Source organism: Paenibacillus sp. FSL K6-2393, from assembly GCF_038002545.1.
Classification (GTDB): Bacteria; Bacillota; Bacilli; order Paenibacillales; family Paenibacillaceae; genus Paenibacillus.
On the sequence record NZ_JBBOCU010000001.1, the window covers coordinates 1,960,829 to 2,018,499 of the forward strand.

A 57,671-nucleotide genomic window follows, 5' to 3' on the forward strand; every position below is an offset into this window, starting at 1 on the left:
AACCCATCATTTAACCAATAACACATATAACCCATGTAAGACCCGTATAAAGATTTAGTCATTTCGGTTGTACGCACATCAAATGCTTAAATTTTATAACTTAAATAAGGAACACCATGATTGACTCGTTTTCTTCTTTTCTTCTGGAAATTTCTCAATTGTCAGTACGCTCTCCCTAAGGGAATAGTAATAGAAACATCTGACATGGTTGATTTACAAACCATTAGCGATGAGAAATTCGTAGAGATGATCTACGATTATGAAATGCAACGCGATTTAATAGAGAACGGAACGATGATCGATGGAAATCTAAGGGTAAGAACGCCAGACATTTAAGGGGATACTTGGCATGAACTTAATGATGGAAAAACCATACAATTGGTTCCGAGTAGTGTTAATTCTAAATTTGGACACCTTGGTGGTGTAAGTGAAGTTAAATAAGAAAGGACGATACTCTAAAAATGAAAAAAGATGAGTTGTTTGGAGAAATTGTTTATGAAGATTTATGGATAGGGACGACAGAGATAACTATGTTTAGGAAAAACCAAAAAATACTTTTGAATATTTGTGGCGAAGAGAATGAGGAAATTACTCCGAATCAACGGGATGCTTTTTCGCAATTCAAAGCGAATATGCCTAGCATAGTAAAGGAAAGCGAAGATAAGATTTTAGAGTATTATTTAGAAAATTATGAAGATTATCGAGCAATGCAAAGTGATTGTGAAGAAGTTGAAAAAATTGCTCCAAAGATTTCATCAATAGACAAGTTAGGGAGACTTGTTACGCCTACAGGTTTGCTAATAAGATATGATTTCGAAGATGGTATAAGAAGAGTAGGGATATTATGTGATTGCACTTGGGAACAAGAACATGGATTAGGTATTAGTGTTGAAAATGAAGAAGTAGTAGAAGTGGGTCTTCAAGATATTGTACTTTAACAGGTTCTGTCAAAGACTTAGTGTAAACTTGGTTTATAACCCCAGCAACAAGACCGTACAATGCCACAATGCGAGTTAGCCGCCCCTGTTTGGTCTTTTTCATTCTCTAATATAGATGGCGGCGGTTAATGAAGTAACCCTCACCCAGTGACGAATGAAGCCATCATTCAACTAATCTCATACTTAACCCATGTAGTATCTGTATAGAGATTTCTTCATTTTGTTTGTACGCAATCAACGCTTGAATTTTAAGTTAATTTAAGGCGAAGTATCTGAATATAACAATTGAATTATTCATAATGGGGGCATCCCTGTTATTCCAAAAAATTAGTGGAGGTATTTATATGCACTGGGAATACAAGGAATTGTTTGACGCAGTAAATGAAACATACAATGAGTTTAAGTTAGAAAATATGAGTGGCACTAAAGCATTATCTAGAACACTTAGCGAATTTGAAACAACAATGAATCTCGGTATTTTGAAAAATCTATAATAGTTATAGCTTACGGTGAGATATTATTAACGCATGTAGAGGTGTTTCATAAATCTAAAGAGTATTTGTTAAAAGAATTGAAAGGTTTGAGTCTACATCAACTAAAGGATAAGTTGTCTTTAGAACAATTTAACGATCTTAATACACGTAGAAAGGTAATATTAGAGAATATTGAACAGAAGACTGTAACAACTATACTAGATTAGAATTGGTAGTAATGTTGTTGATTCATTTTATTTGTGATTGCACAGATATTCTTTACAGTGTACAAAGCCACAATGTGATAGTTCCTATAAAAGCTTTAAAGTTTCCTATTTTGGGGGGATGAAAAGCGTCAGTCCGAATAAGCGGGACAGCTAGTTAAAAGGCAAACCATCAAATGGAGTGCAAGCAAAGTTTATAGAACAAAGAAGAGATGGGTTCGTATAAAGTACCTAATGATTGGAAGAAGACCATATCTAGTTTAGGGAAAACATAGTATCACTTAGAAGTTGCAGCAGAATGGGATTTAATCCTTTTGTTATACATATTATCCCCTGAAAGACAAAGGTAGAAGAGCTTAAGATGGTTGGGTGCGTTCTTTGTCAAGTCGGCCTTTTTAGTTATGATGCATTAGCGGTGATAAAAAAAGATTAATGGGAGAATTTATAAAATGAAGGATAATGTTCTATATAAAATTATAATAAATGAGAAGTATGGTTTTATTAATAAACAAGGTGACATTATAATTGAGCCTTCTTATAAGGCTGTAAACAATTTTTGTGAAGGTTTAGCATATGTTTGGACGTTCGATGATAAGGAAGGATATATAAATACTGAAAACGAATGGGTCATTGAATTGAGTGCTGACTTTCTAGGGGACTTCGAACATGGCTTAGCATTGGTTTATTATAAAGGAAAGTATGGATGTATTAATAAGCAAGGAGAGTTTGTAATAGAACCGATCTTCGATAGAATACATGGAATAAATCCGGGGCTTTCAGTTATAGCGGAGAAAAATAAGAAGGTGGGTGTTTTTGGGGTATCTGGTGAAATTATTATAGATCCGATTTTTGATGTTATGGGTACATTTTCAAATGGATTGGCACTAGTAAAGCAAGGGACAAAATTTGGTTTTATAGATGATAAAGGTGAGCTGAAAATTGATTATCAATTTAATTCAGTATCCAATTTTTCAGAGGGATTAGCTGAAGCCTCAGCAGACGGTGAATTCTATGGCTTTATTAATCAACAAGGGGAGTTTCTTATACAACCTGAGTATTATCAAGTTTCAAGTTTTTCCGAAGGGTTAGGAGGATTCAAATTAAAAGCAAATGGAAAATGGGGATTTATAGATCACTCGGGGATTAGGGTTATCAAAGATAAATTTCAAAGTGTAGGTGACTTCCAAAATAACTTAGCACCAGTTGAAAGTAAGGATATGTATGGATATATTAACAAAAATGGAGAGTACATTATTAAAAACGTATTTACAACAGCTGATTCTTTTTACAATGGTCTTGGCTGTGTTACATTTAATGGAGAATGGGGCTATGTGGATGAAGGAGGAAAATGGGTATTCAAACCCAGCAATTTTGATCTTTGGTAAACGGAGGTTTTGTTCAAAGTGGAAAATAGAAAACAAGTACTAGAATTGGTGATAGAACGATCTCCATATTTTGAATTTTTATGTAAATGTGTTTAATCAATGATAGTTTGATAGTAGAGTACTCGATAGATGGAGTAGGACAAAGAAAATTACAATAGAGAATTAAATTGGAGGTTAGAGGAATAATGGAGCAACAGATGGATCCTCTTTATCCCATGATAGCAGAGCATATTCTAAGTATGATACCTAGTGATAACTGGAATGAGATTTATTTGTACGCCGAAATACTAGATGTATCCAGAGAGGTATACTTTTATTTCAACACTTCTGAGAATGAGGAGTTTATATACTCTCATGATATTCCTGAAAAATATAGACTGATTGAAAAAACTTATGATAACTTATTATTAGAATTACAAACAAAATTTAAACAATTAAGACAAATTTTTATAGACAATGATCAAGAGACGTGGACAAATTTAACCTTAACTTTAAAGCATCCTGGTAAGTTGAAAATTCATTATGATTATGAAGATGTAATAGCTTCAACTGTAACCCCAACTCAAAGACAAATGATTTTTGAGTATAAATATTTAGGATTACTTCCTGAAAAAGAAAAGAATAAACAGTTCGTAAAGAATTATTTAAATAGTCAAAATAAATAGCTGTAGAATTATCCTAATGAAAAACAATTGCATTACATGTGAACAGGTCAACTTTGGTTATATACAACCATAATTGTCCTGTTTTTTTTGTTATTTTCCAAAGCTACTCGCAAATGTTTGCGATCCATTGAAGTTGAAAGGAGATGGGCAACATGAGTTTGACTTATGAGAATCTGATTATTGAACCATATGAACTGGTGCATTTGCAAGAACTGACGATCCGGAAAAAAATGAATGAGCACACTCGGCTCGTGTTTAAGGGCATGGTGTCTGAGGAATGGAAGGATCGCTATGTCGATGTTACGGATCAAAATACCCCAATTGAAGTGTGGCAAAAAGATGAGGATGGTAATAAGAAGCCTCTGTTCAAAGGCATTCCACTATCTGTTGAAGTGCAGGTTGTCAGAGGCGTATATACGCTCCACGTGGAGGCCATTTCACATACATACCGGATGGACATTACAAAACGAACGCGTACATTTCAAAATGTCAAAATGAAGTTACCCGATTTGTTAAAGGAACTGGATCAGGATTATCCGGGGCTGGACGTGATTGATGAGGGAACAGGTGGGGCCAAGATCGGGAAGGTTGCCGTGCAATATCAAGAAACGGATTGGGCATTTCTCAGGAGACTTGCTTCTCGTTTTCACACCAGCTTGATGCCGGCCGCTCAGTTTGACAGCCCCAAATTTTATTTTGGCGTCTTTGAGCACGGAAACTCAATCGATCTGGACAATACACGTTATACAATCCGCAAAAACATGGCACCATTCATGTACTTTACCGAAAACGATACGTTAAAGGTCAACGAATCAGATTTCATTATATACGAAATCGAGACAGATCAGGTGATGGAGCTTGGACATCATATTACCTTCCGAGGCAGAAGCCTATATGTGACTGAGGCATATACCGAGCTTGTGGGAGGAATAGTGAAGCACCAATATGTACTTAGCCTTCATAGAGGACTAAGACAAAAGACATATTACAATTCGATAATTGCCGGAAGCTCATTACTTGGTCGCATCCTTTCAGTGCATGGTGGTCATGTAAGAGTTCAGCTGGACTGTGATGAAAAACAGGAGGAAGAGGAAGCGTTGTGGCTGTTGTATCAGTCGCCATACATCGCAGAGGGGCAGACAGGTTGGTATGTCATGCCTGAAGTGGGTGATCCGGTGGCCGTATATTTTCCTACGCAAAACGAAGAAGAAGCCTATGCGACAGGAGCACCCCGTCTGGATAACAAGGTAACTGGAACGAACCAATTGAACAAACCGGATCATAAAATTTTCCGTACGCCTTATGGCAAAGAAATCAGACTAACCCCAGATTCCATCTCCATTAGCAGCAAAGAGGGCGAGGTGTTCATTCGTCTCAGCGGGGACGAGGGCATTCAGATCATCGGAAGCCAGCAGATTCGGATGTCTGCTGGGGGCAATATCTCGCTCAAAGCCGGAAAGAAAATTACGTTATCTGCGGATTCACAATTGTTGCTGGAAGGCGGGGGAGGGACATTCAAATTGGTTGGACAAGCAAAAATGAGTGGATCAGAAGTGAAAGCCAACTAGTATAGGGTGACGTATGGGCAGGAGGGATAATTTCCAATGGATCGCAAGGAATCTATATTACATTTTTATACCCATCAGGTAAAACCTGCGCGGGCCAAACTTATGGATGATTTGCAGCATACGCTGCATACAAGGTATACGGAATTGACAGCTGAGCTCCTAAGTCATTTCAGGTTGATGATTCAGGAAGTCAGCGACGCCCAAAAGCGTGGGGCGAAAGGGCCGATCGCTTACATTCAATATTCTATGTTGCGAACAGAACTTCTTGGAGGGGCGATGAATGTCCTGGTCGAAGCATATGATGCTTCATGGTTGTTGGATCGAACACCCATCCGTTCATTCTATTCTTCCCACTGGGCCTATGAGTGTCTTGAACGGATGCTCAATGGATTAAGAGAAGAACTTCCTCACTATCAAGGAACCGTTACAGTGGTAGAACTGGACCGCATCATGCTACAGGAAGCGGCGTTGGTGAATCGGTATCTTGTACATTTTATACGCCGTAGCTGTAGCGCGCTGGAGGACTTCGAATGGAACTCCCTTATGGATCTGGAACAGATATTCGAAGTACGTGTAGGAGAATACTTGGATGCTAGTGAGTGCGTATTTCGTCTTGATCGAAGGAATAGGAGCATTGAGGAGATTGGTGAAGCATTGGAAGAAAGTGATGGTCTTGAGGTCATGTACGCGCACTTTCAGGGACTGGATATGAGCGAGATGGAATGCAGCGATCTTGATTTTCGTTACAGCCGTTTTGATCGTATCGATCTGCATTCTACCGATTTTCAACGCTGTATCTTGATAGGGACACGTTGGCGCAATTGTAGTCTGGAGAACACCAATTTCACCGGAAGCATTCTATATGGGGCAGATTTCAGCGGGTGTTCTCTGGAAAGAGCTGTTTTCAGGGAGATAATAGGGGAGGTAGGACATCCGGAAGGACTCGCTCAAGGTCCAGAATACGATGCGCTTAACTTCGAGAATTCAAACCTTTCAGGTGCTGACTTCCGAGGGGCACACCTTCGTGGAGCCATATTCCGTGGAGCCAATCTAACAGATACGTTATGGGAGGGTGCTGATGTGGAGGGTGCGATTTTTGACGATGCCGAGAGGAGGCGAGGGTTATCCGATACTTTCGTCTAATGGCCGATCCCAGATGGATACACCGCGTAGAGACTGAGCCTGTTGGTGAACTGCAACGCAGGACCTGGAATGAGGCTTTTCATGATTCGGGCAGTGAGCATACAGCAATTAACCTTTATGTGCGAAGCGGCTTCCATGTGGATTATACGGATTATTTGGAACAGCCGGTTCCCTTGGTTTCAGATCAATTGCTTGAAACACTTATTTTGTATTGTCCTCAGCTCAAGCGAAGGGCTACCGTATTAACGGACAAGGAGCGAATGACCCAAGAGACGTATTGGGCCATTCATCCTCCTGCACTGGCAAACGTATTATCTCCTCATACTCGTCGGCGCATGGATGGAAGTCTGGAGCGGATCGTACTGAAGCGAGATTTCCCGGAGGTACCCCTGTTCCAATTGATGGAGCTGCGCGAAACCGTGATCATTGTCAATCTAGCGTTGTCGGAGAGCATTCTGCGGCGAGATGTCGCAGGAGTACAATTCATTCCGTTGGATTTGGAACAAACGAATTAGAAAGGAGAGGTTATGATGGCGCAAAGTCAAGATCAGGAGGCCCAGATTCATACGGCTGGAGAAGCCTCTAAAAGCTATGTCGTTGCAGGAGCGATACTTAAATGCAATTGCGGGACGCAGCGTACACGATTGAAGATACCATTCAGTCATGGCGTATATATCAAGGGAAAGGCGAAGATGACTGTCGAGGATTATGTTCCAGGTATTCATATTGGATCGTTCGGTAACTGTTCCAATCCAGTTAATCCAGTAGTGGCGGCAAGCACGATGGTTGACATCTATGGGGTTAAGAAAGCGCCTTGCGCTCCCGTGCTGACCATGCCTTGGCTTCATGGAAAGGGAGATACCAAGGTGGAAGGGAAAGCTGCACTGCTCAGTCACTGTACGCACAAGTGTCTGTATGGCGGAGGTGTCGTCATAGAGAATGACGGACAGCAATTGGACTTTTGACGATGAATGAAATTACGGAGAAGAAACTCGACCAGATCGGTTATGAGCAAATTCGTCTATATTGGCCTTATCGTGCACAGTGGTTAGAAGGCGTGCAAATTACCCGCCAAGTGAACGAGCATGCGAAACTCTACGTCAGCGGTATAATTCCGGAAGAGGATGGGCCGGGCATTCTTCAAGTTCAAGCTGAAGGGGAATCTATCATACTCAGACAAGTCGATGAAAATGGTAGATCAGTGAGGAGACTCTTCCATGGCGTAATGACATCGCTCTCGGTTCATTTGTCGGGAGGGGTCTATCGATTCGAACTTGAAGCTTTGTCCAACTCCTATCAAATGGATATGCGAATTGAGGAACGAGCCTTTCAAAACAGAGGGTGGACGTTCAAAGAACTAATTCAATTCATTATGAATTCTTACCGCTATTCGGATGTCATGGATCAGGTTACAGAAAATACCTCATTGAGCGGACTTGTATTACAATATAAAGAGACCGATTGGATGTTCCTACGCAGGCTTGCCTCGCGATTCGGTACAGTGCTGGTCCCCGAAATCACAGCGGCATCACCAAAACTGTATATCGGTTTGCCCGCAGGTAAGTTGTGGAAATGGCCAGAAGACCAACCTTATCAGGTTCGTAAGGAGCTGGCCGGAATCGACTGGCACGGCTCCGGAACGGAAGATCGATATATCATTCAGGGCCCCAAGGGATCGCAAGGCGTATTGCAATATACGGTGGAAAGTGTCGAGACCTATGCGTTGGGAGATAAGGTCGAACTTCCGGATGGCAGAGAGCTGACCGTGGTGTATGCCCATTCGCGACTGGAATCCGGATTACTCATGACGACATACCGCATGGTACTCGAAGACCACATTCATGTACCTAGATGCAACCTATCGGACCTGATTGGGTTATCGCTGTACGGCGAGGTGGTCCGCGTGATTCATGATCACATTCAGATCAAATTGCCCATGGACGAGGGCCCGATGACGCAAGGCTCCGCCTGCCCCTATCCGGTCGCGCCAGTTTATGCTGCGGAAGGGCATAGCGGATTATACATGATGCCGGAGATCGGGGATCAGGTGGAATTATATTTTCCAAGTAGTCTGGAATCCGGAGCGTACATTCGTCATTCTATCTCTGAGGGTAAACGTTCCACTAACGGAGGAACAGAGCATAAAGTCTGGGGGCATCCTGCCGGGAGCTCTATCGGGATGTCGCCTGAGGAGGTTACACTGCAAGCCGGATCCGGGTTAACGATTACCTTGAATGATCAGGGGATCGTATTGAATAGTCCAGGCAATCTGTCCATTCAAGGTAGCAATATCCTGCTTGCGGCCGGACAGATCGAAGCTACAGCACCAGAAGCGATTTGGCTGCTTGGCGGGGGTGGTAGCTTCATTTTGGACGGGGAGGCCAACGTACGAGCAGGTCTATTGCAACAGGAGGGCAGCAACAAAGCGCCTGTTCATGTGGCGGATCTGCCTCCGGAGCCGGAGCCACCGCTGATGCCGATTGAGGAGTACGAAGCGGCTCAGGCCGCAGCAGCCGCAGAGGCTGCTGCAGTGACGCAGGCATCAACGACGAACCCGAAAGATGGATCGTTGGCTGGAGCTGCGTTGGCCATCACTGCTATGATTCCGATCCTGGGAGCTCTAGGGGGGATTGCTGCTCAGACAGCCATCGGCGTAGGTATTGCTGCCGTTGCCACGGGTCTCATCGCGAGCGTGCCGAAGATAGGCTCCTTCAAGCCTTCGGCTCTGAATTTGCTGGACCGATTTACGAATGGATTTGCTGAACTGCAACAGCAGGAGAACGAAGCAAAATGGACGATGTTGGGTAAAATGCTGACGGCCGCCAAAGAGTTGACTACATCGACTTCCCACATTGATCTACTCAAGAAGTTGCATCAGCAGCATCAGGAAATTAGTGCCACATACTATGATATTCCAGCTTATATTCGAGAGAAATGGACGAAACAACAGGCGGATCAGGAACTGAAAAGTTCGCTGGATTATTACAATAAAGTGATGGAAAATCCGGAGGAATACGATATTCTTTTTGTAGGGCCTCATTTTGCGAATATTACCTTCGATATTGGCAGGCCTCATATCACGGTAGAGGAACTAGGGAGTTATGATTATTGGAAGGCACAAGGGCTAAGTGTTGAGGAGATGAAGTATCTATCATGGAGGCTAAAGGCCCCCATGAGCGATGAAGCCTTTGCTGAACTATGGGATGGATATTATCAATATGATGCGACGCTGAAAGGCCTGGATACTCAAATTAATTTTAAGGGCAAGGGAGGTTCGGCAGGCGGTTCTGTAGGCCTGAGACGGTCCATCCCGCAGGCAAGTGGAACAACGACGCCCAAAGTGAACACGAGCCCGTCTTCGTCCATCGTGCCCAAAGTGAAGACATTTGTCCGAAAGTATTGGGAAGACAGTCAGAAGATGGGGATCGTGTCTGGTGGAGGGAGTCATTGGAGCAATAATAAGACGAACAAAACAGGTGAGACGGCTTCAGTGAATGGAAAGACAGCAAACAGTGGGGGCGGATCAACCTCTAAGCCTGTAGAGAACCCACCGAAGTCGAAAACAAGTTCGGGTAGTTCACCTTCTTCGAAAAAGAATGAAGGAAATTCAACGACAACGTCGAAACCAAGCACGACACCAAAGACGAAACCAGAAAAAAATGAAACACCGAATGAAGTGAATACGTGGAAGCCGTCTTCAACGAAGAAAAAGGACGAGGTAAAACCACCAGCCGACACGAAACCGCCTAAATCATCCGAATCGGAGAAACCAGAGGAGAATACAAACAAACCGAAGGATAAACTGGAAGGCACTGAGGGGATGGGTAAAGATTTACTGTCTTCCAATGGAAAGTTTAAAGATTCTAAGTTAGAATCGGATTATCAAAAGTATCTTGCTCGTAAATCTAAAGAGGGGAAACCACCACGAGATCGGTTGGAGTGGAAAAAGGCCAGAGATTACTGGTTGAATGATTCGCCAATGGCTAGAGGCAATGCATTCAATAAAAAGTCAGTTGTGGAAGAATGGTATCCATGTAATGAAGTACATTTGAGTAATGGAAAACGTTTGGATTCATACGATCCTATAAAAGGCGAGATAGTATCAAGAAAAGCGACTGATTTAGCAGATATTGAGTTATCTACATTTGAGAGTTATTTAAAGGAAATGAAGGTGAAGTACGAGCCGGGAACAATAATTAGAACAGATAAATACGCTGATTTTAAACCTCCAATTGACGGTCAACCACTTAAGGGAAAACAAATACTTGAGATTCCTGCGTCTAATAAGAACTTTTCAGGGATACAAGATTACATTGATTTGGCAAAGAATAAATATGGGATCGAAATCAGATTTAGGGAGGAGTAAATATGATAGATAAACATACCAAATACACTTTTGAGAAGATAAAATTTATTGAAAGGTATAAGAATCTAGCCACAAAGTATCAATTTAATGTTAGTGAAAGTTTCGAAGACTATGAAAGTAACCAAGTAGTAAAAATTATTAGTGAATTAGGGTACGAGTCCTCGTTTAATAAGAAGGAAAAGTTTTTTAAGATTACAGAAACACAGAATAATTATAAGTTTCAATATGTTATTTCTTTAAAATATGGTGTAGCTGAATTTATATGGTCTCTATGGGAAAATTCCGAACTTAAGATTGGTGGGACATGGGGAATATTAAAAGAACAACTAGATGGTCTGGAAAATGATAAAGTAAGGAAGCCGATATTCCGTAATTACGAAGAATTGAAAGAATTATTAGCTGATGCATTTTTAATTTATGAAGACTTTAAACGAGAGTATATGCACTAATGAAAAACGATTGAGAGGTTTGTAGCATGGCGATTTCAATATATTACTCAGCAAAACGAAAGGAATCATTAACAGATGTCGAAGGAGACCTTATAAAGAAATTGATTTCCGAGTATTCGGTACAACAAGAAATTGAAAAATTCAACAATACAGGAGAAGGATACAATTGGACTGGTTTTGATGTATATGATCTGAAAGATTCGTCTGATCCGGAGATTATTTTTGAAGGTTCTACACAGTTACCTGATAACATGGATGATGCAATCTGGGAAGGTGTTCAGCATTGGACTGCTTTACTGTCACAAATACGATGTACTGTTTTGAATACTGAATGGTATGTGGCGGTAGAAGATCATGTTCTCAAATGGGATGAGGAATATTTAGAATACGATTTATCCCCACCCAGTGCCGAATAAGTCGGGCGGCTGATTTCAAGTAGACTTAACCAATGTAATACTTGTATAAAGATTTCTACATTCCGTTGGTACGCACATCAAATGCTTTGATTTTATAACCTAAATAACGCTATTCCGTTACATTGAACAGGTCGATTATGGTCAGATACCACCATAATTGATCTGTTTTTTGTTATGTTCTTGGAAAAAGAATGAAGGAAAAGGAAATTTAACGACAACGTCGAAACCAAGTACGACACCAAAGACGAATCCAGAAAAAAAGAAACACCGAATGAAGTGAATACCTGGAAACAACCAACGAAGAAAAAGGACGAAGGTAAACTGCAAGCCGATACGAAACCACCTAAATCATCCGAACCGGAGAAACCGCAGGAGAGTCCGAAAGGTACAGAGGGAACGGGTAATAGTGGCAGTGTTGACAGGACAGCTAACCTTGAAAACATAAAAGATTTTGCAAAAGGTAATAAAAAATTTAATGAGGTTCTTGATGATTATGCTTTAATATATGGGGATATTGTAAAATTAAATAAAGTGTGGTCATGGCAAGATGACTTTGTTGGTAAATTAAATTCAGACCAAAGAAGTATGATTAAACAGAGAGCCTTAGAATTACATTCTGATATTCCTACGATTCAAGTGAAGAAGATTCCAGGATTGAAATTTGGATATGCAGACTTTAAAAGAGCAGGTGCAGTATTGCATGAAGATGTATTACCAAAGGACCTTTGGAAGGCAACAGATGCTGTACAATTCAAATGGTTGAATGATAGATTACCAAATAAAGTACAGCCAGAAGGAACAACTTGGAACATAATGAAGAAAGTGGTTTGATGCAACTTGTACCTTTTGGTATTCATAATATTACAAAGCATAATGGAGGAAGAACAAAGGGACACTGGGCAGATGCCCCAAGACATTAATTTGAGAGGTGAAATATGTTGGAAATACAAAAAAAAGTATAATTTATCCGCTTCCAGGTAGTAATTTAATTAAGCGTGTAGAAGAAAATTTTGAAATCGAGTTTCCCAAAGATTTTATAGATTTTATATCGAAAAGTAATGGATCTATTCCAATAACTCGATTTTTTGAATTTAAATCGAATAGATATGTGGTTGATCGTTTTCTTTGTTTATTGGACAAGCCAAGCGAGCATGATAAAGGTATGTATGATATTAAGGTTGTTTTCAGTCAATTGGATGAAAGGATACTCTCTGATGGAAATATGACAGGTGCTGAATTAGTACCAATTGCAGCTCTATTTGCAGGAGATTTCGTTTGTTTAGACTATACTGAAAGTAAAATCAATCCAGTTGTTTGTATATGGTATAATGAGGAATCAGATGAGTATGACCCAGTTACAGAAAAGATTGCAGATAATGTTAATCGTTTTCTTGATATGCTAGAAGAATAGGTTCTTCCTATAATGCAATCATATGACAAAAATAATTAAAAAGGCTTATTCCTACTCAAACAATGAGTCAGGAGTGAGTTTTTTTAATGTTTATGAAATGGATATATCGAAGACAGCACCCGAAACTCCGAAGCCTACGGTAAAACCTGGTTCTACCGCCGGACCTCAGAAACCAGCAGGCTCAAAACAAAGCTCTGGCGGTGAATATGGAGTCTAAATGGGCGGATGCGTTGAGAGAGATACCTCCGAAAAAAGTTACTGTAAAAATTGAACCAGTTTATTCAGGTACTTCAATGAGACCCGATTCCTTTGAAGTAACTTATCAAATTGAAGGAAATAGGCCAGTACAAAAAACTATTAAAAATCAAGCTGGAGGTTGATTTCGTTGAGCATGGAAAAAGAGATGAATCAAATATATAATCAAATAGCTGAAACAGTTAATGAAATGATCCCGGAAGAATGGGAAAAATTTCATTACTATGCACAAATTTCTGAAACCGGGGGCGGGACATACTTTTTTTATAACACACCTGAGGATGTGGAAAATTTTAAGTATAGTTTAGAAATCCCTCTTTATTATCATGATTATAAAGATCAATATAAAATCAAAGGCAGAGTTCTATTTGAACTGAGTGAAAAACTAAGAAAGAATTTTATAGATAATGAACAAGAACCTTGGTATTCCTTCACATTATCTATTGATAGGAATGGGAAATTCAAGATTCATTATGATTATACAAATTGGTTTGATACGAAATATAGTTTTGATGACCAGCTACTTATTTGGGAATATAAATATTTGGGTAACATACCAGAGGATGAAAAAAGCAGAAAACTAATAGATAGGTATCTAGAAGAGTATCCCGATAATCCAATATAAACCCATTAAAATGAGTGGGAGTATGAGCTTTAAAGTTACTGTCAAATGAGTCAGGTAATTGACTCCATATGATTTAACTCATGTAATAAAAGTCTGAAGATTTCTCCATTCCAGATTATAAGAAAGTTAAATGCTCTAATTTTATATTCTGAAATCTACTTTTTAGTTACATTAAACAGGTTGATTATGGTCTGATACCACCGTAATTGACCTGTTTTTTTGTTTCTTAGTTTTCTTGCGTTTCAAATTTACTCACAACTGTAGATGAGCTTAATTTTGCATATTCCGTAGTAGACATAACAGGAATAGACAAAAGGAGTTTTATGCACATTGTAGTTCGAATGGAGATAACAAGGCAAAAGACTATGCTGATTTCTCGTTAAAGCTACCTAAACCAAAGTATGAGGCCACTCTTGCACCAGATAGGGGTGGGAATATAAGGAAAAGATATAACACCGTCTTCGAAAACGAATGAACCTAATGCAACGACAACACCGAAAAGTAGCACGACATCGAAGACGAAACCAGAAAAAAATGCTACTCATGGAAGAAATCTCTGCCAAATAAGGTGGAGGGTAATTCTGAAGCGATACAAAACCACCCAAGCCACCAAAACCAAAGGTAGAATAGGATACAAAAAATCCGAAGGAAAATACGGAAGGCACTGAGGAGACGGGTAAAGGTAAGAAGTGAGAACTTTCGGATTTGACATAAGAAGTAATGGAAACGAGGCCAATGATTTCACCTGTCCCTAAAAATGGTAGGATAAAGGTGGACATATCTCAATTGATGGGAATGGAACATGGACATATACTAACAAAAATGGAATATCAGTTAGTTATCCTAATGGGTGTCCTGACTTTTCAGCATTTTACCATCTAACTATTAAACCAGCAGTAACAATAGAAATTACTATTCCTAAAAACCCTCAGGCGGACTCCAAGAAGGCGAACTTAGAAGCAGGACTAAATAAGGATTCTGATCCACCAGTTACTGAACTAAATCAACCTCCAACTGGGTACACTTGGCATCATCATGAAGATGGAAAGACAATGGTTCTTGTCGATGAAGATATTCATAGGGAGTTTAGACATATCGGTGGTCAGTCTACAGTTAACGGAAAAAATGATTATAAAGGAGAATTACCATGGCAACGATTTATAACACAAATAAAAAAATTAAATTAAAAAATATTGAGGAATTTGAAGCAAAATATGCTTTCTTGCTTCCGGTTCAATATCGCGATTTTTTGCTTGAGTATAACGGTGGTAATGTAAAGCCAAATGTTTTCAAAATTTCAGATGATGAAGGAGAGACTGCTCTCAACACACTTTATGGGCTAGATATCAATGAATCCTACGATGAGTTATCAAGTGTGTTTGACTCATTATATGGCGAAATCCCAAACGAATTTATATCTATAGGTGATGATTCTGGAGGAAATCAAATTTGTCTGGGAACTAGCGAAGAGTATGCGGGGAAAATATATATTTTCCTTCATGATATAGAACCTACTGAGAAGATGAGCAATATGTTTCTTATATCTGATTCTTTTGATAGCTTTTTAGATAGTTTATATGAAGTTTAATCTTTAGAAAATGACGGATGCAGAAATGCTAATTTCAACTTGAATTATAAGTCGAAATTGGCTTTTTTATTTGTCTGATCCCTGATCTTTCACCAGTAGCTAAAGCAGAAGTGCAAATTGAGTATATGTTAGGTGGAAAAGGCACATACGGAGGAGCAGCGAGAAGAGCTAATTTTGCTCAATCAGATCAAAGGTTAGCTGAACAACTTAATAATTCTCCTGAAATAGCACGCCAATTTGGTATGGAGTCTGGTAAAATTACTGCTAAAGATATAAAGATTTATCGAGATGGAAATAAACTAACATGGCACGAATTAAATGATGTTAAAACAATGCAACTAGTACCTACAAAGATGAATAGTACTTTTGGGCATCTTGGAGGTGTGGGAGAAATGAATGCAGGAGCGTTTGAACCTGGGGGATTTCTAATAAACAATAAAGAGGGGAGTACACAATGATAAAGAATGATCCTGTTTTTGGAGTGCTCGAATATAACTATGGTTGGACTAGGAAGACTATGTTTCAATTATTCGGAGGAGAACTTGAAATTACATTGATGATTGATGGAGATGAAGATGGAAGATTTGATGAAAAACAATATTCGGCATATCAATCATTGATACAAGATTGGAAACAAGTGCAATTTAACTTATTACAACCTATTTTGGATTATTACATACAAAAAAGAAGTGAATTGGGTTATGATGTTGCGTTTAATGAGAATTATCCATTAGTTGAAACAACAACTCAACTGATGAAAATGATTACTTTAGAGGGGATTGTTGTTCCGTATGGAGACATTAATGAAGAACGTGACATTGGAGTTCTTTTTAGTTGTACATGGGATTCAGAGAATGGTTTAGGGTTGCGTTTATTAGATGAAGAAATAGCTGATGTAGGATACCAAGATGTTGCAATTTGATACCAGGCTAATTAAATCGTATAGCACAACCATATCCAACGAACCCAACATTAAATGATTCAAACATTTGATTAACATTCAAAAGCTCTTTCTTACTTGATTTATGAGTTGGAGAGAGCTTTTTGCGTGTCGAAAATAACTAATGGCTGCTTGACGGGGGTGGTAGCTTCATTTTGGACGGGGAGACCAACGTACGAGCAGGTCTATTGCAACAGGAGGGCAGCAACAAAGCGCCTGTTCATGTGGCGGATCTGCCTGCGGAGCCGGAGCCACCGCTGATGCCGATTAAGGAGTACGAAGCAGCTCAGGCCGCAGCTGCCGCAGAGGCTGCTGCAGTGACGCAGGCATCAACGACGAACCCGAAAGATGGATCGTTGGCTGGAGCTGCGTTGGCCATCACTGCTATGATTCCGATCCTGGGAGCTCTAGGGGGTATTGCTGCCCAGACAGCCATCGGCGTAGGTATTGCTGCCGTTGCCACGGGTCTCATCGCGAGCGTGCCGAAGATAGACTCCTTCAAGCCTTCGGCTTTGAATTTGCTGGACCGATTTACGAATGGTTTTGCTGAACTGCAACAGCAGGAGAACGAAGCGAAATGGACGATGCTTGGGAAAATGTTGACGGCCGCCAAAGAGTTGACTACATCGACTTCGGTGACTGATTTCTTTAAGAAGCTGGAACAACAGAACAAGGAGATTAGCCTTGCTTATGAGCAGATTCCGAGTTACTTCCGTGAGAAGTGGGCGCATGAAAAAGCCCAACGTGACCTGCAGAAGTCGCTGGAATTTTTTAAGAGTGTGGAGAAAGACGATGTTCAACATCAAACCTTCTTTTCGCCCTATTACCAAGAAATTTCATGGGCATTAGACAGGGCTGGCATATATCATAATATTACCGTCGAGGAAGTAAAAGATTACGATTTTTGGTTGCGTCAGGACCTGACATTGGAACAGATGAAATATCTGACACAGTTGATTTACAATCCGATTAGCGATGAGAAATTCGTAGAGATGATCTACGATTATGAAATGAATCGCGATTTAATAGAGAACGGAACGATGATTGGTGGTAATCTAAGGGTAAGGACGCCAGACATTGAAGGAAAGGTCATGCAAGTTGTTGGTAACGGATTAAAAACAGCAGCGACATTTGCAAAGAAGAAATGGACAGACGGTCAGAAAATGAGGATCGCTTCTGGTGGAGGAAGTGATTGGAGCGGGGAAAAGTCGAAAAAAACGGGACAAGCAAGTTCTGGTGGCAAAACAGAAGGTGAAACTGAAACTAAACCTAACCAAGCGGGTAGTGATCAGAAGCCACCAAAACAGAAACCAAAAGATACCGAAACTAAGACGAATCCAGAAAAAAATGCTACTCCAAATGAAGTGAATTCATGGAAGAAATCTCTGCCAAATAAGGTTGAGGGTAATTCTGAAGCGGATACTAAACCACCCAAGCCACCAGAACCAGAGGGAGAACAGGATACAAATAAACCGAAGGAAAATACGGAAGGCACTGAGGGGAAGGGAACGGCTAGAATACCTAAGCCAATTGACCCACGTGGAGAACCTATTCAGTTTGTTCCTAATTTTAAACAGGAAGAGATTGCTTTACAGACATATGGAAAATTAAGATCCACTGGTTTAGATGCCGTAGAATTAGAAACCTTTTCACGGAATACAGGACTTAGTTTTGAAGAGGCAAGTCAGTTAAAAACACATGTAATACTGTCAGAACATATTAATTTAGTTGATACTGTTAACGGCAAGTACTATTATAAAGGATACTTTGACCCGGATATTGATATTGCCTATGGATGGAAAAAAGCACTAGAAGGTGAATTGTCAGCAAAGGAAAAAGCATGGTTTAGACAATTAGCCGACCATGAATTGGCAGAAAGTAAAATGATGCAAGAAGGATTGCCGTATCGTGATATTAATTATTTCAAAGATGGTACAACGAACGAAAGTACAAAAGGTGCTCATGAGTTAGCACCACCACAACCCGGCGGATTTCCTGGGTTTAAACCGAAAATTTGAGGTGGAAAAATTGAATTCTAACTTGGAACAAGCCAAAGAAAGAATAAAGAGCATTAACTGGGAAAGTAATGCGATGGATAAACCTTCATATGCAATTTTAGTAACAGAGTTTATTAGAAGAGGTAATATTTTTATGGATTTCAACTCCAAGGAGGATAACAGACGTGCAGTATTTAATGCAGCAGAAATAATTAATTTTGATGTACCTGTTCATATAAAAGAAGAATTTAATAAATTGGTAAACGAAGACATTGATTGGGTTACGGAGTATCTTTGTACTTTTTATCTTGAATGGTCATACGTAGTAGACCAACACGTGCCTATTGCTCTGCAGTTTCACGATCTATATGACCCGATTATTAAGTTGTTTGAGAGAGGTGGAAGGATCAGTTATCATCATAATGAGTTAGTATGTGGGAAACATGCATGGTCGCGTAATTCTGGGGCAATAACTAGGGAACTTTCCCCAAGGGATATTAAAGATGAGGTTCTGGATGCACTCGATAATGAAAAAAATTGAATCATAGAGTAATAAATTTTTTCACAAGACGGACTGTAATACGAAGTGCGATAAATTTCAGAGGCTATTCTAACTTGAACAACGGGTAGGAATAGCCTTTTTTATATGCCTAAATTCAAATGGTGAAGGGACAGGATCATTAAGTAGTGGAAAGATAGAGGATCCAACTCCGAATACCAGTAAGAAGACCCAAACATCCGGAGAACCGGATACTACAGGATCAAATACAGGTACAGGGAAAAAGTCGAGCGAGGGTGAAGGAACAAGCTCATCTAGCTCTAACAAGAAAGAGAATCAGATTCCCGACAGTCATAATCAGTGGAAACAAGATTCATCGAAGAAAAAAGGAAAAGGTAAAGATGGTAAAGAGAAAAAAGAGGAGGAAAAACGTAAAAGGGAAGAGGAAGAAAGACAAAAAAGTGAATCAGAGGCTGATGGGACGGGTGATGTTCCTAAGGTAACAAAAGGTTATGATGTAACACCAAAGTATAGTACTTATGATGACAGACTAAAAAGAATACCAGTTAATAAAGGGGAATGGAGTGGTGAAAGAGAAGAGTCAAAATTTGTTTCAGAGAAACCTGAAGTGAAGAAATATCTAGATGAAGCGGGCGTTGATGGAGTAGAGTATAAGAATGCAATGCCTGATTTTTCTCCTTTTACAAAGGCTGAGGTGAAAATTCCGAATATGACTAGTGACAGAAGAAAGAACTTTGCAATGGCTGATGAAATATTAGCTAAGGAATGGTCGACTCCTGAGAAAAAGTGGACTGCGGGTGATGTTGCAGATTGGCGAAAGGACAATAATTATACTTGGCATGAACTAAATGACCTTGAGGGTATGCAATTAGTATCCAAGCAAAATTAATGGTATGTACATATAATCATTTAGGTGGAGTTGGGGAACATAGAATCAAAGAGAAGCTAGGAGAGTGACGGCATGGCTAACCTTAACCATGAACTATTTGGTGAAATTTCTTACGATTTATATTGGAGCGGACAACAGAAAATGAAAATGTTTGGAAAAGACAAAGCCATAATTTTAAGTGTTGATGGAAATGAAGAAGGTGAATTCCACGATGCTCAAAAAGAAGCATATACCAATCTTATTGGAAATATGGACGATATCATGACTAAAGTAGAAGAGGCTATCTTTGACTATTATCAAGAAGTATACATGGATTATAGAGAAATGCTGGGAGAGGAAGAAGCTGACAAGATTGCATCAATTATTGAAAATAAAGAAGAGTTAGATCATTTAATTGAACCAACTCAATTGATTATCAGAAGAGTGCGAAAAAATGGAGTTAGAAGAATTGGGTTGCTTTTTAATTGTACTTGGGAAATAGAACATGGGCTTGCTGTGAAAATTGAGGATGAAGAAATAGTTGAGGTAGGCTTTCAAGATATAGTACTATAACAGTATGAAGTACCTACCCAGTGAGAAATGAGCCAATTAATCAATTAGTAACACATCTAACCCTATATTACTTGTATAAGATTGCACATTTTCGGTTGTAAGTACATCAATTGCATAATGTTATAACTAAATAGCGCTATTCCGTTTCATCAAACAGGTTGATTATGGTAAGATTCCACCGTAATTGACCTGTTTTTTCATTTTCTTACCTTTTATCAAATTTACTTGCAAATGTATTAATTAAATCAATCATGAGTATAAAAAAAGATGAATCACAAATTTTATTGGAGTAAGGAAATCAAATAACGATTGAGGAGAAGTCAAAAAAAATGCAAATGGCATATAAACAATCCTCCTGGTGCACATGATGTAGCTTCTGATCAAACCTTCATTTGAATTCCCAGGAGCATATGAATATTATTCGAAAAATGTTCTTGGTCAATAAAAATACAGAAGATGGAGCGAAATAATTGATGGAAAATTTTAATCAGGCAATTAAGTGTATTTCTGCAATAGATTGGGGTTGTATTGGAAATAAGCAAGCAAGATCACATGTTCACTTGAGTAAAGAATACTTAAGAAGAGCATCAATATTTCTTCAATCTTATCCTGGTCCGTGTAGGTATCCTTTTATTATCATTTCAAATTCAATAACTAAGTCACAAGTAAGTGTTGATGAATTACAGATACTAAAGGAGATTGACAATAGTTATGTTAGAGAAATTGCTACCAGTTATTTAGAGTTAAACGCACTCATTGATGAAGGAAATCAAATTGCTATTGATAATAAAGATTTGTTTGAGCCAGTAATAAAGCTCTATGAAAGAGGTGGCTATTTCTTTATAAGGGCAGGTTATTTGAATGTAACTGGTGCTACTAATTTTCTTTCGCTTGCAAATCGAGTTAAAAGGGAACCACTTGATATAAGTGAAGAAACCTTGGATGCACTTGACAATGGACATGCTGATTAATTTATGGATTTGCTCGGATTTTAAACAACTTACAATATTAATACAAGATCGTAAAATACATCAACAAATCCAAGACTAGGCTATTCAAACACCTGGATAAGCTTTTCAAAAGCTTTTTCTCACTTGAATTATGAGTAGGAATGAGCTTCTTCATGCTCAAAATCAAAGGAACACGAAAAAAAGATAATATAGGGAGTGAAAAAAATGAGAATGGATGTTAATACGATTGTCGTTCCATTACCAAGCGATGATTTATTAGATGAAGTTGAGCGAGGTTTAGGAGTTTCATTTCCTGAATCTTATAGGAACTTTATTAAGGAACATAATGGAGCTGTACCAATCACAAATATATTTAGTATGAATCAGAAAGAATACATAATAGAAAAATTTCTATGTTTATTGAGTGACAGTGAGTCTGGTCCTATTAATGGATGGTATGATGTTGAAGTTATTATTACACAAATAGGAGATAGATTAACTGATAATGAAGATTTAGTGGGGATGAATGTAGTTCCTATTGCGGTACTTTTTTCAGGAGATTTTATTTGTTTGGACTATAGAGAGAAGAAAGAGCCTGTTGTAGTTATTTGGTTTCATGAAGAGTCAGAGGAGTTTTCTCCTGTGACACAAAAAGTCGCGACCAATATATTAGAATTTTTTGAATTGCTGAGTAAATAAAGTTCTCCTAGTTCATGTTAACGAATGTCCCAGTTGTCAGTATCTTGTAGAGAAATTAGGGGTGCGTTTTGAACGTGAATTGTAAAACTTAAAGAAGATCTGTGGAAATATTTGAGTTGAGCGATGTGAGTGGAGAATTAACAGAAGATAGAAGAGAGATCTGTCTAATGAGAGATGACAAAAATCAGTAAGGAAGTGACCTGATGGAATTTGAATATCATGTAACCATGCGTGATCTGAAGCAGAACGAGAAAGAGACCTTTATCAACATCTGTAATGAAGAGAACGTGAAGCCCGTGTTGATCGTCTTGGACAAAGGTGAATATATTAATCAGCCAATGATTACAGGCATTGTACATAGCACGAATTACGAAGAAGTGAAGAATGTTATTGAAGAAGTTGGGGCGAAGTTTCGGGATAACGGATTCACAGTTGTTCGGACGAAGGTGGAAATTCCGGCTAAGGAAGAAACGTATTTTGATCAGCCGATGCTGGCACAGTCCAAGCCTTATTTCGAATGGCACGGAAAGGTATATGTGGATGATGTGGCCGTCTTTAAACAACTGTGCGCGGATTCGGGCGGAAATATCTCACGGAATTCGCTGCATGCAGATGGAAAGGTGAGATTCGTAACGGTTCGTGAATATGAGAGTGCAGAACATTTTTATCGTAGAGTGGGAGAGATACATACCATTTTGCATACGAACAAGATCGAACTGTTAAAACAGCAATATGAACTGTGCATCTATGACAGCCGGGAAGAACTGGATCGTGGATGGATCTAATTGGATGTTGAGTACGATGAATGGAGGAGGAGAACGAGTGTCAGAAAAAAACATAAAAATGCACCTCCTAAATGAGGATGAGAGATTCATTGTTGTGTTAGAAGCTCTATTAAAACGCGCTTCTCTAGTGAATAGTCCATTTGTATTAAAAGGAAGCTTATTAACAAGACAGTATTTGGAGAATCCCAATATTCGTTATGTGGATGACATCGACTTTCTGTATACAGGTCGAATTGAGACTGAGGATCAGGCCAATGCAGTATTTACAGACTGGATGATCCAGGTAACGGAGATGGACCTGAATGACGGTATCATATTCCGTAGCTTTCGGGAGAATGCCTTCTGGAGAAGAATAGACTACGCGATGGCGGATGATTTTCCTACGGTGAACACGGAGCTTGCCTTTTATATTGATAATGAACCAAGGAATGAAAATGAGTATGAGGATGAACTGCATCTTGATATATCTTTTAACCTCGACTTGGATGAGAAGCCTGTTACTCTATCCTACCAACCCATGGTTGGTGAAGCTTTTGTCGTTCCTTACACTGTACCACTCTCCATCCAATTGCATGGAAGCTGCATCAAACGATAGTGAGGCCCAGGTTTAAAGACTTGTATGATTTGCAGCATCTGTTGTCTAACCCGTTATACGATCAGCAGGCGCTCAAGGAGACAATGCAGACCCTGGCCAACGAGTGCAGCATGGACCCAGCTATTACGAGAGAGGATATGAAAAAGATACTGGTTGACGATCTGCATGATGTATTTTCGAGGTTGAATTACGATTATGACTTGCAGTATTATGCCGGAAGCCGTAGTCCTGAAGTGTATTTTATGGAATTTGTATCGGAGCTGCGCCAAACGATGAATCACGTTGGTATTAACAGTGACGCATATGAACATTTACCAAGTTGCCCCACGCATACATAAAGATCTTCATGCACTGAAGAAGCAGACCTAAAAGCTTTCTGTAAGAAAACTGCTTCGGGAGCATTCACTTCGCCTTTATTCGTAGATGAGTTTGAAACGAACACCCCAACTCCGATACAATGTTCTCATAGAGTCTGAGAGAATGGATCAAATACGGTGCAGAAATGGAGAAACCAATATGACTGAATTTATCAACGCTGACGATATTAATGACGTAATTCTGGCTGCGGCAGCAAACGAGCTGGAGCAGATGGTGGACAAAATGTGTGAGCTGATTGGCACGCCATTGGAACAGACGACAGAACTGGAGCGTCAGGTCATGGCTGCTTTTGGTTTTGGCGCGGTGTATGGCATCACTCATCGGGATCAGCTAGCAGAGCCGCAGGCCCATGCCTTGAGCATTCGGATGCTGATTAAACCATTTAATTATAGTGAACAGCAGGCGGTTGATTTTGCCGATGATCTGATTCGAGTGGCTTCCGATCGTGAGGTTCATCCGGTGATGAATACGATTATCCAACGTGGGATTGATGGACACCGCCAATTCAATCAGGAAGACGATGAAGGATTGGAACGTAACATTCAGGAGATTTTAACCGCGGTTCAATCGCAAAATTAGACGGTTTTATTAGATGTGGGAGATGATTGCATTGGATCTGATGAAATTAAGCAAAGAACTCTCATACGCTCTGCGACATGCACCGTGGGAGTATGAGTTGGAACTGGATGAAGAGGGTTGGGTGGAAATCTCGCAATTGCTGGTGGCTTTACATGAAAGTCCGCAGTGGAAGGAAGTCACGCAAGCCGATCTGGAGCAGATGATTCAAGCCTCGGAGAAAAAGAGACATGAAATCCATTCTGGCCGCATCCGGGCATTGTATGGACATTCGACGCCACATAAGATATCCAAGATAGCTGCTGAGCCACCGGAAACCCTTTACCATGGTACACCGGCACGCGCCGTGAATTCTATTATGGAACATGGCTTACAGCCGCGGCAAAGGCAATATGTACATCTGTCCGCAGATATTGATACGGCCAATCAGGTGGGGCGAAGACGTGATGATCAGCCTGTCATTTTGAAAATCAATGCTGCTCAAGCGGCCATAGATGGAATCCTCTTTTACCATGGAAACGAAAATATCTGGCTGGCCGATCACATTCCCGCACGTTATATTCTTGAGCAGTGACCAATGAGTGATGAACTGTTGTGGAAAGCATAAATACCTATCTCGAATTACAGCAGTCGCAATCAACGGGTGAGTGTACGGTCATTCGTACAACGGGAATATCATTGTATTGATCTTTAGCTACACAAAAAAGGGACACATCCAACATTTGTTGGTGTGTCCCTTTCTCATATCCAAAACTTACTTGCCTACAATTGCTTTAATACCTTCGCTAAGTGGCTGAGCCGGACGGCCAAGCAATTTCTCTAAAGTATCACTCTCTACAGCCAATGCGCCTTCAAGGATGGCACTTTGCATATCAACGAGCATCGAAACGACAAAATCCGGTAGACCTGCACCTTTCATGATGTCAGCGTAAGCGGCATCGTCCACGTTTTGCACGTTGATGTCCTGTCCAAGCACTTCACCAACAATGGCAGCCAGTTCAGCTTGCGTGCGTAGTTTGCCGGACAGTTCATATACGGTATTCTCGTGTCCTTCGCTTGCGAGTACAGCTGCTGCAGCATGGGCGTAGTCACTGCGGGTAGCCCAGCCTACTTGGCTGTCATTGGTGGCATGAACCCAAGGTGCACCTTGCGTAGCTGCTTGTACACTGCCTGCTTCATTTTCCAGGTACCAGTTGTTGCGCAGGAAAGAATACGGAATGCCGGATTCACGAATAGCTTTTTCTGTAGCGCGGTGGACTTCCGCCAGGGAAAGGGTATTTTTCTCTGCATTCACAACGCTTGTATAAGCGATGAAACCCACGCCTGCTTTCTTGGCAGCGTCAATGGCAGCCTGATGTTGGCGAATACGCGTTTCATTGTCACCATCAGTCGAGATGAGCAACAGACGGTCTACACCGGCAAAAGCTTTCTCCAACGTCTCCGGTTGATCGAAATCACCGTGACGCACGTCAACGCCTTGAGTGCGGAGTGCTTCAGCTTTTTCCGGATTACGTACACTTACTGCCACATCTTTGGCAGAATCCGTTTTTAACAATGCCTCTACAACCAGTGAACCCAAATGACCTGTTGCGCCAGTAACCAAAATTTTCATTTTCTTTTCCTCCTAGGATATGTGTTGTTGGTTGCATATGGATGTAATCAAAAATGTTATAACAGGTGTGATTACAACGAAAGGGTTAAAAAAAGCTCATAATGAGCTTTTTTATTCAGAGACATGAATCTGATCCATCATCTGCTGTATGGTTACACGATTCAAGCGCTGTTCCATGGCTGTCTGAGCCTCAATGAGTTCGGCACGCAAGGTGTGTTCAATCATGTTGCCGACCGGACATTTCGGATTCGGATGTTTGTGAAAGTTAAACAATTCCCCATCCTCCACGACCTCAAGCGCTCGATATACATCAAGAAGGGTAATGTCGGCTGGATCTTTCAACAAGGAAGCACCGCCCACACCGGGTCTGACGTCAATCAGACCCGCCTGTTTCAGCTTGGACATAATCCGCCGAATAATCACGGGATTTGTATTCACACTCTGCGCGATAACATCTCCGGTGCATTCATTGGGCATAACAGCGATCAGGGACAGGGTATGAACCGCAATGGAAAAGCGACTGCTGATTTGTCTCATGGGATAATCACCACCGTTGTAACTATAATAGTTACAAAGTGATTGGTTGTCAATTCTTTTATATCATATGTGAATTGATAGTTGCTGTTATCCTGTAATCGTAGATGATCAAACAAATGATAATTGAACTATCACCTATGTCAAATAAATGAGTTGTGGTTCTTTTGAAGCGTTAAAAAAGAAGTAGGTTTCAAACCTTTTAATGTAATAATAGGGCTTGATTCCTATTATTTTCAAGTTAAATGGAACTATATGGTTTTCTTGTTTGCGTACAGAAGAATAAAAATGACAAAAGCTTCGACAAAATAGAAAATTATGTATGAATTGACAAATGTAAAAGCGATTATATAATGTGTGTATCTACAAGATTGTACATTTAGTTACAAATGATTCCAAATATCAAACGGCGGGAGTGGGACAGGCATGTGGTTTTTGGTTCTATGGTTGTTAGGTCTAATTTCAGGGGGAGTACACCTATATGTGTTAGGTTTTCCCGGAGAAATGAGCGAGATTAGCAGAGTATTGCTGCTTCATCAGTTTGTGGTTACGTTTGGATTGGTTGGAGTGATTGGTTATGTTGTCAACATTGCCAGAGCGGATCAGACAGCCAAAATGTTAGGATGGCCTGGTGGACCATTTCAGGTTAAATACGGTTTTTCCCAGGTAGGGCTTGGAGTTATGGGGATTATGGCCATCTGGTTCCAGGGGAACTTTTGGGTTGGTGTATTGGTAACGATGTACATATACGGATTAAGTGGTCTTTGGTCACATACTTATGTCATGATTAAAAATCGCAAGGCAGATGGAGACAGTATCGGGAATCTCATTATGGATGTGGTGTATCAAACGTTTATCACGGTTCTCTCCGTATTGGCTGGTGGAATCTGGGTAATGCACTAAGCTGTAATTGATTTTTTGCCTTACACAGCTTGAATCTCAATTAAACGATGAGGTGTGGTCGTGATGGTACAAAAAACCGTTGAACTTTCCGAAACACAAAAGGGAATCTATTTTGATTGTCAGGTGAATGATCCCACTTCGTATAACATCTCAGCTTCAATGCAATTTGATCATCTTCAAATGGAGATATTTCGCCGGGCCATCGAATTGCTTATGTATGAGCAAGTGGTGCTGCGTACTCGAATTGAGATTCAAAATGATGTACCCGTGTTATCCGTTCATGAAGATATGGATTATTCACTTACCTTCTGGGACCTAAGTAGCGAGAATCAGGAGAATCCCAAGGAACAACAGTTAGAAGCATTGGTGGATGAATGCATCGGGACACCTTTTGATCTAGAGAAAGGTCCTCTGTTCCGTATAATGATTGTTCAGATGGATAAAAGCCGATATATTCTGACCTTATGTATTCATCATTTAATATGTGATGGCATGTCACTTGAACTGATGAAAAACAAACTTATTCAGTCATATACGTGTCTTTTTGAAGATCAGCCTGTGGATGTCAAGCTGGATGAAGGATTCATCTCTTATGTTGAGGCAGAGAACAAGAAACTGCACGAAAACAAGTACTTCAAAGAGCGGGAATACTGGTTAAACAAAATGAAGGGAGCGGAACCTCTTTCTCTAAAGCACGACTTTCCAGCAGGTTCTTTACAAGAAGGAATTGGTCATGAACTGCGATTTGATATTTCGGAATCGTTAATGGCTGATATTACACAGATGTCCAAAGATAATGAAGTAACCGTTTTTATGTTTTTTATGGGTGCCTTTGGCATTCTTATGAGTAAATATGTCGGTACAGACGATATCACCTTTGCCTCCCCATATTCTCATCGTCCCGGTATGGACTTGGAAGAAACGATTGGATGTTTTGTCCATATGTTGCCTATGCGATTCCATATTGACCTCGAATCAACTCTAAAACCTCTGCTGCAACAAGTAGCCACAACCTGGATGGATACGTATAGAAACATCAGATATCCCAATAACCTCATTGTCAGAGACAGCATGTTACAGGCTCAACCCGGATCACCATCGTTGTTTGATATCTCCTTTGTTTATGATTCCTATGAGGAAGATATCCTCGGAACTCGTATTCTGGATCAGGATAAGGTTACGTTTCCAGGAGATCTAATGGTGGTGTTGAGTCGTTTACCGCAAGGAGCTCAGTTGAAGCTGCAATATAAACCGAGCTTGTTCCGTGAAGATTCAATGGAGCGAATGGGCCAACGATTTCTATACTTGCTGAATCAACTAGTAACCAATTCTGATCAAAAAATCAGTGAGTTCAGCCTCCTGATGCAGGATGAGAAAGAAAACCTACTGTACCGATTCAATCAAACTTCTTATTTTCCCTACACTCCACAACATATTATGGATATATTTCACGATAAAGTAGCACGTTTCCCGGAGCGGGTAGCTCTAATGGAAGGGAAGCATCATCAGACCTATGCGCAGGTCAACGCAAAAGCGAATCAATTGGCTAGGCAGATCGTTGCGAGTAAGAAGAGTGATAACGCGGCAGTCGGCGTTCAGATGCCACGTTCCTCGGATATGGTCATTGCCCTATTGGCTGTATTAAAAGCCGGATGTGCTTTTGTGCCTGTGGACCCTTCCTATCCTTTGTCCAGAAAGGCCTATATTATGTCGGATGCAGACATATCCATAGTGCTGGCTATGCAGCCCGAAAAAGATGACAAGACTCTGGATGTCCAGTACATCTACGTTGAGGGAGATCGGGCCTATACGGGGGATGCCTCAAATCTTGAAGAGGCGCTGAATCCGCATAGCCTTGCCTATATCATGTACACATCCGGATCAACAGGCAAGCCAAAAGGAGTCATGGTTGAAAATCATAGCGTAGTCAATACACTGCTTGATCTGGAGCGTCGTTTTCCAATGCAGGCGCAGGATGTTTACTTGCTGAAAACAGCATATACCTTTGATGTGTCCGCCACGGAACTTTTCGGCTGGTTCATGGGTGAAGGCGCACTAAGTATTCTTGAGCCTGGAGCAGAAAAAGACCCTGCTCGTATTGTGTCTACGGTGGCATCACATAAGGTGACGCACATTAACTTTGTTCCAACGTTATTCCGTCTTTTTCTGGAAACGATGGAGCTTCGCTCCGATCTGTCAGCATTGGAAACGCTAAAATGGATGTTTGTTGGCGGAGAGGCAGTCACGCCAGACATCATTGAGAAATTTAACAGGTTAGGCATTAGAGCAAGTCTGGAAAATGTATATGGTCCAACCGAATGCACCATATGGGTTTCTCATTATCCGTTAAGCCATTATGAAGGCTTGGGCAATGTACCGATTGGCTACCCGCTCAATGAGTCCAGATGGTATGTCGTCGGACATCATGATGAGCTTCAGCCGTTAGGTATTCCAGGGGAGCTTTGTCTTAGCGGTGTTGGGCTTGCACGTGGATATCTGAATCTGGAACAGATGACCCGAGAGAAGTTTATCCCTAATCCTTTCTTTCAAGAAGGACAGGACGCAGAGCATTTCAGGTACATGTACCGCACAGGGGATCTGGTACGTTCACTCCCAAGCGGTACGATCGAATATCTGGGACGCATTGATTTCCAGGTTAAAGTTCAGGGAGCCAGACTGGAGACAGGCGAAATTGAGAATACCCTGTCATCCTATCCGGGTGTCATCCAGACCGTGGTAGTCATGAAATCATTTAAAGGTAGGTCCGGCTTGCTGTATGCCTACTATCTGTCAGAGCAGGAGCTGCCTTCTGTCGAATTGAGAGAGCACCTGTCTCGTTTGTTACCGGCATATATGATACCATCCGTTTTTGTACATAAATCCGAATTTCCATTGAATAGCAGTGGGAAGATTGACCGGAAGGCACTCATGGCAGATATCACGCATGCTCACGCTTCCAGTACGTTCTATACCGCCCCGTCTTCTGAGCTTGAGAAGGTTATAGCCGAAGTGTGGGCCGAAGTGCTCGGTGTTGAGAGAGTAGGGCGCGATGACCATTTCTTTGAATTGGGCGGAAATTCATTTTCTGTCATTCAGGCTCACAATAAACTAAAACATTATACCGATGTGGAGTTCCCTGTTCCTCGTTTTTTCGAATGCCCGACATTGCGTCAATTTGCCGCGCTGGGACCAAAAGATGAGGGAGTTCGGATACCGACTGAAAGGGAACAATTGTTTCAACGAAAAGACGGCATTATGCGTGAGGACATTGCAATTGTGGGCATGGCGGTGAATGTGCCGGGCGCTGAGGATATAAGGGAGTTCTGGAGTAACCTTGTTGAACGACGGGAAAGCATTCACTTTTATAGTGATGATGAATTGAGGGAGCTTGGTGTGGAGGAAGCTCTGCTGCGTTCACCTCGTTATGTCAAGGCAAAAGGACGTGCCAACGGCATCGATGAGTTTGACGCAGGGTTCTTTGACTATACTCCCGGTGAAGCCAAAATGATGTCTCCCCAATTCAGACTTTTGTATCAGGGAATATGGGAAGCGCTGGAGGATGCAGGCTGCAGACCGAATGAAGCGGGTAAGGTGGGTGTGTTCCTTGGCGGGTCCGATGACTTCGAATGGTACCGTCAAGTGCTTTTTAACGATGCTAACTATAGCAGTAAATACGAAGCATTTACCCTCAGCACCAATCATTTTCTCGCTACCCGAATGGCTTATAAGCTTAACTTAAAAGGGCCGGCCTATACTGCTCTGACGGGATGTTCTACTTCACTGGTTACACCTCATCTGGCATGTCAATCCTTGATCGTTGGAGAATGTGATGTGGCCGTGGCTGGTGGGATTACCGTGGAGTTGCCCAATGAAGGGGGTTACATATTTGAGGATGGCATGATGTTCTCCACAGATGGACACTGTCGTCCATTTGACGCGGCAGCCAGTGGAACCGTCTTCTCCAATGGTATGGGAATTGTGGTGCTGAAGCGGGTAACCGATGCTCTGCGGGACGGAGATCATATCTACGGGGTCATCAAAGGCTCAGCAATTAACAATGACGGACAAGAGAAACTCAGTTTTCTTGCTCCTAGCGTAAGCGGACAGGCTGAAGTCATTCAGGATGCTTATAAGGTAGCCGGAGTAGACCCGGAAACGGTGAGTTATATCGAAGCACATGGTACGGGAACGTTGCTTGGTGATCCAATTGAAGTAAACTCGTTAACTCGGGCCTTTGCTTCCGACCAAAAGCAGTTTTGTTATCTGGGTTCGGTCAAAGGCAATGTGGGACATATGGATACAGCCGCAGGTGTGGTTGGTTTAATCAAGGTAGCGCTCAGTCTTGGACAAGGTTATATCCCTGGAACAGCGAATTATGAGCAGCCTAATCCCAAAATTGATTTTTTGAATACGCCTTTTAAAGTTAATGCACAAGGTGTGGACTGGAAACAGGGCCATGTTGGAGTCATGCGCGCAGGAATCAATTCATTTGGTGTGGGGGGCACGAATGCTCACATGGTATTGGAGGAGGCTCCCGAGATGGAGAAGTGCAGTCCCGATGATGACGTAAATATATTGCTTTTTTCCGCCAAAACAGAGTACTCGCTGAACCGCACCGCTGAACGGATTATGGAACATCTGACTCAGCAGCCGGAGCCATCTGTGTCGAACGCAGCGTGGACCTTGCAGTCAGGTAGACTTGTTTTTGCGTATCGTAAGGCACTCATTCTGGATAAGACATGGAAGGATAATCCGGACAAGCTGATACAGCAGCTGGGAAAAGCACGCGTATACCATTCAGCTCAAGGCACCCGTCCCGTATACTTTATGTTCCCCGGACAGGGCAGTCAGTATCAGGGAATGGGTGCAGAACTATACAGATCTACAGAGCAATCAGGCCTGGCTCCAATCTTCAGAAGTTATATTCAGGAAATATTGGACCTTCTGCCCGCGGAAGAACGAGAAGAAATGCTGTCCGTTGTATACGGAGATCAGCAGCCTGAGCGAATAAACCAGACAGAGTACAGCCAATTCGCACTGTTCATGACAAGTTATGCGCTGGCCAAGTCGCTGCTGGATCTGGGCATCAAGCCAGATGGCATGATCGGGCATAGCATTGGTGAATTGGCTGCCGCAGCGGTAGCAGGTGTGTTCGAACTCGGAGATGCTGTCAAGTTAGTTCGACTTCGCGGACGTCTGATGCAGCAACAACAACCCGGGGTCATGCTTGCCGTTATGGCGGATGCACAGCAGGTGAAGTCACAACTGGAGGAAGACATGTGGCTTGCCCTGGTGAATACTACAGGTTCCAGCGTGATTGGTGGGACAGCTGAAGCCATTTCACGGATGGAAGCCAAGGCTGAAGGACTGGGCTGGAAATGCATTCGTGTGAAGACTTCCCATGCATTCCATACGCCAATGATGAATCAGGCTGCCGAGGAATTTAGACGTTATATAGCAGAGCATTCACTTCATACGCCACAGATTCCATTACTGTCCAACACCAGTGGAACATGGGCGCTTGGAGATGAAATCACACAACCTGACTATTGGTCCCGTCATATTTTACAGCCGGTGTTGTTTGAATCAAACCTGGCTGAAGTGTTGAAGGATGAGCGGGCTGTATTAATTGAAGTAGGTGCAGGACGAACGCTAAGCTCCTTTGCCAGACAGCACAGTCAATCAAGAGATTCCCAGGCGGTACTGAATATGCTGCGTCACGTAAGGGAAACGGAGCAGGATAGTATCTATGTGAACCGCAGACTTGCGGAGTTATGGTGCGAAGGCATTGAACCGGACTGGAAGGTGCTCAAAGGGCAGACGGTGCGACGCAAATGCTCTCTGCCTACTTATGTTTTCAACAAACAATCCTATCCTGTCAGTGTTTCTCTTTCTGGCTCATCATCAGCGGAAGGAATGGGTAAGGGGGATGATACGGGGCATGCAGAGCAGGGTAAGGGAAGTGGCTCTACTCTAGTAAAAGGGACAGTTTATACAGGTGATTCCGATCAACTGAAACAGATTGTCCTGGACGCATATCGAACGATTTTTGGCATCGATGATCTAGATGAAGAGGTTAATTTCTTTGCCGTTGGAGGAGATTCTCTCAAAGCAGTCAGCTTGTCTGCATGGATCCGGTCTCATTTAGGAATTCAGCCTGAGGTAGCAGATATTTTCAATTATTCAACGCCTATTCAACTGGCGGAGCATCTCTATGTCATGGCGAAACCAAAAGTGGACCAACAGACAATTCAATCAGCACCCACTATGGATGCGTATCCAATCTCTTCTGCACAGATGCGTATGTTCACACAAGCGATGCTTGATCCAGGCAATACGGCATACAACCTACCATCAGCAACCATTATTGAAGGTGAATTGGACCGTATAAGAGTTGAGGCTGCTTTGCAGAAGTTGATACAGCATCATGAGGCGCTCAGAACATCGTTTGAGATACGGGGCGGTCAGATCGTTCAGATCATCCAACCTTCGGTTCGCTTAAGTATGGGCTATGCAGAGCAGCATGTGGCAGATGACCAAGAGTTGCCTGCGATGATCGAGACATTGATTCGTCCTTTTGATCTGGGGAGTGCTCCGCTTATGCGGGTTGAACTGATTAAGATAGGCGAGCGCAAGCATCTGCTATTCTTTGATATTCACCATATTATCGCAGACGGTACATCTGTCGAAATCATCACTCGTGACTTCAATGATTTATATTTTGGCAAAGAGCAAGCAGTCCGATTGCAGTACAAAGATTACGCGGTATGGCAGCAGCAGCGTCTCGCTTCACAGGAATACAATTCACATCAAACATACTGGCTGGACCGTCTTGGACCTTCTTTACCTGTGCTGGAGCTTCCACTTGACCAGGAGCGTCCATCACAGCGATCCATGCAAGGGGGACGTCTCCATTTCACGTTGAATCGTTCGGTAACACAAGACTTGCACGAGCTGGCTTCCTCATCGGAAGCATCCATGTATATGGTAATGCTAAGTGTGTGGAATCTTCTTCTCGCACACCGCTCAGGTCAGCAGGACATTGTGGTAGGAACCCCTGTTGCAGGAAGGATGCAAGAGGAGTGGAAAGAGACGGTAGGCATGTTTGTCAATATGATTGCGATGCGGAATTTTCCCACGTTTGATCGTACGTACACTGATTTTTTACGCGAACTTAAACAACATACACTGGATGCTTTTGCGTATCAGGAGTATCCGTTTAATGAGCTTGTGGCACAACTGGGCGTGACACGTGAGTTGAACCGAAATCCGGTATTTGATGTTTGTTTTGATTATCAGAACATGGACTTGCATGGACTTGAACTTCATGGTTTGCAATTCAGTTCTTTTCCGGTGGAGACAGGTACGTCTACTTATGATCTGTTAATGACTTGTCAAGAAAACAGGGAGAAGCAGATGATTGAAGGATATATCGAATACTCGCTGGATCTGTTCCACCGGGACACAGTGGAAGGTATGATGCAGGAGTTTATCGGACTCTGCCAAGAGGTTGTACAACAGCCTAATCTGTCTCTGAGCGAACTGTTTGAGAGAAACGAACGTTCTCATGAGCACCCAGTCCATCGTCTTGCTGGTCCACGTCTGGATTACAATTCTGCGGAGGGTCTGCATCGGCTGTTTGAGCTGCAGGCAGAACACACACCAGACAAGAAAGCTCTCCTTGTATCATCCGGAGCCTCTTTTACCTACAGGGAGCTTAATGAAAAAGCTAATACGCTGGCTTGGAAGCTGATTGATCAAGGTGTGCGCCGGGATGAACCTGTAGGCATATTATCCAGACGAGATGAATCGTTGATCATTATGCTATTGGCGGTGCTGAAAGCTGGGGCGGCTTATGTGCCTCTGGATCCTGCTTTTCCGCCGCAGCGCATCGTGAATATGATTGAAGACAGCCGAATGAACGTATTGCTGTGTACGCCTGATGAAGAAGGCACAGTGACTTTTAGCGGAGAGCGTTTCGTGTATGATCCAACTGCCCAGGATTTGCGCTCATCCGTTAACCCGGACATAAGCTTCCTGTCTTCGGACCTGTCCTGTGTGATTTTTACCTCAGGATCGACGGGGCGTCCCAAAGGGGTGATGATTACTCATGAGGCGATGGTCAATTTTGTTGAGGACATCAGGCACCGACATATTTTTGCACATGAGACAGATCGCATCATCAGTGTAACGACCATATCTTTTGATATTTTCGGATTTGAAGTGTGGACACCATTATGCACCGGATATTCGCTGTATCTGGCCAATGAGCAGGAGCAGCTTGACCCGGCTCTTGCTTCACGTCGAATACGTGAATATGGTATTACGCACATTCTTAGCACGGTCTCACGCATTAAGGCATTTGTCGAAAATCCGGAATTTGCTCAGGCGCTGGGCAATCTGCGGTGTGTTCTTACCGGAGGGGAAAATGTCCCTGTGGGACTCCTCACCGATCTGAAGCGGCTTACGCCTGCTCGAGTCTTTAATATGTATGGACCAACGGAAACTACGATCTGGTCAACGACCAAAGAATTGAATGACACAGCCGCGATTACCATTGGCAAGCCCATTACCAATACAGAGATTTATATTCTGAATGATGAAGGTGAAATACTGCCACCTGGCAATTATGGAGAGCTGTGCATTGCAGGAAAAGGATTATCCCGCGGTTATCTGCACAATGCAGCTGAGACCGATGCCCGATTCATTGCAAACCCCAATGTTTTGGGAGGCCGTTTATACCGAACTGGCGATCTGGCCCGTATACTGCCGGATGGGGATGTTGAGTTAATGGGACGGTTGGATCAGCAGGTGAAGATTCGTGGCTACCGGATTGAACTGAACGAGATTGAGCAGGCAGCGATGAATTATGAACGTGTAAGAGAAGCTGTCGTTAAGGTAGAAGGGGCCGAGCCACATTCATTGCAATTAATCCTTTTCTACAGTCTGAAGCCTGGGTTTGGGCCTTCCGTTATGGAAGATGAAGACGTACAGCTTCGGACCTGGTTAAAGCAGCGGCTTCCACAGTACATGATGCCTTCTCGCTTGATTCGTCTGGAAAATCTGCCTGTGCTGCCTAATGGCAAACTGAATCGCAATGCCCTTCGTCTGGCTGATTTTGAAACGGGAGAGAAGGCTAATCCGGCTCTGGTTTATGGCTCATCGATTCAAGGAATGGAGCAGGCAAAAGTTGATCTGGAGCAGATGCTTATTGCAGCGTGGAAGGAAATATTGAATCTGGATACGGTTAATATCCATGATCACTTTTTTGACATCGGAGGCAACTCGCTGGGGCTTATTCTGATTAATAATCGGCTGAATGCCTATCTGGATAAAAGCGTTCCGCTGGTGCAATTGTTTGAGCATTCCTCCATTGCATCACTGGTCAATCATCTGGTGGCGGAGCAGATGCTGCCGACAGTTACACAACAGGTGCAAGAGGAAAGCGGGTATATCGCTTCGGTTGGATATCCTGTTACGAACCCGGGCCCGACAGCAGCTCCCAAAGAGTATGTGAGGAGCACAGTTGAACACAGCAAAGTGGAACAGAGCAGACCGGAACAGAGTATCCCGTTTGCTTCAGAACACAGTAGCAGAATTTCTTCTTCGACGGATATCGCAGTCATTGGCATGGCAGGGCATTTTCCCGGTTCAAGAAATATTGAGGAGTTCTGGGATAACCTAATGGCAGGTAAGGATGGTATCACCCGTCTGAATGAGGAGGATCTAACCGCTGCGGGTGTACGACCGGAAGACTTCAAACATCCCGATTATGTACGGGCCAAAGGTGTACTGCAAGACACTGAGTATTTTGACTCCGGATTTTTCGAATATCCGCATCAGGAATCCAACATGATGGATCCGCAAATACGGCTGCTGCATCAGTGCTCATGGGAGGCGCTTGAGCATGCCGGGTGTGATCCTTACAGTTATGAGGGAGCTATAGGATTGTTTGCCGGAAGTGGACTGAGCTTACCATGGATGGTGCAATTTCTAGGTCGTTCCGGTAATTTGCTACAGGCTTTTGAAGCCATGACTTTGAATGAAAAGGACTATATTACAACCCGAGTATCTCACAAATTAAATCTGAGAGGGCCAAGTATGGCCGTACAGACCGCATGTTCGACTTCTTTGGTCGCCATCCACCAAGCTGCTGAATCGCTGATCCGGGGAGAGTGTGATGTGGCACTTGCGGGAGGTGTCTCTATCTCCTATCCGCTCAAAGAAGGTTATCACTGGCATGAAGGCATGATTTATTCAAAAGATGGTCATTGCAGACCGTTTGATGAGCAGGCATCTGGTACTGTGTCTGGTAATGGATGCGGAATGGTTGTGCTCAAGTCACTCCGTGACGCGCAGAGAGATGGAGATCATATCTATGCAGTCATTAAAGGTTCAGCGATTAATAATGATGGCATGGACAAAATTGGATATACGGCACCGAGTGTGGCCGGGCAGGTCAAGGTTATTCAATCTGCCCTGCATCGTTCGGGAGTGTCTCCTAAAGAGATCTCCTATCTGGAGGCGCATGGAACAGGAACCAAGCTGGGGGACCCGATTGAAATCGAAGCGCTCAGGCAGTCATGGGGAACAGATCTTAGGAATTATTGTGCTCTAGGTTCTGTGAAAGCAAATATCGGGCATCTTGATGCGGCAGCAGGTGTCGCCGGTTTTATTAAAACCGTACTGACGCTTTATCACCGGGTGGTTCCGCCACAGATTCACATGAATCGGGCGAATCCAATGTTGGAACTGGAGCATAGTCCCTTCTATATCAACAGGGAGCCACAGCCATTAGAAGACGCGAAGCATGTTCTGCGAGCAGGTGTCAGTTCGTTTGGGATCGGGGGTACCAATGCTCACGTCATTCTGGAGCAGCCTCCTGTTCAAGAGAGCCAAGCCAATTATGAGTCATTGCTTCTGCTGCCCTTCTCGGCCAAAAGTGAATCGGCGATGGAACGCACGTACGATTCGGTTCTACAGGCGATCCATGCATTGCCGGAGCAGTTGCCCAATGCTGCGTGGACGCTACAGAAGGGAAGAAGCAGATTCATTCATCGTAAAGCACTAATCGTTGTAGACGGTTATATTCCGCCAAGCGAGCAGTCTGTGGAGTTTGAGACACAGGCAAGTGTGATGAATGGGAAGCCTAAGGTCATGTTTTACCTCAGCGGAAATGCAAATTGGGAAGCGCGCAAGATTCGGGAACTATATGCTTCTGTGTATCGGAGCCAGGTCTCAGAGATATTCAAACAGCACTTTGAAGAGATACTGAACCTCTTTGAGTCCAGGGAACAGTATGCCATTCGCCAAGGCATAGGGCGATCGTTAACTGATTCAAGGCTTGAGCGCATGCAGTGCTTTGTTGTGCAATATGCTCTTTATAAAACCGTGATGCAGCTTGGTGTCAAGCCAGATGCTGTCTGTGGACAAGGCGTTGGCGAACTGGTGGGGTTGGTTATTAGTGATGCACTTGATCCAGTACATGCCGTAGGGCTTTTATACAATATGGAGCATTGGTCACTAGAAGAAGGAGCATTGTCAGATGCTTTGACTGGAAGGATGACAGATGCAACTGTAACAGACCATGCGTCGAGTATTGCACCACTGTTATCTCCAAATTTCCTGTTTACGCTGCTAAATCGCAAAACGCTTTCTGAATCTGATGGGCATACGTTGTGGATCGTTTCGAATCAGCTGCAGGATACAGAACCAATTGTCCCGGATTCATTTTCAGAGTCAAACATCATTGCTCTTACTGGAGATCGTCAGAGCTTGCTTGAGGCAGACGTGTATTTAATGAAAGTACTTGCTTTTTGCTGGTGCTCTGGCATGGAGTTGGATTGGGAAGAGTTAAACGGAACGGGGGGTAGGCAAAAAATTTCCCTGCCGACGTATTCCTTTGATCCCATTGTTCATCAACATGATGTTGCGTTGTATCAGCTTGCAGCGGGTTCTATCGCAGCATTAGACCAATCTCCATTTGGGAAAGTCAGGGTTCAACGGACTGATGATGAGATAAGGCATGTATTGTCGCAATTGTGGCAGGAGTTGCTTGGTAATGGAGCAGTTGGCCTTGAAGATGATTTCTTTGAGCTTGGGGGTCATTCATTAAAAGCGATTTCCTTGGCGTCGAGGATTAAAGAAATGTTTGGACTGAATTTGGGGCTGGAAGAGGTTTTTGATCATTCTGTGTTTGAACACATGGTCCAATGGATTGCTGAACATCAGGCTACAAGTGACTCTGATTCAGTGAACCCAATCTTGCCTGTACCTAAGAAAGAGAAATACAAGACCACTTCTGCACAGCGAAGAATGTATGTGGTGCATGAGTGGATGAAAGGTGAGAGTACGGCGTACAATCTCGCCAGTTCCTATAGGGTAAGAGGAAAACTTGACCCTACCCAATTCATATTAATAATGGATGCACTGGTAGAGAGACATGAAGCATTCCGTACCAGGTTTGAAATGATTGACGGTGAGCTTTTCCAGGTTGTCGAGGATCGGGTTCCAAGCGTTGTGGAGTTGCTGGAATTGGAAACAGCAGGGTTAGAGCAGGTCATGGAATGGATCAAGCCTTTTGATCTGACCAGCGCACCATTGGTTCGTGTTAAGCTGATTCGCCTTTCTCAAGAGGAACACATCTTATTCATCGACATGCATCATATCATTTCGGATCAGAGTTCCATTGCGATCCTGATGCAGGAGTTTGCTCACATGTACAGAGGAGAAACATTGCAATCTCTTGACATTCAGTATAAGGATTATGCGGAATGGCGTGATGAAACTGCGTCACATGGACAATCTGTTGAAGACGCCAAGTTTTGGATACGGGAATTCGAGGACATGCCTGCACCGGTTGAATTGCTTACAGACTTCCCAAGACATGGCGCGTCATCCTACAGCGGAGACAGACGTTCCATTGAACTTGGTGAGTCGTTAAGCACACAGGTCAATGACTTCTGTACGCAACAAGGGCTTACACCCTACATGTTGTTCATGGCAACTTTGAATCTATTAATCTGGAAGTATACGGGTCAGGGAGACTTGGTCGTTGGTACAGCGGTTGCGGGGCGTGAGAAGCCAGAACTTAATAACGTTATGGGTATGTTCGTGAACATGCTTGCCATTCGCACCAGCATGGACAGAGAATGGTCCACAGAGGCGTATTTGAATGAGATGCGTGGCAAGCTGTTATCTTGTTATGAGCATCAGCATTATCCTTATGAAACACTGGTGGAACAACTTGGTCTATTCGGTGATTTAAGCCGCAACCCCCTATTTGATGTGGTGTTAAATTACATTAATATGGGAACCGATGATCCTGAAGCCGGGGAACTGATGCTTGAACCATGGGTCGAAGGTAAGGTGGATGCCAAATTTGATCTGACTTGGACACTGGTCGAGCATAAGCAATGTTACACGGTTGAACTTGACTATCGCTCGGATTTGTTTAAAGCGGAGTCCATGGAACTGATGCTGGATAAATTCCGGTATATCCTGTCTCAGATCACAACAGGGCATAATGAACGAATTGGTCAGATTAAGCTCACTACACCGGAGGAAGAGGAATGGCTGCTGTACGGAGTCAACGATAATGCCGCCCAGTATCCGCGAGATGCGACCATTTCCCAATTATTCGAGGAACAAGTTCATGTGCATGCACAGAAGACAGCATTGGTCTGGGAAGACGGTGAATGGAGCTATGCGGATCTGTATGAACGTGTTCAGTGGCTGGCGTGCAGGTTGCTTGGACAAGGGATAAAATCAGGCTCCAGTATTGCTCTCATTCTGGACCGTGGACCGATCCAGATGATCAGTATTCTTGCTACACTCCAAGTGGGTTGCAGTTATGTTCCGATCGACCCGGCTTCGCCGCCATCGAGAATTGAATTTGTTTTGCAAGATTGCGATGCGGCTGTGTTATTGACTGAAACGGCATATGTCTCCACATGGCAATCTGTAGTACCTTGTATCGTGCCGGCAGATGAACTGGCAGCATTTGATTCAGGAGACATGCAGGAGCCCGTTGAACATATGAACAAGACTGCTCTTGACCCGGCTTATATCATTTATACATCAGGGTCAACAGGAACCCCAAAAGGGACTGTGATGAGTCATCGCAATGTGACCAAAGTCATGAAAAATAGCAATTTTGTCACCGTTGTGCCAGAGGATCGTATCCTGCAAATTTCTAACTATGCGTTCGACGGTTCCATTTTTGATATTTTTGCTTCATTAATAAATGGCGCTACTCTTGTATTAATCTCAAAAGAGACCATTTTGGATATGGCTCGTTTGGCGGATGTCATCCGACAGCAACGGATTTCAGTATTTTATATTCCGACATCCTTGTTTAATATGCTGGTGGATTGGGATGCTGATTGCTTGAAGAGTGTGCGTAGAGTGATGTTTGGTGGTGAAGCTGCATCGGTGAGTCATGCCAACAAAGCGCTTGCATGTGTAGGGCCGGGCAGGCTGTTAAATGGATATGGGCCAACGGAAGCAACCTTTTTTGCCTCCTACCACTTATTAATGCAAACAGAGCCTTATACTGGCTCACTGCCCATAGGTTACCCCCTGTCTAACACAGCCTTGTATGTTCTGGATGATGAGCTGAAGCCTGTACCACCCAACGTTCCAGGTGAACTGTATATCAGTGGGGATGCGGTAGGTATTGGATATCTTAACCGTGAGGATCTTACCCGAAAACACTTTCTTGATGATCCCTTCCGCACGGGAGAACGAATGTATCGGACAGGTGACATCGTCAAACGTCTGATTGACGGCAGTCTGATTTTTATTGAACGTTCGGATTTCCAGGTCAAAATTAGAGGTTTTCGCATTGAGTTATCAGAGATAGGCAATTGCATGGAGCGTCTTTCGGGAGTTCGTGATGCCTTTGTCATGACGGCTACAGAATCATCAGGAAGCCTATACATTGCCGCTTTTTATACAACCGATACTGGAGCAGATGCTGAGTATATTCGAAGAGAACTTCACCAGCAACTGCCAGAGTACATGGTGCCTGCACGAATTATTCGACTGGATCATCTTCCGATTAATGCCAATGGCAAAGTGGACCGAAGAGCATTGTTCGAGCATTTGGTTGAAGAGCAGCAGAGGTCTCTGGAAGTGAATTCACCTCGGACAAAAACGGAGCGTGTCATTCTTGCCGCCATGCGACAGATTCTGGGTAATCCGGGCATTGGTGTGGAAGATCACTTCTTTCAAAATGGGGGGCATTCGCTCAAAGCAATTGCATTCACTCAAATTTTGTCAAAAGAAGGAATTGCCATCAATGTGAACGAATTATTCCAATATCCGACAGTTAGAGGACTTGCCAAATTGGTAGACATTAATCCTCCGGCGTCAGTTTGGTCCGAAGATAGCCTGCATATTCAGTCCCCGATAGTCATACCACAGGACATAACACTTCATGAGAAACAACTGGACAGCCTGGTCCTGCACGTTTTAAACAGCTGCAATCAGGTTTCATCTTTTATGGCGGGCATGACCCCTATGGGTCGATTCCCACTATCTCCAATTCAACAAGCACATGCTTCTACGACTTCACGAGCAAGCGGATTTACAACAACGCTGGAAGGCGAATTGAATGAACAAGCTGTAAAAAGCCTGATTCTTGGGGTTATATCCCGGCATCAGTTGCTGCACAGCATGATATATGAGGAAGAACAATTGTATTGGCATCCATGTGATATGTCATTAGCGGCGGACATGCTGCAACAGCTTATCCCATATCTTGATATTCGTCATTATGCTTCGGATACGATTGAGCAGTTGGAGTACAAACTGGTTCAGTCTCTGTTACACAAAACGTATACGTTGAAGGAACTACCATGGCGTCTGTGTATTTTGCGTACAGGAGCCACAGAGCATAAGCTGATTTGGAGTTTTGATCACCTTGCGTTTGATGGTATGAGTGCCCAGATCATCAAGCAGCAACTTGAGTCGAAGGCATTATATAGACCGCAAGGTGTAGGGACAGAGAGTGATCTTCTGTACCAAGTACGAAATTATGAGGATTATGTAAGTTTTCTGTCACAAGGCCCCATAGGGGTATCTGAAGATGAAATGAAGAAACAATTTTCACCTCAGGCATGGAATAGATGTAACACCATCGTCATGAACAAGTTGAAGGAAACAGAAACATTGTCGCCTTCAGCGATGACTGCCGAGTTGTCCCTTGCAGGGAAGGAGCCTGCAGATGTTTGGTGGACATGCTTTGAAACTTTTGCCAACATCATTGCGGCTTATCTGAACATAAGCCAATTGCCAATAGCCCTGGTGCATTACGGAAGGGAGTATGGCGAAAAATCCTACTATGATTATGTGGGAGAATTCCTAGATCTCATTCCAGTGCTGGTAGACAGTGAATTCACACAGGAAGATCTGTTGAAACGTCTGGAATTTACGAAGCAACACAGCATTAACTTTATGGCACTTACACATGATTCTTCCCTCTCGGCACAATATGATGGCATACAGGAACAATTGGGAACTGCCTACAGGCAAGCAGAACAGGAGACGCGTCAGATGATTCTGTTTAATTATCAAGGCTTCATCTCCAGCAGCGAAGCGATCCCAATGTCGTCTCAGTCGTCGGATGACCAAGATTCGAATTCGGCACTTGCCCAATTCGAATGGGTCATTCGCTACGACGAAGAGTGTCTGTACGTACATCTGGCCTGTCAGACTGGTCTGGATATCAAACGTATGAAACAGCTGATTGATGACAAGCTTGGTAGCGATGTGAAAGTGGTAGTTCACAATGAGGCAATGGAGGTGCAACATGTCCAGTAAATCCATACAGCGAGGACCCGAGCTGATTGTGCCAGAACATTATTCAACAGTGGCTGAGATGCTAATCTACATTGCAGATACTCATCCAGAAAAGGGAATGACCTATATCAGCTCTTCAGGTGACGAACAGTTTGAATCCTATCCTGAATTACTGATGCAGGCGCGCAAGTACCTGCAGTCTCTTCAGGAGCAAGGCATTCAACAAGGACAGGTCGTTATTTTGGAAATTGACCAGTCACAGGAATTTTACCGTACCTTTTGGGCTTGTATGCTGGGGGGCATTATTGTCGCCCCGGTTAGTCCTCCGGCTGCCTGGGAACCAGGCTCAGCCGGTCTGGAAAAATTCACGAAAGTGTGGGAGGTACTCGGGCGTCCGGTCGTTATCGTCGAGGAAGCCTACATGCCCAAGTATAAGCAGCTTGGGGAAAGTCCGGTATTCAAAGGTCTTATGTTGATTAGCGTGAACCAGCTTCAGGCAGGCCAGCAGATGGCTGATCTATGCCCAACCTCTCCTGATGACATTGTGTTTCTGCAATTCTCATCAGGAAGCACGGGAATTCCCAAAGGCGTGCAGTTAACAAATCACAATATTATTGCCAACAGTATTGCATGCAAGACTTTTCTTGGAGCTGAAGAAGGAGATAATGTGTTTACCTGGTTGCCGCATACGCATGATATGGGGATATTTGGACAGCATCTGACACCTGTCATGAGTGGAGCCAACATCATGGTGATGTCACCTTATACCTTCGTACGGTCCCCTTATCTGTTCTTGCGCAAGATTACGGAGCATCAGGGAAAATGGTTTTGCTGTACCAATTTCGGTTTCGAATGGATGGTGCAGAAGATCCCGGATTCCAAGCTCTCAACGCTGGATCTGTCTTCACTGCGTATGACCTTGAATGGTGCAGAGCCTATATCAACGTCTGTTATTGAGCGATTTGTCAAAAAATTCAGCTCTTGTGGCTATCGTCCCAATATGATGTTTCCTGCGTATGGCATGGCTGAAGCGACAGTAGGTGTATGTACCTCCAGACTGGGGGAAGAGCCACGAATTGAACGTATTTCGCGTTCGCGGCTGGTGCAGGAAGGACTGGCTGTGCCAGTCCAGCTGCCTAGCAGTGATAGCCATACTTCGGATGTGATTGAATTTGTCCATGAAGGATATCCCATGACAGGGATTCAGATCCGGATTGCGGATGAACAGGGTGAAGTGCTGGATGAGCGGGTTGTTGGCGAAATCCAGATCCGTGGGGAATCGGTAACCTCCGGATATTACAGTCTTCCGGAGATCAATCGTGAAATGTATGTGGATGGGTGGCTTCGCACTGGAGACTTGGGTTATATGGCTGACGGCTCCCTGGTTGTAAGCGGACGAATCAAGGACATTGTGTTTATTCGGGGACAGAACCATTATGCGCATGATCTTGAAGAAATTTTGTACCAGAATAGCAGCATTCCGAGAGGGAATCTGACGGTAGTCGGGCACTTTAACAGCCTCAAACAAGTAGAGGAGCTGCTTGTATTTGTTAAATACAAATCGGGCACTCCACAGTTTCTGGATGTACGACAGGATCTGATCCAACGTATGAGGGCTGGATTGGGTATTGAGATCACCCATGTTCTCCCAATCAAGGTTATTCCCAAAACGACGAGTGGCAAGGTTCAGCGGTTCATGCTGAGAAACGAATATGAGCGTGGAGCATTTACCAAGGACATCGAGGCCATTGAAGAACTGATTCGCGAAAACACACAACAGCAAGGACACGAGACGGTTTCCGCATCGTCTTTGGAGTATACCGTACGTAAAGCCTGGGCCGAAATTCTTCAATTGCCCGCAGGAAAGATTGAGATGGATACTTCTTTTCTCGCACTTGGAGGCAATTCCATTCTCTCCTATCAATTACTTGACAAGCTGTCTGCACATATGGGACGTGAATTAGGACAAGAACTACTTGTTTTTTGCAGTACAGTACGTGAGATGGTGGAATATCTGCAGGAACTTCCAGCAGAAACGAAGGACTTTGAACAAGCTGAAACCACAGATAATCCCCTGAATGTACATCGTGCTATTGCTATTACCGGACTGTCTCTGCGACTGCCTGATGCCGACACCCAAGAGCAGTTCTGGAGCAATCTGGTTAACGGGTTAGATAGTGTTGACCGGGTTAGCCTAGAGCGTGCAACACGTTCCAAGCAACCCGATTGGGATGACTGGATTGGGGAACTGAAGCAACCGGATACGTTTGATCATGAGTTCTTTGAAATCCCGTCTGAACAAGCTGCATTTATGGATCCGCAGCATCGCAAGCTGCTGGAAGTTGCTCATGAGGCGCTGGAGGATGCGGGTATGCTCGTGGACCATGAGGATAAGCGTGATGTGGGTGTGTATGTAGGGATTAACCCTAGCACATACTTCGATCTGGTTGTTGATTATATGAACCGGAGTTTTGGAAAGGCTGTTCATTCTCACGCTATGGTAGGCAATATGTCCAATATTGCAGCAGCCTCCATTTCACACATGTACAATTTCACAGGACCGGCACTGTCCATAGATACGGCATGTTCTTCCTTTCTGGTAGCACTGACACAAGCTGTTGCGGCCATTCAGGACAAGCGTATCTTTGGGGCAGTTGTAGGTGGAGCGAACATTTTGGCTACACCGCATGTTCATCAACTATCACGCAATGCTGGAATCTGTTCTTCCACTCAACATACAAAGGTATTTGACCGGGAAGCAGATGGTTCAGTCCTGGGGGAAGGTGCTGTTGTTGTATATCTGGAGCCGCTAACAGAGGCAGTTCGCAACAATAAGCATATTTATGGTGTGATTCGCGGGACAGCGGTGAATAACGACGGATATTCCCTGGGCATTATGGCACCCAACCCTCAGGGGCAATATGAGGTACTCCGTGCCGCTTATCGCGATGCCAACCTAAACCCGAGCGAGATTTCTTATATTGAAGCACATGGATCGGGGACAAGGATTGGAGATCCAATTGAGGTGAATGCCTTGCTCCGACTGTTCCGGGAAAAGGGATATACAAGCGACAATTCAATTGGATTAGGTTCAGTCAAAACCAATATTGGTCATTTATTTGCAGCCTCCAGTGGAGCCAGTCTTGCCAAGGTTCTGCTCAGTATGCAGCATGGGGAACTGGCACCAAGTCTGCATATGGATAATCCGAATCCGGCCCTCCGACTGGACCAATCGCCGTTCCATATCGTTAGCGAGCGTAGATCATGGGATGTACCTGAAGGAAAAACACGGAAAGCAGGCATCAGTTCGTTTGGCCTGGGAGGTACGAATGCCCACATTGTGCTGGAAGAATGGAAAGCCCCTGTCCGTGCAGATGCCCCGGCACGAGGCCAATTGTTAACGTTCTCTGCGAAATCAGAGCAGGCTTTAAAAAAGCTGATTGATAACACGGAGCAATATGTGAAGAAACATGCGGACCTGGCACTAGAGGATCTTTGTTTTACCCGGAACAGATATAGAAAACATTATCGGTATCGTGCAGCAGTAGCTGTCAGCTCCACCGGAGAGTGGAACATCGAAGAGATGGAATTTGGCTTCAAGCCTAGAAACCGAGCTGCTCGTGTCAATATTGTGGTTGGGGGGCATGAGATTCGCGGAGAAGCTCAAGCTCGCCAAGTAATCAGGCCAGACGATTCTAATGAAGATACGGTATCTACCTTGAACTACTGGGTGACCTTGCTTGAGACACTTGTACGTCTGGTCCCTTCCATTCAAGAGATTCGAGGAATAGCTGCAGGAGAGGAGCTTGTATCCAGTTTACATCTGGATGGCGAGGAACATCACAACGCTCATGCAAGCCAATCCATTCCAGTGAACAACAGAGTGACGTTAGACAGTCTGCAAGACACACCTGGCAAGATGGCAAACGCCGACATTGTAATTATGATTGCTGCAGATCAGACAGTGCAGCCGCTTGAATACAGTGGCAAGGAGAGCTTCATTGGCCTGTCTGCCGAGCCGACGCTTGCCATGGAGGATCAGCTTGCTGTATTGCTGGGACAGCTTTATGTACGTGGTGCTGCGCTGGATTGGGAACAGTTACATCCGAATGGCTCTGGCCAGATTGTACATCTGCCAGCACATCCATTCGAGCCATATGTACATTGGATAGATGTGAATCAGGGAACGGAGGTCATGATATGACAAAAGAAGAAATTGAGCTTTTTATCAAAAGCGAGATTGCTGCAGCGTTGAATCAGGAGCCAGAGGACATCGATGAAGAGATGAATTTTCTGAAAATTGGTGTCTCATCTGTGCAGGCGCTCAAGATCATTAACCGTGCGCGTAAGCATCTTCAAGTTGACATCAGTCCGGTTGCGTTGTTTGAATACAAAACAATTGCCGAGTTCGCCGCATATCTCAATGAATCTCTTCTTCAAGAGGGGGTTGCGGAATGATTGAAGTGGATGTAGAGCAAGAGATCATTCATGAAGCTGAATTGTTTGCTGCCCGTGAAATTCGTCCTTATGCTCAACAGATTCAAGAGCAGCAAGCCATTCCCAGAACATTGATCCGTGCCATGGCTGAAAAAGGTTACTTGGCTGCCTCGATCCCGGCTGAATATGGCGGCATGGGTCTCGGTCCCAAGACGTACGGGCTGTTGACTGAAGTATTTGGCAAGGCTCTTCCAGCCGTTCGCAGCTTGTTAACGGTACATACTTCACTTGTAAGTGAAACTTTGGTACGTTTCGGAACGCCTGAGCAAAAATCGTCTTGGCTGCCCAAGTTGGTGAAGGGAGAATGGATTGCTGCCTTTGGCCTGACTGAACCGGAAGTTGGTTCGGATGCCAAAAGTGTAAAGACCGAGTGGAGAGAAGAATCGGACTGTTATGTTTTGAATGGAAAAAAGAAGTGGATTACGTTTGGACATCTGGCAGATGTATTTATCATTATTGCCTCGAATCAGGGACGAAGCACTGCTTTTTGGGTCGAACGCCAGTTTGAGGGTGTACAGACCAAACCTATTGAAGGTGTCATGGTTGCGGGAGAGACAGGTATAGCTGAGATTGATCTCCATGAGGTGCGTGTACCAAAAAATCACATTATTGGACGTCTGAATGAAGGTTTTGAGTACATCGTAACCGGGGCGCTGGACCAGGGCAGATATAGCATAGCCTGGGCAGGGCTGGCGATTGCGCAGGAAGCGCTGGATGCCATGGTGACTTACTCAAGGAAGCGGAAGCAATTTGATCAGAAGCTGAGTCATTTTCAGCTGATTCGCGGCATGATTGGAGATGCGGTGACAAAAGTCCATGCAGCACGAGCATTATGTTTACGTGCAGCCGAGCTGAGAGAAGCCAAGGACCCGCAGGCCGCCATGGAGACAACAATCGCCAAATATTTTACGTCCAAAGTTGCTGTTGAAGTTGCAAGCGATGCGCTACAGGTTCATGGTGCGAACGGAATTAGTAACCAATATCCTGTTGCCAGGCTGTATAAGGAAGCCAAAATTCTGGAGATTATTGAAGGCTCTTCTCAGATGCAGCAGGAGATGATCTCGCATTACGGACTAAAAGCCTATTACAAGCGTGGCGGTAGCGTATGACGTTCTGTGCGCTATTTCCCGGCCAGGGAAGCCAGTATATCGGAATGTGCAGTGAGTTGTTGGACAGTGAGCCGGAGGCGAATCAGATCTTTGCGGAAGCGAGCGAGGTGATCGGATTTGATTTGAAGGCACTGGTTATGGAAGGGACCTTGAATCAATTGACGGTCTCTGAATATGCTCAGCCTGCTGTACTGACAGCAAGCTACGTTTTATTTGACTCATTTGTTCGCCGGACAGGAATGACTCCAGATTATGCAGTAGGTCACAGTTTGGGGGAAATTTCGGCTTTAGTAGCGGCGGGAGCATTGCAATTTGCTGATGGAATCCGTTTTACAGCTCAACGTGGTGCATTGATGCATCGCTCCATTCAGGAGCAAAAAGGAAGAGCGGGTATTGTTGTTGATGTAACCCAAGAAGCGCTTGAAGAATTAGTCGAGAAAATTCGTCAGAACGAGTATGTGACGATCTCCGGTTATAATTCACCGGGACAGTTTGTCGTCGCAGGTACTGCGAAGGGGCTTCAATTGCTGGATGATCAGGTGGATGGCTACGGTGGGGAATTCATTCCTTTTCGCATGATGCCAATGAAGGCAGATGCACCTTATCATAGCGAGTTGATGCAGTTCATTCAGCCTGAGCTTGAAGAGATGCTTGCAGGGATTTCCTTCTCTGCACCGGTGTTTCCCATATGCTCTACAGTACATGGTGAGTTCATTCGCGGAACCGAGGACATTCCTAAGCTGCTGAGCAGCCAGCTTTTGCAACCCATTCGCTGGAATCAGGCATTGGCACGCGTTCAAAATCTGGGAGCAACGGTATGGATCGATATCGGTCCAGGCCAGAGCGTAAGAAATATGCTGGCTGAGAATAAGACCTTGCCTGCAGCCTATTCGCTGGATGATCCGCAAGATCGGTCCAGGTTACTGGAGCGATATGAAGCAGTAAACCAGACAAGTGGGGGAGGCGATAAGGGATGATCACGGAGATGATGCAGTACAATCAGCGGGTGAAACAATGGCTGCCTGGAGGTGTGCACTATAATTTTCACCTTCCTTGGGAAGAGACGCCGCTCCATTTCAAGCATGCTTCCCGAAGCAGAGTGACGGATATGAACGGCAACGAGTATTTGGATCTATATGCCCGCTTTGGTGCCCTCATTGTTGGCCACGGCAACGAGGAGTATAACGAGTGTCTGAAGGATACCATTGACCGTGTTCTTTCCGTAAGTCATTGCGATCTGGATGCAGAGGCTCTGGAACTGATCCATCAATATGTACCTTCAGCAGAGATGATTCGTTTTGGGTTATCAGGAACGGAGATTGTCCAGAATGCACTTCGTCTTGCCCGGGCGTGGACAGGTAAAAATCGCTTTGTACGTTTTGAAGGCCATTATCATGGCAATGCGGACAATATTATGGGTGGCAAGACTGCACGTACAGGTTTGCCTGTACCTTCAGACTATCCTGGTGACATGAAAGGTACAAAGGGGAGGGCAAGGGATGCCATGGAATCTCAATCCTACCTCCTGCCATGGAATGACGCAACCCGTCTGGAGGAACTATTTCGCCAGCATGGAGACGACATTGCAGCAGTAATCATGGAGCCGGTTTGTGTAAATGGAGGCGGAGTCATGCCTGCTCCGGGTTATCTGCAAAAAGTCAGACAGTTATGTGACCAGTACCAGGTCGTGCTCATTTTTGATGAGATTATAACAGGATTCCGTATGGGACTCGGTGGTGCCCAACAGTTATTCGGTGTAACACCCGATCTGACTACACTCGGGAAGGCAATCGCCGGTGGCGGAGTTCCGGTGTCAGCCCTGGTTGGCCGAGCGGATATCATGAAGTTGCTTGTAGACAAAAAAGTAATTCATGCGGGTACGTTTAATGGCTATCCATTAGGTACAGCTGCTGTAAAAGCTACGCTGGAAATGTTGGGCCGCAATGGAGGACAGGCGATGCACAGCATGAATCGCCACGCTGAGATGATGCATGACATACTCTGCCAGGAAGCAGTGAAGGTGGGTCTGCCTTTAATTGTTCAGGGGCCGTCCGGCTGTGCTTCTTATCACTGCTGCACGGAGCCGCTTACGGATACGGCTGATTATACGTTTGAATTGATGTCTTTTGATATTTTGCTAAATAGCAAGCTTGCTGAGCACGGTATTCTGGTATCTACGCTCTCGCGGATGTATCCGAATATCCTGCTTGATATGCAAGATGTTGCCTGGTTCAGTGAGCGTGTCCCTGCAGCACTTGCAGAAATGAAAGAGCTCTACGACGAGCTGGTCTGATGGTAGCTCAATACGGAGGTGATTAGGTATGCATAATCGACTCATTGCAATCATTGGCGCAGGGGTGATGGGATGCGCCACGGCACTGGATGTCGCGAGGGCTGGTTATCGTGTAATTTTGCAGGATATTTCGGCGTCGGTCATCGAACACGCCCCTGATGTTATACGTCGTGAATATCGTTCAGCTTGTTTCCTGAAGCAAGGGTACGGTCAGGTGCCCTTGGATCAGATCATGGAACGAATCTCGTTCCAGACACAAGATGAAGGTGTGGAAGAGGCAAGTATCATTATTGAAAATGTAACCGAGAACCTGGAGTTGAAAAAGGAAGTTTACGCACGACTATACCACACGGCTCGTCCGGATGCTTTATTTGCGCTAAATACAAGCTGTATATCCGTGACAAAGCTCGCTTCATTTTTGCCTGACCCAGGTCGAGTCATTGGGGTGCATCTGATGAATCCGGTTCCCGTTAAATCCATGGTGGAGGTGATCAAAGGACATCATACAACGCAGGGTACGGAACATGAGATGGTAGCGTTTTTGGAAACTCTTGATAAAAGTCCAGTTGTCATAGAGGATCTGCCTGGGTTTGTCTCTAATCGCCTCTCGCACTTGTTAATGAATGAAGCGGCGTACATTGTACAGGATGGAATCGCTACACCCGAGCAGGTGGACGCCATTATGAAGAAAGGCTTCAATTATCAGATGGGGCCGCTGGAGACGGCGGATCTGATTGGTCTGGATACGGTCGTGCATTCATTGAAAGTATTGTACGACAGCTATCAGGACCCCAAATTCCGATGCTGTCCGATGTTGCAGAAAATGGTTGATGCAGGACAGTGGGGGCGGAAGACGGGTCAAGGATTCTATGCCTACTAAGATGAAGGGTGGCATGACCATGGAAAAGCTCAAGGATATCAAATGCATCGTTTGGGATCTGGACCACACCATATGGGATGGAGTTTTGCTTGAATCTGCAGATGTGCAACTGAAGCCGGGCTTAAAGGAGGTGATTGAAAAACTGGACCAGCGAGGTATTTTGCATTCTGTTGCCAGTAAAAATGATGCAGAGCTGGCTTGGGCGAAACTAAACGAACTGGGCATCGCAGAATATTTTCTATATCCCGAAATCCATTGGGATGCGAAGTCCGTCTCTGTTCAGCGGATTCAGCAGAACATTAATATCGGTATGGATGCCATTCTGTTTGTGGATGATCAACCTTTTGAACTGGAAGAAGTGCAAAGTGTACATGCTGACATTCAGGTACTTCATGCGGATCAATATGAAACCATGCTTGATGACCCAAGGCTGATGCCCCGATTCATTACAGCCGACTCTGCGTGCAGAAGGCAGATGTATCAGGCGGATACGCTCCGTAAACAGGCTGAGGAACAGTATGAAGGACCTTCAGAACAATTTCTGGCTACGCTCGGCATGAAATTTTCCATCTACGAGGCTACTGAGGATGATCTTCAACGTGCAGAGGAACTTACCGTTCGCACCAATCAGCTAAATGCAACGGGAATTACCTACAGTTACGAGGAGCTGCATCAACTGATGACCTCGCAGGACCATATGTTATTGGTGTGTGAACTCGAAGACAAATACGGAACGTATGGCAAAATTGGGCTTGCACTTATTCACATGCAGCAGAAAGTATGGCGACTAAACATGCTTCTGATGTCTTGCAGAGTGATGTCCAGAGGAGCAGGGAGTGTACTGCTAACGTATATCATGCGTGAAGCTCAGAAGCAGGGCAAACAGATGCTTGCGGACTTCAGGGATACCGGAAGGAACCGGATGATGAATATCAGCTATCGCTTTGCCGGTTTCAAGCAGCAATCTGCAGATCAGGAAGGAAGAGTACTGTTTTATCATGATTTGCAGCAGGCTGTAGAGTTTCCAGATTACATTGAGGTTTTAGTGCCTGAGGGGCAACATCAATAACAAGGGGGAAGGGCAGTGGATTATCGTCAGGAAATTCGGGAGTTTATCGGGAACAACCTCACCATGGATCATGAGGACACTCAGATTAATGATAATGACAATTATTTTGAGCAGCGGTTCGTCAATTCGCTCTTTGCGATGCGTTTGGTGGACTTTGTAGAGCGTAGATTCCAGATTGAGATAGCAAATGAAGATCTGGATTTGGCTAATTTCTGCACGATTAACCGTTTGCATGATCTTATTGAGAGAAAGTTGACTGAGAAGGAGGCGGCACTATGATTACAGCTAATCAGGCATCCATTCGTCCAGTCACAAGTCCGGCAACCAGCCCGTCCAACAAATATATGTATTTGTTTTTGGGAATTTCCTTTGGCACATGTTATGGAATCGCAAGTTTGTTCATGTTCTTTGCGGATTTTATTGTACCCATAACAGGTGAGTTAACCCTGATGCATCCACTTGCGATCGTTGCTCTGTATTCACCTTCCATTGCCGGATTAATTACATGTTATGTGATGGGCGGAACGGAAGCATTAAAAGGAATGTTTATGAAGCTGGTTCCGCGCAGACAGGACCTGTTCTGGATACCGCTCATTATTGGAATTTCCATCATCTTTGCATCAACAATGCACTTTGGTTCCTTGTTATTCGGCATACCGGTCCCTGAGTTGACATATAGTGTACCTGAAATGATCTGGTTGGGGATTCTGAATCTGATCAAGGAGACGGGACTGATTGGTGGGCTGTTTGGCTGGATCGGATTTTTGCTTCCATTCTTGCAAGGGAAGTTAAAAAATAATATAACAAGTGGTCTGATTACCGGCCTGTTGTTCGGATTATGGGTGCTTCCGGGATACTTGATTTCCTCTTTTGGCACCTCAACCACTTACATATACTACGTTGTTCAGCTTATGGCATTTATCGTGTTCCAAAGTTATATCTTCAATGCAACCAAAGGTACACTTCTGTTTTATCTGCTTGCATTCTGGCTTGTAGCCACAGGAAGTCAAATTGATTTGTACTACTTTAATCCGCAAGTTCAAATTATGCAATTCTTCTTTTTTGTAATATCGGCTATTGTCATACATGTCATCTTCAAGCGTAAAAATGTGGATACTTCACTTCAGACATTCCCTGCATATGTTCTGGAAAGAAAGTAAGCCTGGTTATGGTGGTGAATAAGTGATGGAACCGATCTATTTGGAGCAGCTACAAAAGGGGGAGGGAAACAGACAGATAGTCTGTTTTCCTTATCTCGGTGGGAACTCCAACAGTTTTCAGCCCCTAGTGCCTTACCTTCCTGACACGGAAATTTGGGCGTTTACGCCCCCGGGTCATGGTCTGAACACCGAAAGACCCCTGGAGCATATGCAGCAACTCGTAGAACTGTATACCAGCAAGCTGCTGGATGTTATACAGCCCGGCAGTCTGTTATTTGGACATAGTCTGGGAGGAATTACAGCCTACTTCGTTGCGCAGCGCTTATGTCAGGAACGTCCAGATGTAGCTAAAACGCTACGGCTTGTGTTATCTGCCTGCAACACGCCTGACGAATGCGGGATGCAGAATTATGATCGGATGTCAGACGGAAATCTGATTGATCATCTGTTTTCCTATGAAGCTCTTCCGCAAGAACTGATACACGAAAAAGAATTATTGAATTATTTTCTGCCCGTCATCCGGGCGGATTTCAGGATACTGGAATCTGCAGCAACGCTTGAGTATGAGCCGCTCTCATTGCCGGTGTTGTATCTGTGGGGAGAACGAGATCGTACCGTTACCCTTCAATCAGCGTTGAGATGGGGCCGATATTTTAACACACCCATGAAGCTTCAAACCATCAAAGAGGGTGCTCACATGTTCATGATGCATCAACCTTCAACGGTGGCGCATTGTCTGACAAGCTTTATGACTCCAGATAAATAGGAACAACTTGTAGATGAGAGGAGCCATGTTCGTTTATGCTGCTACGAATGCTGAGAAACGATATAACGAGAAAAAAAGGGATTACGGCTGCGTTATTTATTTTTGTGCTGCTGGCCGCCTTGCTGGTATCTTCGGGGTCACGAATGATTATGGAACTGACGAGTTCCATCCAATATCTATTTTCTGAATCCAAAACACCACACTTTGTGCAAATGCATGCCGGAGAACTCGATCAGGCCAAAGTGAACACATGGGCTGAAGAAAATGCCATGGTCCAGCAGCATCAGATTGTGGAAATGGTCAACATTGACGGCTCTAATCTGTTTCTCGGAGCAGAGTCCGAAAAGAACAGTGTTATGGACATTGACTTTGTTACACAGAATCAGGGTTTCGACTATTTGTTGAATCTGGACAGTGAGATTATTCAGGTTAACGATGGCGAGATCGCGGTTCCGGTATATTACATGCAGCAAAATAAATTGAGCGTGGGCGACCAGGTTCGGATCGATAATGGTCAATTTGAGCGTTCTTACACCATCGTTGATTTTGTCCGTGATGCTCAGATGAATCCATCGGTTGTGCACTCCAAACGTTTTATTGTGAGTGATGGGAATTTGCAGGAATTGAAGCAGAGCATCGGAGAGATGGAGTATCTCATTGAATTCCGGTTGACCGATCCCGGACTGACGAGTGAATTTACCCAGGCTTACCAAAATGCCGGACTTCCCAATGCGGGTCCAGTCGTAACCTATGGGCTGTTCCAGGTATTGAATGCGATGACCGACGGAGTTATTGCAGCCGTTATTATTTTGGTCAGTCTTGTACTGATTCTGATCGCGATGCTTTGCATCCGATTCACAATGCTTGCGACCATCGAAGAGGATTATCGTGAGATTAGTGTCATGAAAGCGATAGGGATCGCAGAGAAGGATATTAAGAGACTGTATCTGATGAAGTATGTATTTATGGCTGGATTTGCATCCGTGCTTGGTTACATTGCATCACTTGGCGTTAACAGATTATTTGTTTCCAACATCATGTTGTATATGGGAAAAGCACCTGCAACCCTGTTGCATTTCGCGATTCCGTTATTAGCCGCTGGAATAATATTTGCCATGGTTGTTCTGTTCTGTCGAACGGTACTGCGGCGTTTTCGTTCCATCTCCGCGGTGGATGCTCTACGTACCGGGAGCCTTGGAGATACACAGATCATTCGAAACCGGCTCAGTTTGTCCCGCAATCGCTGGTCTTCCGTACCTGTCTTTCTTGGTCTGAAGGAAGTGATACAGCGAATCAAGATGTTCCGATTATTGTTGTTCGTCTTTGTAGTCAGTTCATTTATCATGATTGTGCCGGTCAATTTCCTGAACACTTTGCAGGCGCCAAGTTTTATTTCTTATATGGGTGTTGGACAAAGTGATATTCGCATTGACTTGAGGCACACAGATGATGTGGAGCAGCGTTATGACAATCTGGTTGCCCAGATCCAAAATGATAAAGACATCAAAACGTATTCCCCATTGGTAACAAGCCAGTTCAAGATTAAAAACGCGGAAGGAAGTTACGACAATCTGAGTGTAGAAACTGGGGATTTCAGTATTTTCCCATTGTCTTATGTTAGCGGTAATGCGCCAACAACCGAGAATGAAATTGCGTTA

The 57,671-nt window shown here is 43.7% G+C and carries 46 protein-coding genes and 3 pseudogenes (1 of these 49 cut by a window edge); 47 read left to right on the top strand and 2 right to left on the bottom strand.

The window, feature by feature from the left end; translation table 11 throughout:
* Nucleotides 1–204 precede the first annotated feature (204 nt).
* The 34 genes and pseudogenes from MHI14_RS08580 to MHI14_RS08745 all read left to right on the top strand — a co-directional run bounded on the left by MHI14_RS08580 (nucleotide 205) and on the right by MHI14_RS08745 (nucleotide 24,961).
* Complete coding sequence (locus MHI14_RS08580; RefSeq protein WP_268801806.1) at nucleotides 205–336, top strand: hypothetical protein; 132 nt, start codon at nucleotides 205–207, stop codon at nucleotides 334–336.
* 6 nt (nucleotides 337–342) lie between these two features.
* Nucleotides 343–441, top strand: a pseudogene (locus MHI14_RS08585) (HNH endonuclease); the annotation flags it as partial.
* 20 nt (nucleotides 442–461) lie between these two features.
* On the top strand, nucleotides 462–938 hold the full coding sequence (locus tag MHI14_RS08590) for a DUF6985 domain-containing protein (RefSeq protein WP_133385612.1): 477 nt from the start codon (nucleotides 462–464) through the stop codon (nucleotides 936–938).
* A 344-nt stretch (nucleotides 939–1,282) separates the two neighbouring features.
* Nucleotides 1,283–1,638 (top strand): annotated as a pseudogene (locus MHI14_RS31110) (Imm3 family immunity protein).
* Nucleotides 1,639–2,084: 446 nt separating this feature from the next.
* Nucleotides 2,085–3,020, top strand: coding sequence for a WG repeat-containing protein (locus tag MHI14_RS08600; RefSeq protein ID WP_133385610.1), 936 nt, complete (start codon nucleotides 2,085–2,087; stop codon nucleotides 3,018–3,020).
* Nucleotides 3,021–3,205: 185 nt separating this feature from the next.
* Nucleotides 3,206–3,685, top strand: coding sequence for an antitoxin YezG family protein (locus tag MHI14_RS08605; protein ID WP_133385609.1), 480 nt, complete (start codon nucleotides 3,206–3,208; stop codon nucleotides 3,683–3,685).
* Nucleotides 3,686–3,837: 152 nt separating this feature from the next.
* A complete protein-coding gene (locus MHI14_RS08610) occupies nucleotides 3,838–5,253 on the top strand; it encodes a phage baseplate assembly protein V (protein WP_339310175.1) in 1,416 nt (471 codons plus the stop codon).
* A gap of 36 nt (nucleotides 5,254–5,289) precedes the next feature.
* Nucleotides 5,290–6,396, top strand: a complete 1,107-nt coding sequence (locus tag MHI14_RS08615; protein ID WP_339310173.1) for a pentapeptide repeat-containing protein — start codon at nucleotides 5,290–5,292, stop codon at nucleotides 6,394–6,396.
* Complete coding sequence (locus tag MHI14_RS08620; RefSeq protein WP_339310171.1) at nucleotides 6,396–6,911, top strand: hypothetical protein; 516 nt, start codon at nucleotides 6,396–6,398, stop codon at nucleotides 6,909–6,911. The genes MHI14_RS08615 and MHI14_RS08620 overlap by 1 nt, the downstream gene beginning before the upstream one ends.
* A 15-nt stretch (nucleotides 6,912–6,926) precedes the next feature.
* Nucleotides 6,927–7,361 carry a DUF4280 domain-containing protein gene (locus MHI14_RS08625; RefSeq protein ID WP_341130186.1) on the top strand — a complete coding sequence of 145 codons (435 nt, stop codon included), beginning with the start codon at nucleotides 6,927–6,929 and terminating at the stop codon, nucleotides 7,359–7,361.
* A gap of 2 nt (nucleotides 7,362–7,363) precedes the next feature.
* Complete coding sequence (locus MHI14_RS08630; protein ID WP_341130187.1) at nucleotides 7,364–10,762, top strand: hypothetical protein; 3,399 nt, start codon at nucleotides 7,364–7,366, stop codon at nucleotides 10,760–10,762.
* Nucleotides 10,763–10,764: 2 nt separating this feature from the next.
* Nucleotides 10,765–11,211, top strand: a complete 447-nt coding sequence (locus tag MHI14_RS08635) for a hypothetical protein (protein WP_133385604.1) — start codon at nucleotides 10,765–10,767, stop codon at nucleotides 11,209–11,211.
* A gap of 26 nt (nucleotides 11,212–11,237) precedes the next feature.
* Nucleotides 11,238–11,627 carry a hypothetical protein gene (locus tag MHI14_RS08640; RefSeq protein WP_133385603.1) on the top strand — a complete coding sequence of 130 codons (390 nt, stop codon included), beginning with the start codon at nucleotides 11,238–11,240 and terminating at the stop codon, nucleotides 11,625–11,627.
* A gap of 276 nt (nucleotides 11,628–11,903) precedes the next feature.
* On the top strand, nucleotides 11,904–12,458 hold the full coding sequence (locus MHI14_RS08645) for an HNH endonuclease (RefSeq protein ID WP_341130188.1): 555 nt from the start codon (nucleotides 11,904–11,906) through the stop codon (nucleotides 12,456–12,458).
* Complete coding sequence (locus tag MHI14_RS08650) at nucleotides 12,458–12,547, top strand: HNH endonuclease (RefSeq protein WP_240768065.1); 90 nt, start codon at nucleotides 12,458–12,460, stop codon at nucleotides 12,545–12,547. Before MHI14_RS08645 ends, MHI14_RS08650 begins: the two co-directional genes overlap by 1 nt.
* Nucleotides 12,548–12,555: 8 nt before the next feature.
* A complete protein-coding gene (locus MHI14_RS08655; RefSeq protein WP_133385602.1) occupies nucleotides 12,556–13,038 on the top strand; it encodes an SMI1/KNR4 family protein in 483 nt (160 codons plus the stop codon).
* Nucleotides 13,039–13,060: 22 nt separating this feature from the next.
* Nucleotides 13,061–13,255, top strand: a complete 195-nt coding sequence (locus MHI14_RS08660; protein WP_341130189.1) for a hypothetical protein — start codon at nucleotides 13,061–13,063, stop codon at nucleotides 13,253–13,255.
* A complete protein-coding gene (locus MHI14_RS08665; protein ID WP_206105769.1) occupies nucleotides 13,245–13,418 on the top strand; it encodes a DNA/RNA non-specific endonuclease in 174 nt (57 codons plus the stop codon). The genes MHI14_RS08660 and MHI14_RS08665 overlap by 11 nt, the downstream gene beginning before the upstream one ends.
* A gap of 11 nt (nucleotides 13,419–13,429) precedes the next feature.
* Complete coding sequence (locus MHI14_RS08670; RefSeq protein WP_133386021.1) at nucleotides 13,430–13,918, top strand: immunity protein YezG family protein; 489 nt, start codon at nucleotides 13,430–13,432, stop codon at nucleotides 13,916–13,918.
* Nucleotides 13,919–14,802: 884 nt separating this feature from the next.
* Nucleotides 14,803–15,105, top strand: a complete 303-nt coding sequence (locus MHI14_RS08675) for an HNH endonuclease (RefSeq protein WP_240768145.1) — start codon at nucleotides 14,803–14,805, stop codon at nucleotides 15,103–15,105.
* The gene (locus MHI14_RS08680; RefSeq protein ID WP_133385601.1) at nucleotides 15,066–15,506 is read left to right on the top strand and encodes an SMI1/KNR4 family protein; all 441 of its coding nucleotides are present in this window, start codon (nucleotides 15,066–15,068) and stop codon (nucleotides 15,504–15,506) included. The genes MHI14_RS08675 and MHI14_RS08680 overlap by 40 nt, the downstream gene beginning before the upstream one ends.
* 77 nt (nucleotides 15,507–15,583) lie before the next feature.
* A pseudogene (locus MHI14_RS08685) lies at nucleotides 15,584–15,964 on the top strand (HNH endonuclease); the annotation flags it as partial.
* A complete protein-coding gene (locus tag MHI14_RS08690; protein WP_133385600.1) occupies nucleotides 15,961–16,428 on the top strand; it encodes a DUF6985 domain-containing protein in 468 nt (155 codons plus the stop codon). The pseudogene MHI14_RS08685 and the gene MHI14_RS08690, both read left to right, overlap by 4 nt.
* 206 nt (nucleotides 16,429–16,634) lie before the next feature.
* Nucleotides 16,635–18,464, top strand: coding sequence for a hypothetical protein (locus MHI14_RS08695; protein WP_133385599.1), 1,830 nt, complete (start codon nucleotides 16,635–16,637; stop codon nucleotides 18,462–18,464).
* Nucleotides 18,465–18,486: 22 nt separating this feature from the next.
* Nucleotides 18,487–18,984, top strand: coding sequence for a hypothetical protein (locus MHI14_RS08700; protein WP_341130190.1), 498 nt, complete (start codon nucleotides 18,487–18,489; stop codon nucleotides 18,982–18,984).
* 586 nt (nucleotides 18,985–19,570) lie between these two features.
* Nucleotides 19,571–19,852 carry an HNH endonuclease gene (locus MHI14_RS08705; protein WP_133385597.1) on the top strand — a complete coding sequence of 94 codons (282 nt, stop codon included), beginning with the start codon at nucleotides 19,571–19,573 and terminating at the stop codon, nucleotides 19,850–19,852.
* 72 nt (nucleotides 19,853–19,924) lie between these two features.
* On the top strand, nucleotides 19,925–20,404 hold the full coding sequence (locus tag MHI14_RS08710; protein ID WP_133385596.1) for a DUF6985 domain-containing protein: 480 nt from the start codon (nucleotides 19,925–19,927) through the stop codon (nucleotides 20,402–20,404).
* Nucleotides 20,405–20,877: 473 nt separating this feature from the next.
* Nucleotides 20,878–21,375, top strand: coding sequence for a hypothetical protein (locus MHI14_RS08715; RefSeq protein WP_133385595.1), 498 nt, complete (start codon nucleotides 20,878–20,880; stop codon nucleotides 21,373–21,375).
* 204 nt (nucleotides 21,376–21,579) lie between these two features.
* Complete coding sequence (locus MHI14_RS08720) at nucleotides 21,580–22,053, top strand: SMI1/KNR4 family protein (protein WP_133385594.1); 474 nt, start codon at nucleotides 21,580–21,582, stop codon at nucleotides 22,051–22,053.
* A gap of 203 nt (nucleotides 22,054–22,256) precedes the next feature.
* A complete protein-coding gene (locus MHI14_RS08725) occupies nucleotides 22,257–22,838 on the top strand; it encodes a hypothetical protein (protein WP_133385593.1) in 582 nt (193 codons plus the stop codon).
* 37 nt (nucleotides 22,839–22,875) lie between these two features.
* Nucleotides 22,876–23,433: a hypothetical protein gene (locus MHI14_RS08730; RefSeq protein ID WP_341130191.1), complete on the top strand. Its 558-nt coding sequence runs from the start codon at nucleotides 22,876–22,878 to the stop codon at nucleotides 23,431–23,433.
* 41 nt (nucleotides 23,434–23,474) lie between these two features.
* Nucleotides 23,475–23,771, top strand: coding sequence for a hypothetical protein (locus MHI14_RS08735; RefSeq protein WP_341130192.1), 297 nt, complete (start codon nucleotides 23,475–23,477; stop codon nucleotides 23,769–23,771).
* A gap of 178 nt (nucleotides 23,772–23,949) precedes the next feature.
* On the top strand, nucleotides 23,950–24,390 hold the full coding sequence (gene imm48 / locus MHI14_RS08740; protein ID WP_133385592.1) for an Imm48 family immunity protein: 441 nt from the start codon (nucleotides 23,950–23,952) through the stop codon (nucleotides 24,388–24,390).
* Nucleotides 24,391–24,421: 31 nt separating this feature from the next.
* Nucleotides 24,422–24,961, top strand: a complete 540-nt coding sequence (locus MHI14_RS08745) for an RNA 2'-phosphotransferase (protein WP_133386019.1) — start codon at nucleotides 24,422–24,424, stop codon at nucleotides 24,959–24,961.
* A 180-nt stretch (nucleotides 24,962–25,141) separates the two neighbouring features.
* Here the strand turns inward: MHI14_RS08745 and MHI14_RS08750 are convergent, their stop codons facing one another.
* Together MHI14_RS08750 and MHI14_RS08755 are read right to left on the bottom strand one after the other, a co-directional pair.
* Nucleotides 25,142–25,999 (bottom strand): SDR family oxidoreductase, encoded by an 858-nt coding sequence (locus tag MHI14_RS08750; RefSeq protein ID WP_133385591.1) that lies wholly within the window; start codon nucleotides 25,997–25,999, stop codon nucleotides 25,142–25,144.
* Between the two features lie 111 nt (nucleotides 26,000–26,110).
* On the bottom strand, nucleotides 26,111–26,536 hold the full coding sequence (locus MHI14_RS08755) for an Rrf2 family transcriptional regulator (protein WP_036668516.1): 426 nt from the start codon (nucleotides 26,534–26,536) through the stop codon (nucleotides 26,111–26,113).
* 423 nt (nucleotides 26,537–26,959) lie between these two features.
* Between MHI14_RS08755 and MHI14_RS08760 the strand changes: the two genes are divergently transcribed.
* From MHI14_RS08760 to MHI14_RS08820, 13 genes are all read left to right on the top strand, one after another.
* Nucleotides 26,960–27,436, top strand: a complete 477-nt coding sequence (locus tag MHI14_RS08760) for a DUF6790 family protein (RefSeq protein ID WP_026080959.1) — start codon at nucleotides 26,960–26,962, stop codon at nucleotides 27,434–27,436.
* Between the two features lie 63 nt (nucleotides 27,437–27,499).
* On the top strand, nucleotides 27,500–44,260 hold the full coding sequence (locus MHI14_RS08765; RefSeq protein ID WP_341131687.1) for a non-ribosomal peptide synthetase/type I polyketide synthase: 16,761 nt from the start codon (nucleotides 27,500–27,502) through the stop codon (nucleotides 44,258–44,260).
* On the top strand, nucleotides 44,250–48,443 hold the full coding sequence (locus tag MHI14_RS08770) for a beta-ketoacyl synthase N-terminal-like domain-containing protein (protein WP_341130193.1): 4,194 nt from the start codon (nucleotides 44,250–44,252) through the stop codon (nucleotides 48,441–48,443). The genes MHI14_RS08765 and MHI14_RS08770 overlap by 11 nt, the downstream gene beginning before the upstream one ends.
* Nucleotides 48,440–48,697, top strand: a complete 258-nt coding sequence (locus tag MHI14_RS08775; RefSeq protein ID WP_017687150.1) for an acyl carrier protein — start codon at nucleotides 48,440–48,442, stop codon at nucleotides 48,695–48,697. The genes MHI14_RS08770 and MHI14_RS08775 overlap by 4 nt, the downstream gene beginning before the upstream one ends.
* Complete coding sequence (locus MHI14_RS08780; RefSeq protein WP_341130194.1) at nucleotides 48,694–49,845, top strand: acyl-CoA dehydrogenase family protein; 1,152 nt, start codon at nucleotides 48,694–48,696, stop codon at nucleotides 49,843–49,845. Before MHI14_RS08775 ends, MHI14_RS08780 begins: the two co-directional genes overlap by 4 nt.
* Nucleotides 49,842–50,822, top strand: coding sequence for an ACP S-malonyltransferase (locus tag MHI14_RS08785; RefSeq protein ID WP_341130195.1), 981 nt, complete (start codon nucleotides 49,842–49,844; stop codon nucleotides 50,820–50,822). The genes MHI14_RS08780 and MHI14_RS08785 overlap by 4 nt, the downstream gene beginning before the upstream one ends.
* On the top strand, nucleotides 50,819–52,138 hold the full coding sequence (locus tag MHI14_RS08790) for an aspartate aminotransferase family protein (protein ID WP_091028300.1): 1,320 nt from the start codon (nucleotides 50,819–50,821) through the stop codon (nucleotides 52,136–52,138). The genes MHI14_RS08785 and MHI14_RS08790 overlap by 4 nt, the downstream gene beginning before the upstream one ends.
* Nucleotides 52,139–52,166: 28 nt before the next feature.
* A complete protein-coding gene (locus MHI14_RS08795) occupies nucleotides 52,167–53,018 on the top strand; it encodes a 3-hydroxyacyl-CoA dehydrogenase family protein (protein ID WP_091013879.1) in 852 nt (283 codons plus the stop codon).
* A gap of 19 nt (nucleotides 53,019–53,037) precedes the next feature.
* Nucleotides 53,038–54,087: an HAD-IIIC family phosphatase gene (locus tag MHI14_RS08800; RefSeq protein WP_100527632.1), complete on the top strand. Its 1,050-nt coding sequence runs from the start codon at nucleotides 53,038–53,040 to the stop codon at nucleotides 54,085–54,087.
* Nucleotides 54,088–54,102: 15 nt separating this feature from the next.
* Nucleotides 54,103–54,366 (top strand): acyl carrier protein, encoded by a 264-nt coding sequence (locus tag MHI14_RS08805; RefSeq protein WP_017687156.1) that lies wholly within the window; start codon nucleotides 54,103–54,105, stop codon nucleotides 54,364–54,366.
* Nucleotides 54,363–55,247 carry a hypothetical protein gene (locus MHI14_RS08810; RefSeq protein WP_206105767.1) on the top strand — a complete coding sequence of 295 codons (885 nt, stop codon included), beginning with the start codon at nucleotides 54,363–54,365 and terminating at the stop codon, nucleotides 55,245–55,247. The genes MHI14_RS08805 and MHI14_RS08810 overlap by 4 nt, the downstream gene beginning before the upstream one ends.
* Before the next feature lie 25 nt (nucleotides 55,248–55,272).
* Complete coding sequence (locus MHI14_RS08815) at nucleotides 55,273–56,013, top strand: thioesterase II family protein (RefSeq protein ID WP_341130196.1); 741 nt, start codon at nucleotides 55,273–55,275, stop codon at nucleotides 56,011–56,013.
* A gap of 47 nt (nucleotides 56,014–56,060) precedes the next feature.
* On the top strand, nucleotides 56,061–57,671 hold the 5' portion of the coding sequence (locus MHI14_RS08820) for an ABC transporter permease (protein ID WP_341130197.1). 711 nt of this gene lie beyond the right edge of the window; only the first 1,611 of its 2,322 coding nucleotides appear in the window; the start codon lies at nucleotides 56,061–56,063; the stop codon falls past the right edge of the window.

What these genes read in the sequence shown, in the direction of transcription:
- MHI14_RS08615 (WP_339310173.1), top strand. Translation starts at nt 5,290, where the DNA reads ATGGATCGCAAGGAATCTATATTACATTTTTATACCCATCAGGTAAAA.
- MHI14_RS08650 (WP_240768065.1), top strand. Translation starts at nt 12,458, where the DNA reads ATGCAACTTGTACCTTTTGGTATTCATAATATTACAAAGCATAATGGA.
- MHI14_RS08715 (WP_133385595.1), top strand. Translation starts at nt 20,878, where the DNA reads ATGGAAAATTTTAATCAGGCAATTAAGTGTATTTCTGCAATAGATTGG.
- MHI14_RS08790 (WP_091028300.1), top strand. Translation starts at nt 50,819, where the DNA reads ATGATCACGGAGATGATGCAGTACAATCAGCGGGTGAAACAATGGCTG.
- MHI14_RS08670 (WP_133386021.1), top strand. Translation starts at nt 13,430, where the DNA reads ATGGAAAAAGAGATGAATCAAATATATAATCAAATAGCTGAAACAGTT.
- MHI14_RS08590 (WP_133385612.1), top strand. Translation starts at nt 462, where the DNA reads ATGAAAAAAGATGAGTTGTTTGGAGAAATTGTTTATGAAGATTTATGG.
- MHI14_RS08660 (WP_341130189.1), top strand. Translation starts at nt 13,061, where the DNA reads ATGACAAAAATAATTAAAAAGGCTTATTCCTACTCAAACAATGAGTCA.
- MHI14_RS08640 (WP_133385603.1), top strand. Translation starts at nt 11,238, where the DNA reads ATGGCGATTTCAATATATTACTCAGCAAAACGAAAGGAATCATTAACA.
- MHI14_RS08720 (WP_133385594.1), top strand. Translation starts at nt 21,580, where the DNA reads ATGAGAATGGATGTTAATACGATTGTCGTTCCATTACCAAGCGATGAT.
- MHI14_RS08635 (WP_133385604.1), top strand. Translation starts at nt 10,765, where the DNA reads ATGATAGATAAACATACCAAATACACTTTTGAGAAGATAAAATTTATT.
- MHI14_RS08765 (WP_341131687.1), top strand. Translation starts at nt 27,500, where the DNA reads ATGGTACAAAAAACCGTTGAACTTTCCGAAACACAAAAGGGAATCTAT.
- MHI14_RS08750 (WP_133385591.1), bottom strand. Translation starts at nt 25,999, where the DNA reads ATGAAAATTTTGGTTACTGGCGCAACAGGTCATTTGGGTTCACTGGTT.
- MHI14_RS08580 (WP_268801806.1), top strand. Translation starts at nt 205, where the DNA reads ATGGTTGATTTACAAACCATTAGCGATGAGAAATTCGTAGAGATGATC.
- MHI14_RS08610 (WP_339310175.1), top strand. Translation starts at nt 3,838, where the DNA reads ATGAGTTTGACTTATGAGAATCTGATTATTGAACCATATGAACTGGTG.
- MHI14_RS08665 (WP_206105769.1), top strand. Translation starts at nt 13,245, where the DNA reads ATGGAGTCTAAATGGGCGGATGCGTTGAGAGAGATACCTCCGAAAAAA.
- MHI14_RS08620 (WP_339310171.1), top strand. Translation starts at nt 6,396, where the DNA reads ATGGCCGATCCCAGATGGATACACCGCGTAGAGACTGAGCCTGTTGGT.
- MHI14_RS08680 (WP_133385601.1), top strand. Translation starts at nt 15,066, where the DNA reads ATGGCAACGATTTATAACACAAATAAAAAAATTAAATTAAAAAATATT.
- MHI14_RS08760 (WP_026080959.1), top strand. Translation starts at nt 26,960, where the DNA reads ATGTGGTTTTTGGTTCTATGGTTGTTAGGTCTAATTTCAGGGGGAGTA.
- MHI14_RS08600 (WP_133385610.1), top strand. Translation starts at nt 2,085, where the DNA reads ATGAAGGATAATGTTCTATATAAAATTATAATAAATGAGAAGTATGGT.
- MHI14_RS08605 (WP_133385609.1), top strand. Translation starts at nt 3,206, where the DNA reads ATGGAGCAACAGATGGATCCTCTTTATCCCATGATAGCAGAGCATATT.
- MHI14_RS08690 (WP_133385600.1), top strand. Translation starts at nt 15,961, where the DNA reads ATGATAAAGAATGATCCTGTTTTTGGAGTGCTCGAATATAACTATGGT.
- MHI14_RS08785 (WP_341130195.1), top strand. Translation starts at nt 49,842, where the DNA reads ATGACGTTCTGTGCGCTATTTCCCGGCCAGGGAAGCCAGTATATCGGA.
- MHI14_RS08780 (WP_341130194.1), top strand. Translation starts at nt 48,694, where the DNA reads ATGATTGAAGTGGATGTAGAGCAAGAGATCATTCATGAAGCTGAATTG.
- MHI14_RS08815 (WP_341130196.1), top strand. Translation starts at nt 55,273, where the DNA reads ATGGAACCGATCTATTTGGAGCAGCTACAAAAGGGGGAGGGAAACAGA.
- MHI14_RS08810 (WP_206105767.1), top strand. Translation starts at nt 54,363, where the DNA reads ATGATTACAGCTAATCAGGCATCCATTCGTCCAGTCACAAGTCCGGCA.
- MHI14_RS08725 (WP_133385593.1), top strand. Translation starts at nt 22,257, where the DNA reads ATGGAATTTGAATATCATGTAACCATGCGTGATCTGAAGCAGAACGAG.
- MHI14_RS08800 (WP_100527632.1), top strand. Translation starts at nt 53,038, where the DNA reads ATGGAAAAGCTCAAGGATATCAAATGCATCGTTTGGGATCTGGACCAC.
- MHI14_RS08775 (WP_017687150.1), top strand. Translation starts at nt 48,440, where the DNA reads ATGACAAAAGAAGAAATTGAGCTTTTTATCAAAAGCGAGATTGCTGCA.
- imm48 (WP_133385592.1), top strand. Translation starts at nt 23,950, where the DNA reads ATGACTGAATTTATCAACGCTGACGATATTAATGACGTAATTCTGGCT.
- MHI14_RS08770 (WP_341130193.1), top strand. Translation starts at nt 44,250, where the DNA reads ATGTCCAGTAAATCCATACAGCGAGGACCCGAGCTGATTGTGCCAGAA.
- MHI14_RS08625 (WP_341130186.1), top strand. Translation starts at nt 6,927, where the DNA reads ATGGCGCAAAGTCAAGATCAGGAGGCCCAGATTCATACGGCTGGAGAA.
- MHI14_RS08795 (WP_091013879.1), top strand. Translation starts at nt 52,167, where the DNA reads ATGCATAATCGACTCATTGCAATCATTGGCGCAGGGGTGATGGGATGC.
- MHI14_RS08630 (WP_341130187.1), top strand. Translation starts at nt 7,364, where the DNA reads ATGAATGAAATTACGGAGAAGAAACTCGACCAGATCGGTTATGAGCAA.
- MHI14_RS08755 (WP_036668516.1), bottom strand. Translation starts at nt 26,536, where the DNA reads ATGAGACAAATCAGCAGTCGCTTTTCCATTGCGGTTCATACCCTGTCC.
- MHI14_RS08710 (WP_133385596.1), top strand. Translation starts at nt 19,925, where the DNA reads ATGGCTAACCTTAACCATGAACTATTTGGTGAAATTTCTTACGATTTA.